Origin of the sequence: Chryseobacterium ureilyticum, assembly GCF_900156735.1 — a bacterium.
GTDB lineage: Bacteria > Bacteroidota > Bacteroidia > Flavobacteriales > Weeksellaceae > Chryseobacterium > Chryseobacterium ureilyticum.
Window position 1 is genome coordinate 1 of the sequence record NZ_FTOL01000003.1, and the last position, 57,671, is coordinate 57,671.

Genomic DNA, 57,671 nt, shown 5'->3' on the forward strand with positions numbered 1-57,671 from the left:
TACGATTTTCTGCAATTTTATACAACATTTTTAAGCGAAATTTGATAATAAAATATTGAATATCAAATCGTTGTATTTATTTTTAGGAATGACTAATTATGAGAATTTTTCTTGTACTTCTAGTAATCATCCTTTCTTCTTGTTCTAAAACAAAAACTATAACCAACCAACAGGAAAATGTATTCTACGATAAAGCATTTGAGTTTCTTGAAAAAAATAATGAGGATAGTGCATATATATACTTTGACAAAGCCAAAGATCTATTCCAGCAGAATAAGGATTTAGTTCAGGAAGGGAAATGTTTAATAAATATGGCTATCATATCTACAAATAAAGGAGATTATTTTAGTGGGCAAACAATATCCCTCGAAGCTGTAAAATATTTTAATGAAAAAGATAAAGAGCAATATCAAACTATATGTTCAAACTATAATAATTTAGGTATTGCAACCACTAATTTAAAAGACTACAATTCAGCAATAAAGTTTTACGACTTAGCAATTAAATTCGCAAACAATAATATTAACAGAGTTTCCTATCTAAATAATAAAGCACATATTTATACTGAACAAAAAAAATATAAAGATGCCATTGATATCTACAATATTATTCTTCCTCAAACACAACACAAAGATTATAAAATATTTGCCAGATTATTATCAAATTTAGCATTTATAAAATGGATGAATAATCCCCGGTATAATGCAGAACCAGAACTATTAAATGCACTTAAAATCAATAAGAGCATTAATGATCTTTGGGGACAAAATGCGAGCCATTCCCATTTAGCAGATTACTATGCAAAAACAGATGAAGAAAAATCGCTATTTCATGCAAAGGAAATGTATAAAATTGCCACAGGATTAAATAGCCCTGATGATAGAATCGAATCTTTACAAAAACTCATTCAAACAGATCCTAATAATTATTCTAAATATTTTTCTCAATTTTTATCTCTTAATGATAGCTTACAAACAACACGAAATAATGCTAAAAATCAATTTGCCCTTATTCGCTTTGATGCAGAAAAATTAAAAACAGAAAACATACAAAAAGAAAATCAGATTCTGTTGCAAAACATTGGTATAGCTTCTTTGGTTGTATTATTAATAGGCGGAACCATCAGTGGCTCTATTTGGATTAAAAGAAGAAAAGAGAGATTACAAAAGGAAAACGAATTAAAAATCAAGGAAAATGAGCTAAAAATATCCAAAAAGGTTCATGATGTAGTAGCCAATGGTATTTACCAGGTAATGACCAAAATTGAAAATCAGGAACATTTTGATAAAGACAAGGCTCTTGATGAGCTTGAGTTTGTATATGAAAAGTCGAGAGATATTTCCTATGAAAAAGTTGACTCCAATGATATTCTTGAGTTTTATAAGAAAATTTCAAATCTCATAGGATCATTTAAAAATGAAAAAGTAAATACTTTTCTTGCCGGAAACGGAGCCAATATCTGGATGGATCTTAGCCATTCAGTACAGGATGAGGTTTACCAGATCATGCGTGAACTTTTAGTGAACATGAAGAAGCATAGCCGGGCAAATCTTGTCGCATTTAAATTTGAAAGAAATAATAACCTTATACAAATCCAATATACAGACAATGGAATAGGTATCCCCGGAGAAATTATTCATGGAAATGGGTTGACAAATACGGTTTCCCGTATTGAAAAAATTAAGGGGTCCATTATTTTTGACAATACAATCGAAAAGGGATTGAAGGTTTATATTTCATTTCCCATATCTTAAAAAACAAAAGAATGTTCAAAAAAATTTTAATAGCCGAAGACCACGAAAGCAGTAGTATTTCTGTACAAAAAACATTAGAAGATCTCAACATTACCAATACCGATTATGTTTATTATTGCGATGATGCCTTTGCCAAGGTTCAAAAATCCATAAGAGAAAATGACCTTTATGATTTATTGATCACGGATCTGTCTTTTGAGGAAGATCACCATGAGCAAAAGATTAAAGACGGTAAAGAATTAATTAAAGCAGTTAGAGAACTACAACCTTCGTTAAAGGCAATTGTTTTTTCAGCAGAACATAAGTCTGGGGTTATAGATTCACTTTTTAAAGAATATGAAATCAATGGATTTGTTCGTAAGGCAAGAAATGATTCCAAAGATCTGAAAAAGGCAATAGCTTCTGTATATGAAAATAAAAACTATCTGTCACTTGATATGAAGCAGGAAGTAAAAAAGCTAAACAGCTATGAATTCACAGACTACGATATTATCTTAGTCTCTCTTTTGTCTCAAGGTGTTCTACAGAAGAATATTCCTGTGTATCTTCAAAATAACAATATAAAGCCCAACAGCTTAAGCAGTGTGGAGAAAAAATTAAATAACCTGAAAGAAGAACTTCAGATCTCCAGTAATGAACAACTTATAGCTTTTTGTAAAGATTTAGGACTAATTTAACCCATTAAAAAGATATTTGTATATTTTTGTTAAGTTCAAAAAACTAATATCTTTTTAAAACACAAGGAAATGTCACGCGAAGATTCTTTACTCAACGATAATCTTAAGGGAATTAATAGCAATATCAATCACCTTAATAATAATCTGAACTCATTTAATTCTCAATTAGGTAACATCAACTCTGAAATTGGTAACATCACCGGCAAGCAGCAGGCTCTGGACGGCAGAATGGATGCTATGTCCGGCATTATTGATGATTTTATAAAAGCTGATAAAGAAAAAAGAGATCTTCAGTTTGCTGAAAACATGCAGGAAAGCCTGAAGCAGGATTTAAAGAATAAATTCGGTTATTATGAAGAGATCAGAAGAACGGTTCTAGGAATACTACAAGCTGTAGATAGTGGAATTGTAAGACATGAGATCATGCAGGATGCTGCTGAAAGCTTAATGATCAAAACGCCTAATTATTGGCTTGCTCCCGCAATGGTCGCCATTGTAGCTTGGGTACGTAATGATCGTGAAGATACTGAAAGAGCATTGAATGAAGCATTAAGAAGAGATGACTATAAAACCACCCTATTTTTCATGCTCCTTATGAGAAGATTGGGTAGAGATGAAGCATGTCATCAGTGGGTACAAAGATATCTGATGCATCAGGATCCTTATAATCTTGACCGTGAATTTGTAATGGTATTGGAAGCTGCTGCAACCGGATCATTCCCACAGTCTTCAAGAGAATTAATCATTTCAACCGTAGATGAATGGCTGAATTTATTGACGCAGACCGATCAATACATTAATGAACAAAAAAACGAATGGATAAAATTCTTTCAGTATAAAGGTCGCCTGGATAATAAAGAATACCCTTTTCTTGAGAAATACTGTACCAATTGGGAAGAACTTAAATCTTCTATGAAGAAAGTAAAATTGCATAAATTTCTAACTTCATATATTAAGAATATTCTTGACACACCTGTTGACTACTCAAAAACATCCAAAAATCAGTTAGATGAAATCCTTTCCCTACTGATCACTAATTTTGATGATGAAGAGTTTGAATTACAAAAAAAAATAAAGCTCAACCAACAGCTTATTGATCAAAAAAGAAATAAAAGATCTGGAACACCCGAATATTCTCAGGAAAAAGCATTCGATGAGAAAACAAATTTTCTTCAAATGCTTACTAATGTTGCTTTTATCCCTGAACTAACCGGCGCCACTCATGTTACACAACCTTTAGCAGTGGCAATAAGCAGCCCTTGGATTATAGATGCTCACGAAACCTATACAAAAGAATACAGAGCCAATAACGTTATCATTGCAAACTTGGTCATCGATAATTATAAAACTTCTTCAAATGGTACGGATCAAGAGGAACAATTGAAAACCCATGGTGAACATTGGGACAAGATTTTCACAGATGAGGTAAAAAAAGCTTCTTCAGGTAAAGGCTGCCTAATTGCTTTTACAATACCATTCATTGCACTTGGTATTGTCTCCTATTTAGCCGATGCTCATATTCTCAGTTATATCATTTTAGGAGTATCTTTTGGTTTCCTTGCATTAGGATTATCAGGATATTCGTCTAATAAAGATAACGCAAAAAAACGAGTTAATGGATTCCGTATAAAATCAAATGAAGCATTAGCAGGATCTCTGGCAGAACTTGAAGATTTCAAAGCCGAATACGATATGGAAGATGCAAAAGCTGAAGAAGTAAAAACAATGCTTCAATCTGTGCGTGCTGAAGAGTTTTTAGCCAATTCCAGAGATTCAAAAAATATATTATAATACTAAAAACACCATAAGATGAACAATCAGGAAGACAAACCAGAAATAAAACAGGAAGACAAACAACCTGAAAATCCTCCTAAAAAAGAAAATGCAAAGTTTCCGGATTGGGATATCCTTCCTCCCAATCAACCCATAAAACCAAGATAAAGATTATCCTTTTTACTATCACTATACAAACCTTTCAAGTTTTTGAAAGGTTTTTTCATTTTACGGGAACCCGTAAGGATTGAGGTGGTAAGCGTCATACTTTTGGAATACTAATTTTAAATCAACTACTATGAAAAAGTATTACGTAAACAAAAAAGCACAATCTAATGGTGACCATGAAGTTCATGATGAGTATTGTTCTTATCTGCCTAATTTTGAAAATAGAAAATATTTAGGTCTGTTCTCATCTTGTAAAGAAGCAGTAAAAGAGGCTAAAAAAGACTATTCTCAGTCAAATGGCTGTCGCTATTGTTCACCAGATTGTCATACTAAATAAGCATTACAAAATAATATTATGGAAAGTGCAACTCAAAATGAAACGACGTTTTATCAAGACAGCTCTGTGACAGTAACGCAATCTCGATTTGTGACCAAATCAAAGACGTACGCTATGAGAAACATCTCTTCTGTTCATGTTTTTAAAATTATTAAAAGTAAAACAAAAGCCATTATAATAACCATCATTGGACTATTTTTCCTTTTTTCTAAAAGTGTTTTTTGGGTAGGAATAATACTTTTAGCACTAGGTATCTGGTGGATCTTTTCTATTAAAAATGAATATGCTGTTCGAATAAGTACTAATGCAGGAGAAGCGAACAGTATTGTTTCTAAAAACAGAGACTATATTCAAAAAATTGTAAACGCACTCAATAATGCAATAGTTCATCGAGGATAAAATAACTAAAAAACAAAACTATGAAAAAACTACTTTTCACCAGCCTTTTAGGACTGGGACTATTATTACCGGCAAACTTTTCCGCTTCTACAAACAGCACTTCTTCCACAAAAGAACTACTCACTAAAAAACCAAGAAAAGGAAAGAGCAAAACAAGTAGAAAAAGTAAATCTACAAGATCAAATTACTCATCTTCCGGATCTTATTCTAAAAGCAGAGGATGTACTTATAATGGAAGCCAATTGTATGTAGGCTCAAGAGGAGGTTGTTATTATTATGCTGGAAACAGTAAACAATATGTAGACAGATCATATTGCTCAAGTTGTAATTAATCAAAAAGAAAAAAAAACTAAAAAACACTCAACATATAATCAACATTCAAAAGCGAAGGTTTTCTTCGCTTTTTTTATTATTTTAGAGAACTAAAACTCTAATAAATATGATTCAGATTCTATTAACATTATTAGGTTTATTATTTCCTTCTAACCATCTAGAAACAAATAATGGAAACCACACACAAACAACAATACAGACCAATATAACCCCGGAAGATACAAACGGTGAGACCGGAAGTACTCCCCCTAAAAAATAAAACCAAAACAACATTATTAATAAAGAAAAGGTATCTCGAACGAGATACCTTTTTATTTTATTTTCTAATCATTTCCGTATGCGGAATATCATCCTCCAGATATTTCTTTCCGGTATCTTTAAAACCAAAATCTCCATAAAATTTCAGCAGATAATCCTGTGCTGAAATCCTGATTTCAGAAGTATGAAAACGGTTTTCTATTGTCTCAACTGCATACTTGATAAGTAATTTCCCTAGACTCTTTCCTCTCGCCTTCTCTGTAGTCAAAACTCTTCCGATGGAAGTTTCGTCGTATTTTATTCCCTTGTCAAAAACACGGCAATAAGCAAGAACATCTCCATTTTCTTCTGCCCAGATATGAACCGCTTTCTGATCAGAATTATCCAGATCGGGATAAGGACAGTTCTGCTCAATAACGAAAACATCTATACGCGCCTTTAAAACAGCATACAATTCAGGAACAGTAAACTCATCAAATGTTTTGATTTTCCAAACAATATTACTCATCGAAACTTACACCATTTTGAATTAAAAAATCATTCGTCTTTCTTATAAAATCTAAAATAAGATCTCCACCTTCTTTCTTCTCAGCTGAGGTTATATATAACTCCGGAAGATCTTCCCAGGTTTTATGCAACTCTATTTTGTAGTCTTCTACATTTTTAACAACCGCATTCGGCTTTAGCTTATCAGCTTTCGTAAAGACAATTGAAAATGGTACACCACTTTCACCACACCATTGCATAAAATCAAGATCTATCGCCTGAGGTTTATGTCTTACATCTACCAATACGAAAAGGTTCACCAGATTTCTTCTGTTAAGGATATAATTTGTAATCAACTTCTCAAAATCCTTACGTTGTACCTTAGATACTTTTGCATATCCATACCCTGGCAAATCGGTAAGATACCAGTTTTCATTCACCAGGAAATGATTGATCAGCTGAGTTTTTCCCGGAGTCTGAGATGTTTTAGCCAAATCCTTATGATTCATCATCGCATTAATCAATGATGATTTACCTACATTAGACCTTCCGATAAAAGCATATTCAGGTATATTAGGCTCGGGACATTCCTGCCATTTTCCACTACTTTTTACAAACTCTGCTGTCTTAATAATCATTTTGAATATATTTTAGAAAAATAAACCACTAAGAAAAGCTCTTAATGGTTATTTATTATGTTTTTAAACTTTATCTTTTATCCAGCTATACAGGATTTCATTGAATTCATCTGGTTTTTCCATCATCGCAGCATGACCGCAGTGATCTATCCAGAATAAATCCGAATTAGGAATAAACTTATGCATATCTTCCGCTACTTCCGGAGGAGTTACATTATCCTGTTTTCCCCAGATCAGACAGGTTGGCGTCAGGATCTTAGGAAGATCGTTTAGCATATTGTGTTTAATGGCACTTCTTGCCAACATTACTGTTTTTATTCCCTTCATTCTATCATTCACCACTCCGAAAACCTCGTCTACAAGATCTTCTGTTGCAACTTTAGGATCATAGAAAACCTCTTCAGTCTTCTTTCTGATATAAGACTTGTCATTTTTTCGTGGGAAACTGTCCCCAAAAGTTCGTTCGTATAATCCCGAACTTCCCGTTAAAACAAGATTCTTTACAAGATCCGGTCTTGCCAAGGTTAAAATAAGCCCTACATGCCCCCCCATTGAGTTTCCTACAATGGTTACAGGTCCTGAAATATGACTCTCTATAAACTTGATAATATATTTTGCTAAAGTGGTAAGATTCGTATTGAGTACCGGTAAATCATAGATTGGCAACTGAGGAACATATACCTTATATCCTCTGTCCGAAAAAAAATCTACCATTTTATCGAAATTACTCAATCCACCCATTAACCCGTGCAACAGCACTAATGGATGTCCTTCTCCCGCCTCTACATAGGAATATTTCTTTTCTTTTTTTGTACTAAATATCATAAGTCGCTCTAATAAAGCCCTGCAAAAATACAAATTAAACCTCAAAAATATTTTGATTATCCTAATTTAAGATAAAAATAATATAATATTCTCCTTTTTAACTTTTTTTTTCAAAATCGCTTTATTATGGCTTAAATAACAGTTTTAACAATACTCTACATATCAACCAATTACATTCTTAGAACTCAATCTTTAATAAAACTTATTAACATTGAGTCAAAAAGTGGGAAAAAGTGGGAAATTTTGGAAATTATTATATAAATTTGTCCCAAATGAAAAATTTCATTGGAACATATGAGTGTAAAATTGACGACAAAGGTCGCTTAAAAGTTCCTTCCTCTCTGATCAAACAGATGGAGAACTTCGAGGATAAGGCGTTTGTAGTCAAAAGATCTGTGTTCCAACCTTGTCTGGAAGTATACCCAATGAATGCGTGGGATACACTGATGGGGAAAATTAATAAACTGAACAGGTTCATAAAAAAGAATGCTGATTTCATACGAATGTTTACGGCAGGAGTAAAAACAGTGGAATTGGACAACGCAGGAAGATTACAGATTTCCAAAGACTTGATGACTTTTTCAAATCTTCAGAAAGATGTAGTCATCACAAGTGCAGGAGAACTTTTCGAAATTTGGGATAAAGATGCCTACGAAAAAGTAATTTCCACCAATGAAACAGATTTTGCCAGCCTTGCCGAAGATGTGATGGGCTCTTTCGATGAAGAATAGCTGTAAAGGTTATTAAGGATTATATTAAATAAAAAACACAATTAAGCATGTATCATAACCCCGTTTTGTTGAAGCAGAGTGTAGATGATTTGGTGACGAATCCTGACGGAATATATGTGGACTGCACCTTTGGAGGTGGCGGACACTCAAGGGAGATTTTGAGCAGACTTTCCGAAAAAGGAAAACTGTTCAGCTTCGATCAGGATTTGGATGCGCTTAAAAATACAATTGATGATCCCCGATTTACATTGGTCAATCAGAATTTCAGATTCCTGGAAAACTCATTACTGATGTACGGAATTTCTCAGGTAGACGGTGTTCTGGCTGATTTAGGTGTTTCATCACACCAGTTCGATGAGGCAGACAGAGGTTTCTCTACAAGAAGCAACGCTCCTTTGGACATGAGAATGAATGTAATGCAGAATCTCGATGCCAAAAGAGTAATTAATGAATATGGAGAAGAAGAACTGGCTGATATCTTTTATCACTATGGTGAACTGAGAGAAGCCAGAAAACTGGCTAGAGATATTGTTCATCATAGAAAAACAAAAAGTATAGAAACTACTGAGGATTTGAAAAAGCTTTTCAGCTACCTTCCGCCTCATAAAGTGAATAAATTCTATGCACAGCTATTCCAGGCAGTAAGAATAGAAGTAAACCAGGAACTTGAAGTATTAAAAGAAATGCTTGTTCAGGCTTACAGTGTTTTAAAATCTGAAGGAAGATTAGTAGTGATTTCTTACCATTCTTTAGAAGACCGATTGGTAAAAAGATTCCTGAAAAACGGAATGTTCGAAGGAGAACCGGAAAGAGATATCTACGGAAATTATAAAAAGGCATTCGAATTGCTTAAGAGCAAAGCAATCATCCCGGACGATCAGGAGATTGAAGAAAACTCGAGAGCAAGAAGTGCAAAAATGAGAACAGGAATAAAAGTTTAAAAGTGAATTGTCAAAAGTGAATTTTAAAAACAAAATTGACCATTGACAACAAAACAAATTGACTTAATTAAATTGGCAAAAAGAACAACAAATCGCCCCCAGAAAAGACTCACTTTTATAGACATTATAAAAGGAAACTTTCTGAATCGTGATGAGATCAAAATACATTATAAGTATTTTCTCCTGTTGTTTATCTTGATGATGGCAATGATTTACAGTAATCATCTCGTCAACAAGAAAATTAAAATTGTAAATGCCTTAAAAGAAGAAACGGAAGAATATAAATCGAGAAACGCTTACGCCCAGAGTAAGCTGATCAAGGTAAAAATGGAATCAGAGCTGGGGAAAGAGGTTGCGCGGGACTCATTGATGACCCTCGAAAACCACCCTCACAAATTGCTAATAAAACTGGACAGTACAGATGCAAAAGCAAAATGAATACGACAACAAACGTAAAAAAACGTTACGATGGGGCTACCTCTTTGCAGTGGTAGCTTTGTGCGTGTTTGTAATGTTCTTGGCAAGGATTGTAATCCTTCAGAATACCAATGTTCAGGAAATTAAAGACGATTACATTAATAAAAATTACCGTGAAGCCACTTTAAAAGCTGCCCGTGGTAACTTATTTGCTTCCGATGGATCTATTCTTGCCACAACAGTAATGCGCTATGACATCTATCTTGACTTCAAAACGATGAAAGATACGATCTACAGCAACAACATCGGAGCATTAACGGATTCACTGAGCAAAATGTTCGGAAAATCCAGAGGAGAGTTCAGACAAAAATTCGACGAACAAAAGAAAAAGAAAAACCAATACTATACTTTGGTAAAAGGACTTGATTTTGATCAATACGACAGAATCAGAAAGTTCCCGATATTTAAAAGAGGTAAAAATAAAGGCGGTTTCATCGTAGACAGAAACTACAAAAGAGAACTTGCCACTTCAGAAATTGGTGCCGGAACCATCGGTATAGATAACGGAGAACTTAGATCCGGACTTGAAGGAGCTTTTTCAAAGTATTTAACCGGTACGGACGGAAAAAGATTAGAGCAAAGAATCAACTCTTCACAATGGAAACCTATTGATTTCTGGAAAGTTCAGGAGCCTGTAGACGGAGAAGATGTTTACACAACCTTAGATCTTAGAATTCAAGACATTGCGCACTCTGCTTTGGAGAAACAACTTACGCATTACGAAGCCAAACATGGAACCGTAATCGTAATGGAAGTAGAAACAGGAAAAGTACGTGCGTTGGTTAATTTAAGAAGAACAGAATCAGGAGATTATGAAGATTCTTACAACTATGCTTTAAAAGATAATATTGAACCGGGATCTACCTTCAAAACCATTTCTCTTTTAGCAGCAATGGATGATGGATTCATCGATGAAAATACCACTGTAAACGTAGGAAACGGAGTATGGACTTACGCAAAACAGAGAATTTCAGACGGTCACGGCGGAGGAACTTATGATATCAGTGATGTATTAGCTAAATCCAGTAACGTAGGAACAGCTAAGCTTATCACAAAATATTACGCTGAAAAGCCACAGATCTTCCTTGACCATTTGAAACGGTGGAAATTATTTGACAAAATGGACATCGAACTTCCGGGAATCACAAAACCGAAGATCGTTACCCCTGAAAATAAAAGATGGAATGCAGCAACACTGGCTTCTATCTCTTACGGATACTCTTCAAACATTAACCTGCTACAACTCGCAACTTTCTACAACGGAGTTGCTAACGGAGGAAAAATGCTTAAACCATTATTCATCGACAAGATCATGAAAGATGGAAAAGTAATGTATAGCTCAAAACCCGAAGTAATGGTTAATAAAATGGCATCAGAAAAAGCCATTAAAATGATGACCAGCGCATTAACCAAAGCCGTAGAAAAAGGAACGGGACGAAGCATCTTTACCCCGAACCTGAAAATGGCAGGAAAAACAGGAACAGCAAGATTTGAATACTGGTTACCTGGACCGATGAAATATAGAGCTTCATTCGCTGGATTTTATCCCGCAGATGCACCAAAATATACGTGTTATGTAATGGTAAGTGAACCGAATACTTCAATCGGATTCTATGGAGGTCCTGTAGCAGCACCGGTGTTTAAGGAAATTGCAGGAAAAACATTCCTGAAAACACCACAGAATATTGAAAAAGAAATGCTGGTAGACAAAAAGGTAAACCTGAGCAAAATGGTTGAACCTAATGTAAAAGTAGCAGTCACAGATAAACAAATGCCAAACGTAGTTGGATTGATTGGTAAAAACGTCATCCCACAATTGGAAAACTTAGGATACCGTGTAGACTATAAAGGAGTTGGAAGAATTAAAGAACAGTTTCCTTTAGAAGGTACCACAATCAGTAAGAACCAGAGAATATATTTATCTCTACAGAATTAAAAAACAGAGTCCAAAAGGGACGATTTAAGCCAAAATAGGATAAAGTCCTATTGATATAAAATGATAATAACAGAATTAGTAAACAGAATCCCAGTAATAGAAATCCACGGAGATAACAACCGTGAGGTATCAGAACTAGTGTTCGACAGCAGAAAGGTTACAGAAAACTCTCTTTACATCGCAATGAGAGGAACAGTGGTGGATGGACATTCATTCATTGAGTCTTCTATTGAAAAAGGAGCAAAAACAATTGTTTGCGAAGAACTTCCTGAAACCCTGGCAGAAAATGTAACGTATGTAAAAGTAAAAGATTCTGCTAAAGCTTTAGGACACCTTGCTTCCAATTTCTATGGAAACCCATCTCACAAGTTGAAACTGATAGGAGTTACAGGAACCAATGGAAAAACATCTGTTTCTACCCTGCTTTTTGATGTTTTCAAAAACTTAGGATATGATTCTGCATTATTATCAACAGTTGAGATCAGAATTGGTGAAGAAATTATTCCGGCAACACATACCACTCCGGATGTGATTACCATTAATAAAATCTTAGCTGAAGCAGTGGAGAAAGGATGCGAATTTGCTTTCATGGAAGTAAGTTCACACGGAATTGCTCAAAACAGAATTGAAGGATTACACTTCAAAGTAGCAGGATTTACGAATCTTACCCACGATCATTTAGATTATCATAAAACTTTCGAAGAATACTTAAAAACGAAAAAAAGATTCTTTGATGAATTAGAAGATACAGCCATTGCCATCACCAATGTAGATGACAAAAACGGCAATGTCATGCTTCAGAACACTAAGGCAAAAAAGAAGTCTTATGCTCTGAAAACAATGGCAGACTTTCACGGAAAACTTTTAGAAGTTGACTTTAACGGAATGCTCCTGAATTTCAACGGAAAAGAATTCTGGACGACTCTGACAGGAAAATTCAATGTTTACAACTTATTGTTAGTTTTCGGAATCGCAGAAGAGCTTGGTTTTGAGCAAGATGAAATTCTTCAGGCAATCAGTAAGCTAAAAAGAGTTTCCGGCAGATTTGAAACCTTCAAATCAGATGGCGGGATTTTCTTTATCGTGGACTATGCGCACACTCCGGATGCTTTAGAAAACATTCTGGACAGCATTAACGATATCAGAACCAAAAACGAAAGATTAATCACAGTTTTCGGTTGCGGAGGCGACAGAGATCACTCCAAAAGACCTGAAATGGGAAATATTGCCACTAAAAAATCAACATTGGCAATCATCACTTCAGATAACCCGAGAACAGAAGAACCGGGACAAATTATCAAGGAAATTGAAGCAGGCGTTGAACCTCAGAACTTCAGCAAATACACTTCAATCCCTGATAGAAAAGAAGCCATAAAAATGGCAATAAAGTTTGCAGAACCTAAGGATATTGTTCTCGTAGCCGGAAAAGGACACGAAACATATCAGGAGATAAATGGTGTGAAACATCATTTTGATGACAAAGAAGTAATTAATGAGCTTTGGAAATTAATGAGCAAGTAATTATTAACAAATTGAAACTATGCTATACTATCTATACGAATATCTAACCGACCATGGAATCCACATCCCCGGATTAGGAATGTTGAAATACATCTCCTTCCGTGCTGGAATGGCTGTGCTGTTCTCCCTAATTATTGCTCTTGTCTACGGAAAAAGAGTAATCAATTACCTGAGAACAAAACAAATGGGAGAATTGGTACGTGATCTTGGATTAGACGGACAGAAACAAAAAGAAGGAACTCCTACTATGGGAGGTCTTATCATCATTTTGGCAACTATTATTCCTGTATTACTGTTTACAAGAATTACCAATGTATATATTGTATTGCTGCTGGTTTCAATGTTCTGGATGGGAGCCATAGGATTCCTGGATGATTATTTAAAGAAAATCAAGAAAAACAAAGACGGATTAAGCGGAAAATTCAAAATTATAGGACAAGTTGGATTGGGGTTAATTGTCGGAGTTACAATGTATTTCCACCCGGATATTACTGTAAAAAGAAAATATGCTGATGCAAAAGTGGTAAACAGAAACAACGTAGAGCAAAACTTCATGCCTACCGAGAAAATCACAGTTTCTACTGTACCATTCGCAAAGAACAATGAATTTGATTACAGTGGAATACTGTTTTGGATGAATGAAAAAGATGCCCACGAATGGGCATGGATTGTCTTTATACCCATCGTAATTTTCATTGTAACAGCCGTTTCTAATGGAGCCAATATCACCGATGGAATAGATGGTCTTGCAGCAGGAACCAGTGCCATAATACTGCTTACCCTCGCGCTTTTCGCCTACCTTTCTGGGAACATCATTTTTGCGGATTATCTAAATATAATGTTCCTACCGAATATGGGTGAAACCACCATTTTTGCCGTCGCAATGGTAGGAGCCGTTATTGGGTTCTTCTGGTACAACACCTATCCTGCTCAGGTTTTCATGGGAGACACAGGAAGTTTGATGCTGGGAGGAGTAATCGCTGTTTTAGCCATTATTTTAAGAAAAGAATTGTTGATTCCTGTTTTATGCGGAATTTTCCTGATCGAAAACCTTTCCGTAATGCTTCAGGTAATCGTTTTCAAATACAGAAAGAAAAAATATGGGTTAGAATATGCCCAAAACAATAGACTATTCAAGATGTCACCATTACACCACCATTATCAGAAAGACGGATTTCACGAAAGTAAAATCGTAAACAGAATGATCATCATCGGAGTAATACTGGCAATTGTCTGTCTGATCACACTAAAAATGAGATAAACCTTAATTTAAAAATTGAAAGATTTTAACACTGAATCTTTTGATCATTAAATCAAAATAATATGAAAATAGTTGTTTTAGGAGGAGGAGAAAGCGGATGTGGAGCTGCTTATTTGGCTAAAAAGAAAGGTCTGGAAGTATTTCTTTCAGATAAAGGAGCCATTAAAGATAACTATAAGCAGTTTCTTACCGAAAATGAAATTGAATTTGAAGAAGGAAACCACGATGAAGAAAGGATTTTAAATGCTGACTGGATCGTAAAAAGCCCGGGAATCCCGAAAAAGGCAGAGATCATCCACAAAATTCATGAAAAAGGAATAAGACTTTCCTCTGAAATTGAATTCGCTTCTGAATTTACAGACGCAAAGATCATCGCTATTACAGGAAGTAACGGAAAAACAACCACAACTTCCCTGATCTACTACATCCTGAAAAATGACGGATTAAACGTAGGGTTGGGAGGAAACATAGGATACAGCTTTGCAAAGCAGGTTGCAGATGAAAACCATGAATATTATGTATTGGAAGTAAGTTCTTTCCAGCTAGATGATATTCAGAATTTCAGACCATATATTTCCTTATTGTTGAACCTGTCTCAGGATCACCTGGATCAGTACAACTACAACTATGAGGAATATGCTTTAGCAAAATTCAGAATTACTGAAAATCAGGAAAATGATAATTTCTTTATCTATAACAAAGATGATGAAATGAGTAAGAACCTTCTTGAAAAGCTAGAAATAAAAGCAAAAATGATCCCTTTCTCTACAAAAGAGAAGCTGGAAGAAGGAGGTTTTGTAAATGATGATCAGATTGTAGTAAAAATGAAGGACGATTTCTCAATGAAAGTTGAAGAATTATCACTCCTTGGAAACCATAACGTTGCCAATAGTTTAGCAGCTTCCATTGCCGGTAAAATATTAAAAATCAACAATGAAAGCATAAGACATTCATTGATGACATTCCAGGCAGTAGAACACAGATTGGAATTTGTAACTGAAACTGATGGAGTAAAGTACATCAATGACAGTAAAGCAACCAATGTAAATGCTACTTACTACGCGTTGGAAAGCATGAAAACTCCAACCGTATGGATCGTTGGCGGACTAGACAAAGGAAACGACTATACCGAAATAGAGGACTTAGTTAAAAGAAAAGTAAAAGCAATTGTTTGCCTTGGAATTGATAACAAGAAGATCATTGATTTCTTTAAAGATAAAAAAGAATTCATCTATGATACTTCAAGTATGGAAGAAGCCGTGAAAATATCAAAATCACTGGCTAAAAACGGAGACACTGTTCTTCTGTCACCATGTTGTGCAAGTTTTGATTTATTCAAAAGCTATGAAGACAGAGGACGTCAGTTTAAAGAACAAGTATTAAAATAAATGTAAAGTATTAATGTATTAAGTATTATCAACAATACATTTTACATCAATACAAGAATACAAATATTATGGACGAGCAGAATACAGAAAGCAGATTTGAATTTCTAAAGGGCGATAAAGTACTTTGGATGGTCATTCTTGTGATCTCCATTTTCTCTATTTTCCCAGTTTACTCTGCTAGTTCAAACTTGGAATATATCGTTAATAACGGAACCACTACAGGTCACGTTATCAAGCATATGTTCTTTGTAGTCTTAGGTTTAGCAATCATGAGACTTGTTGGAACCATAAAATACGAATACATCGGAAAACTCAGCAGTATATTGCTCGGGCTGATGATCGTGTTATTGATCGTTACCATGTTTACCGGACAAACCATTGATGGAGCCAGTGCTTCCCGATGGCTGAAAATACCGGGAACACCGATCTCGTTCCAGCCCTCATCATTTGCATTCCTGATGCTGATTATCTACCTGTGTAGATATTTAACCAAAAAGATCACAAGAGAAAGACTCCCAATTGAAAATATCATGTATATTTTCGGACCTATTCTTCTTGTTTTTGTACTAGTAGCAAAAGATAACGGTTCTACAGCTCTAATGATTCTGATGGTTTCCGTGATTGTTTTAATTATAGGACAACTTCACTGGAAATACATTGCAGGGTTCATTTCTGCATCATTTGTAGCCATCGTGTTCTTCCTGTTAATAGCATTGAATACAAACATGATCGGCGGAAACCGTGTTCATACATGGATGAGCCGTATTGAGACCTTTACATCAAGTAAAGCAAAATCAGCAGATACCGATGACGAAAGCGTAAAAGCTAAAAATTATCAGGTAATGCAGGCAAAAGCAGCCATCGTACACGGAGGAATTACCGGAATGGGACCAGGCAAAAGTGCATTAAAACAAATGCTTCCACAATCTGCTTCCGACTTTATCTTCGCTGTAATCGTAGAAGAATATGGAGTAATAGGAGCCGCCTTCCTGATCTGTCTCTATCTCATTATGATGATACGGATTGTAATGATCGCCAGTAAAATGCCAGCTTTCTTTGGATCGTTGCTCGTGCTCAGTCTTGGAGTGATGATCTTCATACAGCTTTCAGTAAACATTGCCGTGGCTGTTAACCTGATCCCGGTAACAGGACAACCATTACCACTGATCAGTTATGGAGGAACCTCAATGTTGGTAACCTATTTACAACTAGGAATTATCCTGAATATAAGCTCCAGAATTCAGATTTACGATGAAGAAGGAATGGGCAAAAAACAAAGCATAGCAGAAATAAACGATATCGCATAAACCAAAGAGTCCCAAGGGGACGATTTAACAAAAAATCGGACACAGTCCTATTATATAAAATGAACAAAAAACTAAAAGTAATACTATCAGGCGGAGGAACAGGAGGACACATCTTCCCTGCAATCGCCATCGCAGACGAAATCAAAAAAAGGTTTCCTGATACAGAATTTTTGTTCATTGGAGCCAACGGAAAAATGGAAATGGAAAAAGTTCCACAGGCAGGCTACAAAATAGAAGGAATTGATATCGCAGGAATCGACAGAGGAAATCTATTATCCAATTTAGGACTTCCTTTCAAGATTATCAAAAGCTTAAGCAGATCAAAAGCTATTATTAAAGAGTTTAAGCCAGACGTTGCAATTGGAACAGGAGGATTCGCAAGTGGTCCTGCTTTATATGAAGCTACTAAACAAGGTGTGCCGGTTTTTATTCAGGAACAGAATGCCCATGCAGGAGTTACCAATAAAATATTAAGTAAAGCTGCTAAAGCTATATTTACAGCCTATCCAAAAGTAGCCGGTTTTCCTGTAGAAAAGATAAAGTTTCTGGGAAACCCGATTCGTTCCAATATTATTTCCGGAATGATGGAAACTGCTCAGGCAAAAGAAAAAATGGGACTGAATAAAGACAAACTTACCATTTTATCGGTAGGGGGATCTTTAGGCTCCAGAACATTAAATAATGCATGGAAGTCTCATTTAAAAGAAATTGTCAACAAAGATTATCAGCTGATCTGGCAAACAGGAAAGCTTGATTATAAAGATATTATAGAAGAAACAAAAGATATTGACTCCCGAAATATTCAGATCCTTGAATTTATCAAAGACATGGAAACTGCATATTCCGCAGCCGATATCATTGTTTCAAGAGCCGGAGCCATTGCCATTTCAGAGTTGGCAGTAGCACAAAAACCGGTATTATTGGTTCCCTTCCCTTTTGCCGCGGAAGATCATCAAACCAAAAATGCCATGAATCTGGTTGAAAAAAATGCAGCAAGAATGGTAAAAGACTCTGAAATGCAGGAAAAATTCTGGAATACGCTATCAGAAATCTGCGAAAATGAAAATGTAAGAAAAGAAATGTCCGACAATCTGAAATATTTTGCCAAACCAAACGCAACAAAAGAGATTGTAGATGAGATATTTAAAGTGATTAATAGATAAATGAAAATGAATAATTTAGAAACATATCAAAACTTTTACTTCGTTGGAATCGGAGGTATCGGAATGAGTGCATTAGCACGTTATTTCAATGCGTCCGGAAAAAAAGTATTGGGTTACGATAAAACCAACACCAAACTTACTCAGAATCTGATGAAAGAAGGGATCGATATTGTTTTCGAAGATCTTATTGATGAAAGGATCACTTCCCTTCAAAAAGAAGATACATTAGTAATTTATACACCGGCAATTAAAACCCTGGGAATCTTAGATTACTTCAATCAAAATCAATTTGAAGTTTTAAAACGTGCAAAAGTTTTAGGATTAATTACAGAAAATACTGACTGTATCGCCATAGCAGGAACCCACGGAAAAACGACAACATCTACTCTGGTTTCTCATCTGTGCAAAGAAGCAGATCTACCATTTTCATGCTTTTTAGGAGGTATTTCTGAGAATTTTAAGTCAAACTTTTTGTACAATGGCTCTACTTATTCTGTTGTAGAAGCAGATGAATATGACAGAAGCTTCCTGAACCTTTCTCCGGATTGGGCAGTAGTAACATCAACAGATGCAGATCACTTAGATATCTATGGCGATAAAAGCCATATTGAAGAAGGTTTCAGACAATTTGCAGCTCTGGTACCCGAAGATAAACAATTGTTTGTAAGAAAAGGAGTAGAAATCGGAAGAGGACATAAAACTTATGCAGTAAACGAAAAGGCAGATTACTACTCAGATAACCTGAGAATGGATCATGATAAAATTTATTTTGACTTCCATACACCTACAGAAACAATAAAAGATTTTGTCTGGGAGATTCCGGGAATACATAATGTAGAAAATGCTACGGTAGCACTGGCTATTTTGCACAATTTGGGCGCAGATTTTGATACGCTGAAAAAAGCAATTGCCAATTTTAAAGGAATTAAAAGAAGATATACCAAACATATCTACGAAAACGGTAAAATTTATATTGATGACTATGCTCACCATCCGACAGAAATCAATGCGGTAATGGGCTCTATTAAAACATTTTATCCGGATAAAAAACTACTGGTAGTATTCCAGCCACACCTGTTCAGCAGAACAAGAGATTTTGTCGACGGATTTGCAGAAAGTTTAAGTAATGCTGATGAATTGATCTTATTGGATATCTATCCTGCAAGAGAACTTCAGGAGAACTTTGAAGGAGTTACTTCAAGCTGGTTATTGGAAAAAGTAACATTAGATAAAAAAGAAGTATCGAATTTATCTGATGCTTTTGAAAAAATAAAAGAAAAAGATTTTGATATCCTTCTTACAGTCGGTGCAGGAAACATAGATACACTGTACGACCCAATCTGTGAATGGGTAGAGAAACTTTGAGAATAAACGCAACGCTCGCGAAGAAAGTATATGAAAAATAAATACAGAATATTAAAAATTGTTATCACCGTAATCATCCTGGGATTGTTACTGAGTTTCTCGTTGAAGAGATTCAGCCGCCAGAAGATTACAGACAATAATATTTCTGTAAAAATGAATGAAAAAACTCCGGTTTACTTTGTTGATGAAAAAGACATCAGGAACATTGTAAAAAAAGAAAACCCATCAGGAAACGTAGGAGATCTTAACATCCCTGCTTTAGAGAAAAAAATCAATTTACTTCCTGCTGTAGATAGTGCCAATGTCTATCTGAACCTAAACGGTAAACTAAACCTGGATATCAAACAGAGAGTCCCGATTTTTAGGCTTAATAAGGACGGAAAAGACTTTTATGTAGATGAAAAAGGAGTTGAATTCCCAATTTCAAAGACCTATTCTCATCCTTGCATGTTGGTAACAGGAAATGTTAAACCGGATGAATATGAGAAACTGGCAGAATTAGTTGGAAAAATTGATAAAGATGATTTCAGTAAAAAATTCTTCATCGGAATCTCAAAAAGCAAAGACAGCTATAATCTTCTGACAAGCGAAGGAAACTACAGAGTAGAAATAGGAGATTTGGATAATATTGACTTTAAGGTAAAAGGATTTAAAACCTTTGTGGAAAAGTACCTGGTTTATCAGGATCCTCAAAAATACAGCATGGTATCTGTAAAATATCAGAACCAGATTGTAACCACTTTAAACCCTTATTTCAAAGAAAATGACAGTATCCTGAAAGCTGGTAAACTTGAAATGGCAAAAGCACCTGCGCTGGCAGCAACTGCAAAAAAGCCTGAAGTAAAACCAAAGACAACTGAAGTAAAAAAAACAAGCTCGACGTCCGTAAAACCGAAAGAAAGTACAAAACCAAAAACACAACAAAAGGAAACTAAAAAACCGGAAAAAAAATCAACAGTCCCGGCACAGTCTAAATCTAAGCCGAAAGCAAAGGTAAAAATAGAGTAAAAAACAGGCATAAAAGGACAAATTAACACAAAACAGGAGATAATCCTGATTATAGAAAAAGTAGAAAAAAATCAAATCGATATAAAAATGGAAAATCAAGAGTATTCAGTAGGTCTGGACATCGGGACAACAAAGATAGTCGCGATTGTCGGAAGAAGGAATGCACACGGGAAAATAGAAGTTCTCGGTGTAGGAAAAGCTAAAAGTCTTGGTGTTCATAAAGGTATTGTGAATAATATTTCACAAACAATTAATTCAATCAAGGCTGCAGTATCCGAAGCACAATCCAGTGCTGGGGTTCCTATCCGCAAAGTAACGGTAGGTATTGCAGGAAAACACATCCGTTCTCTGCAGCACTCCGATTATATTATGCGTGAACATCCGGATAAATTCATTACAGATGATGACATTGAAGCCTTAAAAGATCAGGTCAAGAAGCTGGTTATGCTTCCTGGAGAAGAAATTATCCATGTACTTCCACAAGAATATAAAGTAGATTCCGAGGGGGAAATTCAGGAACCCGTAGGAATGCACGGTAAGCGTTTAGAAGCTAATTTCCACGTGGTAGTGGGACAGATGGGAAGCATCCGAAACATTGCAAGATGTGTTCGTGAAGCCGGATTAGAAATGGAAGCCCTTACATTGGAACCATTAGCCTCTTCAGAAGCCGTTCTTACCAAAGAAGAAAAAGAAGCTGGAGTAGCAATCGTAGATATTGGTGGTGGTACCACAGATATTGCTATATTTAAAGATAATATCATTCGTCATACCTGTGTAATCCCATACGGAGGCGGAATTATTACCGAAGATATCAAAGAAGGATGCTCCATTATTGAAAAACATGCAGAACAATTGAAAGTAAAATTCGGTTCGGCTGTTCCCGAATTGGAAAAAGACAGTACTTTTGTAACAATTCCCGGGCTTCACGGGCGACCAGATAAAGAAATTTCACTCAAAACCCTTGCACAGATTATCAATGCAAGAGTAGAAGAAGTTTTAGAAATGGTAAACACAGAGCTGAAGGCATACGGAGCTTTTGAACAAAAGAAAAAACTGATTGCCGGAATTGTTTTAACAGGTGGTGGTTCAAACTTAAAACACCTTCGCCAGCTTGCCAATTATACAACAGGTTTTGACAGTAGAATCGGTTTTGCGAACGAATACATTGCCAACGATAAAAATCAGTATCTGAAAGGTCCTGAATTTGCTACATCTATTGGATTACTGATGGAAAGTTTGAAGATCAGAGACAAAAAACAGACTGTTGATGACATCGAAGAGACTGTAAAAGAGCAAACTAAGCCCGAAGCAGCTCCTATGCAGGCAGAAACGGTTCAGCCAATTCAGCAGGCAGCTCCTGTTCAGGAACAACCTGTTGCAAATGAAAAGCAAGAAAACAGAAAAGCGAAATTGACCTTTGGGCAGTCGCTTATGGAAAAAGTAAAAAAATTCTTTGAAGAAGTAGAGTAAATTATAAATGATGAATGATAAGTGATAAACGATCTTTTCCTTATCAATTATCAGTAATCAATTATCATTATTAAAAGTATAGTTATGGAAAATATAGGTACACAAGGATTTTCATTTGACCTACCAAAGGGAAATTCATCCATCATAAAAGTAATCGGTGTAGGAGGCGGAGGAAACAACGCTCTAAAGCACATGTACGAAAAAGGAATCCACGGAGTTGATTTCGTGGTCTGCAATACAGATGCCCAGACCCTGGATAATAACCCCGTTGCCAATAAGGTTCAATTGGGAACTTCTATTACAGAAGGTCTTGGAGCTGGTGCTGATCCTGAAGTAGGAGAAAAATCAGCAATTGAAAGTATTGAAGATATCAAAGCTGCTATGGGACAGAACACAAAAATGGTGTTCATCACTGCCGGAATGGGTGGTGGTACAGGTACCGGAGCTGCTCCCGTTATTGCTAAAGTAGCAAAAGACATGGGAATCTTAACTGTAGGTATCGTTACCGTACCTTTCAGCTTTGAAGGAAAAAGAAGATTGGAACAAGCCGAAAACGGACTTGATAAATTAAAAAATAATGTTGACTCATTAATCGTTATCAACAATGACAAACTGAGACAGCAATTCGGGAACCTTGGATTCAAGCAGGGATTCTCTAAAGCAGATGAAGTGTTAGCAAATGCCGCTAAAGGAATGGCAGAAGTTATTACAGGTTACTTTGATGTAAACATTGACTTTAGAGATGCTAAATCTGTGCTTCAGAACTCTGGTACCGCTCTAATGTCTACAGGTACTGCTTCCGGTGAAAATAAAGCCGAAGAAGCCGTAAGAAAAGCATTAGACTCCCCACTATTGAATGACAACAAAATTACAGGCGCTAAAAACGTACTATTGTTGATCAGAAGTGGTGCAGAAGAAGTTACTATGGACGAAATCGGTATCATTATGGACCACATCCAGAAAGAAGCTGGAAATACAGCAGATATTATTTTTGGGGTGGGTGCTGATGAAGAATTGGGAGATGCAGTAAGCGTACTTGTTATCGCTACAGGATTCTCTAATGACAATAAGAAGTTTTCAGGTCCTACAGAAAAGATCAGAATCAGTCTTAATGATAATTTAGAGACCCCAAAATCTTCTCCTTTTAAAACAAGAGAAGAAAGAGAGTCTGCCCCTGAAGTAACTCATGATTTCGGAGGAAAAAGCCTATTCAGACTAGATGACGAAGACCATGATACTCCGTTCAATGTGACTTCTACCGAAAAAAAAATGATCATTCAGGAAGAAGAAATCAGAACTGAAATAAAATTCTTTGATAAAGAAGAAAGTACGATCAATACTCCTGAGCAAGGATGGAGAAATGAAGATGAGCAGGAAGAATACAGTCTTTCCATTGAAGGAGAGGAAGAAGATCCAAACGATTTGGAAATTCAGTCTTTCTCATTTGATTTCGACAATAAAAAAGAAGATCCTCAGTCTGGAAATGTATTCAACAATAATTCTTCACAGGAGAAACCGGTTGAATTCAACTTTTTCGTTAATGAACCTATCAGAAACGAGCCTAAGACGGATTACGGACAGCCTAAGGCAGAGTTTAATGCTCCAACAAGTGCTGTAGCGGAACCTGAACAAAAAATTGAAACGTTCTACCAAAAACAGGAAGAAACAAAACCTGTTTATGAAAGCAGAACAGAAATTGAAACTCCAAAAACTGAAGAAGCTGGATTCACTTTCGTGAATAAAACAATTGATCAGGAAAGAGTAATTGAAAGAAGAAATAAACTAAAAGAATTCAATTCACGATACCAAAGCTTTGACAGCACAAGTGAATTCGAATCTATTCCTGCTTTCAAAAGAAAAAATATTTCGATTGACGGAACCAACGCATCGGATCAGAATATCAACACATATCTATCTGATAACAACGGCTCTATGCAGATCAGAGAAAACAGGTTTTTAAATAAAGACGTAGACTAATTAATATAACAATGTAAAAATGTACCAATGTAACAACATGTACTAATAATCATTGGTAAACTGTTACATTGATACATTGTTAAATTTAAAACTATGAGTTTAGAATATACAATAAGCGAAGCTATTAAAACAGCCATGAGAGAAAAGGACAGAGTTGCCTTGGATTCTTTACGTGCTGTAAAATCTCAAATTCTTCTTTTACAGACAGAAGCCAGAGGGGCTGAAGTTTCTGCAGAACAGGAAATTGCTATTCTTCAGAGAATGATCAAGCAGCGTAAAGATTCTTTTGAGCAGTTTTCAGCTCAAGGAAGACAAGACCTTGCAGAAGTAGAAGAAGCTCAGATGAAAGTAATTGAAAAGTTTTTACCTAAGCAACTTTCTGCTGAAGAATTAGAAACAGAAATAAAAAATATTATTTCAGAAACCGGAGCTGAATCTATTAAAGATTTAGGGAAGGTAATGGGAGCTGCTTCAAAAGCATTAGCCGGGAAATCTGACGGAAAAAGTATTTCCGAGATGGTTAAGAAACTCCTTTCATAATGGGAGCTAAGTTTAGGAGTTCAGGTGGATTACTGCTCTCATAAACGTGCATCTCATTCCATAACTAAGGATATACAACCTTTGCATATCGATTTGATTAAAGAAGCCCGGGACTTTGAGTCTCGGGCTTCATTTTTCGTGGGATATTCAAGTTCTTGATTCTGTTTTGAATTAAAAACTAAAGAAAGAGTCTAGATACTACCATATTTCAGACAGTATTTAAATTGTTGATTGCTTGAGGGAAAGCCGTAAATGTTTTTTTCATGGTCGTCTGTTTTTCAGAATCATTTCAAATTTAATAATTATATTTTATTATTCCTAATTTTAATTCACATTTTTATGAATATTGTTATATTATTAATATTCAATTAATTTTATATTGACTAACGTATTGATAGTTATTATGTATTGAACAAACGTAAAGAAATGTTTAACTTTGTACTGATAAAAAAACAAAATATATGTATCCAACAGATTTAGTAATGCCTATGAAGGCTGAACTTACAGATAAAGGTTTTCAGGATTTAACAACTCCAGCTCAGGTGGAAGATGCTTTAAAGCAATCAGGAACTACATTATTAGTAATCAACTCCGTATGCGGATGTGCTGCTGGTGCTGCAAGACCCGGAGTAGTATACTCTTTAACAGGAGATAAAAAACCTGACCATTTAACAACTGTATTTGCAGGTTTTGATACAGAAGCTGTAGTAGAAGCAAGAAAACACCTTGCTCCATTCCCTCCAAGCTCACCATGTGTAGCACTTTTCAAAGATGGGGAATTAGTTCACATGCTGGAAAGACATCACATTGAAGGAAATCCTGCAGGAGCTATTGCTGCAAACCTTCAGGCTGCTTATGACGAGTATTGCTAAGAAATAATAAGCTCAATAATAAACCGTTACATATTTTGTAGCGGTTTTTTTATTTAACTCCATAAAAAATTTTCTAAACATTCAAATATCATTATATTTGTTGGAATGGCAACAAAAGCACTTTTCAATACTGTGGTCAACTGGTTCATCCGTCAGAGGATAGATCAGATTCAAAATTTCATGGATCATCCCATTGAAACACAGAAAGGTATATTGTTTTCTCAACTGTTTCATGCAGAAGATACTGAATACGGTAAACTTCATGGTTTCAACTCAATTTCAAGTTATCAGGACTTTAAAAACAAGGTTCCGATTGTAACGTATGAGGATTTTGAACCTTTTATTGAAAAAGCAAGACAGGGACACAAGGATGTAAGCTGGCCCGGACTAATTAAGCATTTTGCAAAGTCTTCCGGAACAACCAATGCCAAGAGTAAATTCATTCCTATTTCTGCAGAAAGCCTTGAATATTGCCATATGAAAGCAGGAAAGGATATGGTGTCTATTTACGCCAACAATCACCCTGAAAACCAGCTTTTTAATTATAAAAACTTACGCTTAGGCGGAAGCTCCGAACTTTATGCGGATTTTAACACAAAATTCGGCGACTTATCAGCTATTCTTATCGATAACCTTCCATTTTGGGTTGAAATTACTACAACACCCAGCAAGAAAGTTTCTTTGATGGGCGAATGGGAAAGCAAACTTAGAGCAATTACATCTGAAGTAAAAAATGAAGATGTAGGAAGTATCCTTGGAGTACCTAGCTGGATGATGGTTCTCCTCCAAAGAGTATTGAAGGAAACCGATATAAGCAGTATTTCTGAGCTATGGCCTAATTTAGAGGTGTTTTTCCACGGGGGAATCAGTTTTAAGCCCTACAGGGAACAATTCAAGCAGATCATCGGAAAAAACATCAATTACTACGAAATTTACAATGCTTCTGAAGGCTTCTTCGGAATACAGGACAGATCGAACAGTGATGAAATGCTTCTAATGCTTGATTACGGTATCTTTTATGAGTTTATCCCAATGGATCAGTTCCATTTTTCAAATCCGAAAGTAGTAAGTCTTGAAGATGTAGAAATAGGAAAGAACTATGCAATGGTTATTACAACCAATGGAGGTCTTTGGAGATACCTTATCGGAGATACGGTTGTATTTACATCAACAAATCCTTTCAGAATAAAGATCACAGGAAGAACCAAGCATTATATCAATGCCTTTGGGGAAGAATTAATGATTACCAATGTGGAATCTGCTCTATCGAAAGCCTGTGAAGCAACAGGAGCACAAATCACGGATTTTACAGGAGCTCCGGTTTTTATGAAAGAAAATGAAGGAGGAGCTCATGAATGGATCTTTGAATTCAGCCAGTCTCCTAATAACCTGGATCATTTTATTGATGCTTTCGATCAGCATTTGAAGAAAATAAACTCGGACTACGAAGCGAAAAGATATAATAATATGACATTGAGAAGACCAATTGTTCACATTGCAAAGGACAATCTCTTCTATCATTGGCTAGAATCCAAAGGCAAACTTGGTGGTCAGAATAAGGTACCAAGATTAAGTAATGACAGAGAATATATAGATCCTTTATTGGAAATGAACAAAGTCATGATGGAGAAAACTTAAGCTACAGTTTTTGATTTCATCATTAAAAATAAAAAACCGCAATTGAGTTCAATTGCGGTTTTCTTTTATTATTTACTTAAATCGTCTTTTAATTTTTTAGCTGCATCTTCTACTTTGGCAGCTCCTTTTCTTGCGGCTTCTTTAGCATCTTTTCCTGCTTCCTGAGCCCCGGATTTGATGTCTTTACCTACTTTATTTGCTTCTGTTTTAATATCCTGCCCTGCTTTATTCAGATCCTGTTTTGTCTTATCCGCAGTAGCATCAATCTTATCTTTAGCTTTTTGAGCCGCATTATCAATCTTGTCGCCGGCTTGATCTAATTTCTTGTCAACGTTTTCTTTCGCCTGATTAACCTTTGCAGTGTCAACTCCTGACGGCGTTTCTGTAACAGTGGTTGTCGTTGTTGTAACTGATCCGTCCGGATTTTCTACCTGTTCTGATTTTGTTGTAGATTTTGTACATGCAACAGTGAATACTGAAATCACTAATGCTGTAAGAATTTGTTTTTTCATACTGTATATTTTTAAAAATGATGATTGGTTTATTCTGTCTTCACAACAGGTGCAGGTGAAGATTCGGAAGCCTTAGATTTCTTCTCAGCATCTTCTTTTTTCTTTTCTTCCTCGGCTTTCTTTTTGTTTTCCTTTTCAAGCTCTGCCTTTAGCTTTTTCTCTTCTTCCAAAGCTTTTTGGACCTGTTTTACGGAATCAAGATACTGAGGAGAAGACATTCTTATTTTACGGGCAATATCCACGGTAACAGCCCCTGTTGAAAAAGAATCAATAGCAGTCGTATCATATCGTACTTTTATATCCTGTTCAGCTTCAAATCCTGGAGATTCCTTCTTGGAACACGCTTCAAACAGAATGGTAAAAATAAAAATTGCCGGCAGTAAATTTTTCATGGAACTAATTTAGTAGAAATTCTGCAATTACGGGATAGTGATCCGATAATTTCACAGACTGATCTACTTTATAGCTCAGAGGAATAATTGATTTTGAACTGAAAATATAGTCGATTCTTAAAGGTATTTTATAATCATGGAAACTACTTGCACTCCCCTGTCCTGTCTTCACAAAGGCATCTTGAAGGTCTCTTCCAAGACTGTAGTATTCATAGGAATTCGGAACAGAATTAAAATCTCCTGCAACAATTACCGGATAAGGAGAAGAATCAATAGTTCTTCTGATCTTTTTAATCTGATCTTCATGAGCCTGAAACGTAGGAATCATATGGGAAAGAAGTGTTGATACATTCCCAAATCCAAAAGCATCCAGCTTTGTAAACATTGTTTTATGAAGTCTAAAAGGTTCAAGGTAAACATTTACAATCCTGATGATTTTTCCATTAATATTTACATCTGCATAAAAAGAGTTTCCTCTTGAATTATCTTCAATGATCTCTGCCTGTCTTATAATCTTATGCTTTGTTTTAAGAATTACAGAAGGATACTTTACCAGATCTTGTCTTACAGCACGGTTGGTGTCTTTTTCCTGAACTAAAATAATATCCGGATCCTGAGCTTTGATATAGTCTTTCACCTTATCCCAGCCATATTCTCCGTATTTAACATTAAATGTTAAAACTTTGATATCACGTATTGTTTTTAAATTATCTGGTTTGGGTGAATAATTGACCCATCTTCTTATTGGGTTGAAAAAAAGTAAAGTACCAAAAGCAAAAGCAATGGCAATTTTTTGTTTTTTAAATGCCCAGACCATAGTAAGGAGAAGGTGTGCCAGTATAAGATATGGAAAACCAAGAGACAGAAGATTAAGGTTCCCCAAAAGATTAGGTGGAACCCATGCGTTTCCCAGCGTGCATAACAGCAAAACGGCAACGGCAATATGTATAAATAGCAATATCTGATTCGACTTCATGAAAAAAACGGTCTTGGTACGTTCTTTTCTAAGCAAAAATCTGACCAAGCAGTTAAATTTTAACTATTTTTATGATTATTTTTCACTTAAGGACACCTCAGAAATCACAGGATAATGATCTGAAATACTGACAGAACGGTCAACAACGTAGGAAATAGGTGTTAAAGATTTTGATAAAAATACATAATCTATTCTGATTGGAAATTTATAATCATGGAAACTGGTTCCACTTCCTTTTCCGGTAAGTAAAAACGCATCCTCTAAGCCTTCAGAAACATGGTAATATTCGTAAGAATTTGGAACAGAATTGAAATCTCCGGCAACAATAACAGGATATGGAGAGCTGTCAATAGCCTTACGAATCTGCTTTACCTGATCCTGATGCTTTTTAAAAGTAGGAATTAACTTTTTTACAATACCTTTTACTTTTTGTTCATTAGCATCCGTATTCCCATCAAGCTTGATCATTTCTTTTTCAAACTGGAATGGATAAAGGTATACATCAATAAACCTATACATTTTTCCTTTTATTTCAATATCCGCCTGAAGTGCACTGGGCAGCCAGACACTTTCGTCTTCGGAAAAGATTACCTTTTCATTGGATATTTTATGCTTTGATAATATCGTTAAAAGACCATTTGAAGTGGTTCTATTATAATCTTTTAATGAGGGATATGAGATTCCACCATCCTCCTGTGTAAGAATAACATCAGCATGCTGAGCTTTAAGATAGCTCAAAACCTCTTCTTTTCCCATCGTCCCAGCCTTGATATTAAAGGAAACAATCTTTATTGGATTTGAATTCTCTTTTTTTTCTGATGAAAAATTAACCCATCTTTTTACAGGATTAATGAATATCAAACCGATAAACATGAATAAGAATGCTCTTTTTTTCCAGCTAAATATCCAGAAAAAAATCAGGATAATATAAAGAGACATCAGTAGAGGAAACCCTAGAGAAAGTAAATTAAACCACGGAAATATCTTAGGCGGAATATAAGCATTTAATAAAGAGCCCAGCAATAGAAACAGAGTTCCCAAATGCAGGATCAATATGATAAGTCGGAAAATTTTCACAAAAATTTTTTAATTGAATCTATACAAATGCTTTTTCCAAATTCGTGCCAAGATCCAGCCTACCAAAGCCCCACCAACGTGCGCAAGGTGAGCAATTCCTCCCCCATTTCCTGAAATTCCCAGATAGACAGAAACAACAATCACGATAGGTAGCAGGTACTTTACCTTTATCGGAACAGGAATAAACATAATTCCTATTTTTGAATCAGGATATAATGTTGCAAAGGCAGCAACTACGCCGAAAATTGCTCCGGAAGCACCTACCATAGGTGTTGCAACAATACCTTTCAAGTTTTCCAATAACTCTTTCTGCTTAAGAACGGCATCTGCATTTCCTGCAAATTCAACACTTGCACCAGAGAGATAAGCCCCAACATTAAATCCTAATTGTTGTAATTCACTTGAAAGTTGCTGAGCTTCAACGAAATTCCATAAATTAAATAAAAAGAAAGCACCTAAACCACTTAGGAAGTATAGAATTAAATATTTTTTTTCTCCTAAAACTTGTTCCAAAATAGGACCAAAGCTAAAGAGCGTCATCATATTAAACAAAATATGCATGATGCTTCCATGCATAAACATATGGGTAATAATCTGCCAAGAATGAAAAAATGGTGAAAATGGATAGAACCCGGCAAGGTAACCGATAACCTGGTTCCCCATAAAAGATGTAACAATAAATACGATCACATTGATAATGATAATATTTCTTGTAATTGGCGGTATATTGTTAAACATATTTTTTAGAATTTGTTTTTAAAATCATTAAACGGAACTTCATAGAAGCATCTTTTCCCATCCGGTAAAAACTCAGGAAATCCTAAAGCTGTAAAGTCTTTGATTACCTGTTCCGCATCTTTTTTATAAATAAAGTCAAACCTTGACTTTGAGTGTATTTTGTTCCATTGATTATGGTAATAATGCAAAAATTCGTCTTCAGTCTTATAATCAAGGATCTCAAAAAGGTTTTCCAGAAACTGCATTGCCTGTGTTTCTTTTAACCCCTCAGGAAGTGAATCTATTCTCAGTACACTTTCATGAGCAATTTTCATGTCAAACCCTAATTCCGGAAGATATTTTTTGAAAGATTCATACTTACTTTTCTCAATCTCATTCATATGATACTCCAAAGAAAATAATAGTGCATGGCTGTTTGTAGCAGATTTCCTGGTAGATTTATTGTTTTCAGACACCAATAATCTGTGCATTCTCCCAAGGTCCAGCATCAGGGTTACATCTCCTTTATTGAACAACCAATATCCGTTGGGAAGCCTCATCAGGTCTTCATCAAAATCTTCATCTTCAAATAAATTAATTTTTGAAGGTTCTGCAGTGATATTCTGATGGTACATTTCTGTAAGATTCTGAATTTCTTCCGGATGTACTACATTTTTTTCTTCCAAAAACGGATTATAATCTCTGTCTACAATAATCTCCGGCATTTTGATAACACCGCTTCCACCGCCATTTCCTTTGCTTGGAATTGGCTTATTCATCATTTCATCCAACTCCGGATCTCTGTCAAAATCGAGACTTGGGGAAACATTATAGATTCCCAGAGATCTTTTAATGGTGGAACGAAGCAAAGCAAAAATAAGGTGCTCATCTTCAAATTTTACTTCTGTTTTCTGTGGATGAATATTCACATCAATTTTCTCCGGATCAAGCTCCAGATAAAGGAAAAATGATGGTACATATCCTGGCTGAAGAAGACCTTCAAAGGCTTCCTGAACCGCTTTATTGAAATATGGACTTTTAAAATATCTGCCGTTTACAAAAAGGAATTGCTCTCCTCTTGCTTTTTTAGCGCCTTCGGGCTTTGCAACAAACCCATGAAGCTTACACCAGATAATATCTTCTTTAATAGGAATCAAAAGAGGTTGCAGCTTTCTTCCAAAAACATCTACAATACGCTGCATCTGACTTCCTTTTCTTAATCTGAATACCGCTTCGTCATCATGAAACAGAGAAAACTCAAGTCCTTCATGTGCTAATGCAACACGTTGGAATTCATCGATTACATGTCTGAATTCGATATTATTGTTCTTCAGGAACTTTCTGCGTGCAGGAACGTTATAAAATAAGTTCTTTACCAGAAAGTTTGATCCTTCAGCTGTTTGGGCGGGATCCTGAAATTGAAATACTCCGCCTTCGATATAAATATTGGTTCCGATAGCGGTACCTCTCTGTTTTGTTCTCAGCTCCACCTGGGAAACGGCAGCAATAGACGCTAAGGCTTCCCCACGGAAACCTTTGGTTGCAATTTTAAATATATCTTCCGTTCCTTTGATTTTGGAAGTAGCATGTCTTTCAAACGCCATTCGGGCATCTGTTTCAGACATTCCTTTTCCGTCATCTACCACTTGGATAAGGTTTTTCCCGGCATCTCTGATGATCAGTTCAATTTTCGTTGCATCTGCATCTATAGCGTTTTCCAAAAGTTCCTTCACGATGGATGCAGGTCTCTGCACCACCTCTCCCGCTGCAATTTGGTTAGCTACATGATCCGGTAAAAGCTGAATAATATCTGACATAAAAACGTAAATCAACTTACAAAAATAGTCAATGAAAACGGGAATAAAAATATTAAAACGGTGAATTAATATTTAATTATCAACATTTTTACCACATTTATCCCCATCATCTTTTTTAATGATTGTAATCACAGGCATTAGCAAGGGTTGAGATTTAATTTAGTGACATTCGATTTTATGACATCAAAAACATGATTACTGTTTTTTGCAGACAGACATTTAATTGTATTCAGAATTAAAAAACGCCCCCTTTCCATAGAGAAAAAGAGGGCATTCACAGCTAGTTTATACAAAAAATTAATAGTGATATTTACTTCACCTGATATTTTAGTCTTCAAAAACAAGTTTTCTTTTCTTCTTGCTTTTAGGGATACCATGGATTTTTTCATACAGATAGGCTAAAAGATTAGGTTTTCTGTAGATCCTGTTGTATCTGTATTTGGTATTAAAGTGTCTTACATGAATTTTATAGGCATCATATCCGATGACAACAAGAAGACATATGCTGATTACATAAAATACTCTAAATTCTAAATAATAATAAGTTAACCCTGAGAAAACAGCACCTAGCACATATGCAAGCATAATACTTGACAGCAGCTTAGCTCTTCCGATTAGCTCTCCGTTTTTTCTATATTTCTTTTGGGTAAACATAGAAACTAAAATCCCTAAATCGGTAGTAGTTCCGGTAAGGTGAGTGGTTTTTACAGAGAAGTTGGAAATACTCGCCGTTAAACCATTCTGTAATCCTGTTGCGAAAAGCATTATTGCTACCAATACTTCTGTTTCTTCCAATGTTTTTCGATAGTATAGCTGTCCGTATACTCCAACACCAAATAAACATATTATTTCCAATACAAGAGGCATTGCATGAGCAAAATATTTACTTTTTTTATTAAAATTAATTACAATAAAGTTGGAAAGAAAACTTCCGAAGAAGAATAAAAAGATCCAACTTCCCATTACTGCAACCTGAGACCAGTTACCTTTACTGATTTCTGCCGCCAGAATTGCGTAATGTCCTGTTACATTCGATGTAAAAGAGAGGAAGATAAGTAGGGATGCAATATTTATAGTACCTGCCGTGAAGGCAGTCAGCGTCCCCAATCTGATATTGTCTCCCAGTGTCCTGCTGTTACTATAATTTCTTAACATTTTCTATATTTTTAAATTGTGTTTCTATTTTTAAGCTTCCACAAAGATCTCTGCAAGCCTTCCTCTTTCCGGAAGTCTTTCTCTGATCTCAATCGCTATATCCTGAGATGTAAGATCTTTGCATTTTTTAATGTAAGGCGTAATATCAAACTTGCCTTTACCCTTACTTTTAATGGATGAAGAATAATATGCTTCTTCAATGTTTTCTGCTTTTACGTATTGATTGAAAGTTCTTTGAAAGCTTCCGGTAAAGACATCGCAGATAATTTTGTTAACCAAATGAGGATATTTATTCTTGATAATTCCATAACCATCACAGAATTCTTCAGGTCTGATTTTGTTGAAAACCGTAGTTTTTGTATTGAACAGAAGATCTCTGATAGAATCTCCGGAATCGTATCCTGAAGTTAGAATGATATTATATTGGTTCTGATCTTCTGAAGCGTCCTTCTCTTTTAATACTTTTTTTAATATGTTTAATGACTCAAGAGAATAATCTGTAGCAATTAAAATTGTTTTAGCCATGTTCTTATTATTTTGTTTTGTGTTGATCTTTTTTGATGATACAAAACTAGAACGGTCAGATTAGAAGATCTTTGGAACGGAATTAAAATGTCATTAAAGAGATTAAAATGAGATTAGAAAATTGTTAATGCGAATTAATATGGAAAAAACAGCAGCAAATGAAACAACACAACATGTTAATTATCAATGATATAAATTAAATCATTGTTTTTTTAGCAGATAAAATCTGAGATTTCCAAGTATTACGTTGAGATTTTTAAGCCACTAATGCACGAATAAATAATTCCTATAATATATCGGCTGATCTAAAAATGATTAAAAATAGTGGTATGTGGTTCTTTAGCAATAAAGATCCTTTCAAAGCATTTTCAGGAAGTCTTTGATCACTTTTATTTTCAGCTTTACACTGTTTCTTTCTGTGTGCTATAAAAGTTTGGGAAACGCATTTGTACTGTGGTGCCTTGATTTTCATTGGAAGTGACAATCAATTCTCCATGATGCATTCTTACAATGTTTCTTGCTAATGGAAGCCCAATTCCATAGCCTTCGTAATTATTGGTATTGGAGGCCCTGAAAAACGGATCATAGATTTTATTCATTTCTTCCTGAGGAATTCCGATACCGTTATCTTTGACAATGATATAAACATCAGTATCTGTAGCCCCAAGAGAAACTTTTACCTGCTGGAAATTAGAATATTTGCACCCATTACTGATAATATTGGCAACTGCAAGGTGAAGCAGTTGTTCATTCCCTTGTACTTTCAGTTTTTTAGGATTATCAGGAAGCATATTGATATCCAGATAGATATTATTTCGGGTATCAATTCTTCTAAGTGTTTCGATTACATCCCAAAGCAGCTGATCAATTCTCACTTTATCCATTTTCTGGATTTTCCCATCGAATCCGGTTTGTGCAATCATGAGAAGTGCCTTGATCTTTTTATCAAGTTTCTCAGCCTCGTCCAGAATAATTTCCAGTGTTTCTTTATATTCTTCCGGTGTTCTGCTGATAGAAAGCGCTACATCAGCCTCTCCCATAATAGATGTCAAAGGGGTTCTCAGCTCATGAGAAACGTTTCCGATCAGATGATTTTGGGTTTCAAAAGATGTTTCAATCCTGTTGAGCATATCATTGAATGTATCTACCAGCTCGTTAAGTTCTTTATTATCAGGTTGAGATTCCAGTCGAAGATGAAGATTTTCAGAACTGATTTCCTTTACCTTTCCTGTAATTTTAAGGATGGGTCTAAAGAGTGTTTTAGACAGATAAAATGAAAATATCATACTGAAGAACAATGACAATACGATACAGGTAAGCAAGGTTCTTTTCAGGAATCCAAGGTAATAGATTACATAATGGTTTTTGGCAGAAGCAATGGCAATATAATCTTTATCGTCATATTTGAAACTCTGACCAATATAATAGAATTCTTTATCGTTGAAGTTATCTTCTCCTTTTTTGAGAATATTTTTAAAAAAGTAGTCTGGGATATGGACTTCTTTTGAAATTTTTTTGAAATTAGAGTCTGAAGGAACGGCAAAAACATAGTCTTTTTCCATCGGAAGTTCCTCATCGTTCAGGCTACTGAGAATATAATTTTCTGGGAGATCCAGATGATCTTTACTTTTTTCGATCTGCACAATGGTTGCTGTACGGATCTTTAGAAGTTCATAAAATCTTTGATGCGAAAAATTAACGATTGAAAAGTAAACCAAACCACTGAACAACAGAATAATGGCGGTAAAAACCAACATTAAAAGTACCATCGTTTTGGTCTGATTTGTAATGACTTTATTAAACATTCATTAATTTTTTTTCAAAACGTACCCCATACCTATTACCGTATGAATCAGTTTATTATCATCCTGACTATCTAGTTTTTTCCTTAAATAGTTTACATAAACGTCTACAACATTAGTCCCCAATTCATAATTTACACCCCAAACAGTATCCAGTATCTCTGCTCTGGAGATTACCTTTTCAGGGTTATTGAGGAAATAAAGCAACAATTTATACTCTGTGGAAGTAAGTGTTATTTCTTCTCCTCCACGGGTTACCTTTTTGGTATAATCATTTACGATAAGATCCGAAAACTGAAATACGTGTTCATTATCCGGTTCAGGTTCTACAGTTTCTTGTGGTCCGTTATTGTTACTTCTTCTCAAAAGAGATTTTACGCGTGCCACCAGTTCGATAAATTTGAAAGGCTTTACTAGATAATCGTCTCCTCCGCTTTCCAGACCAAGCACTATATTTTCTGAAGTTCCCAAGGCTGTCAAGAACAAAATAGGAACACTTTGGTTGGTTTTTCTAATTTCCTTACAAACGTCCAGACCATTCATTTCCGGAAGCATAATATCTAAAATTACCAAATCAAAGTCGTTTGCCTGTACCAGCTGTACACCCGTACGTCCGTCAAAAGCTACGGAAATTTCGTATCCGTTTTCCTGAAGTCCCTTTTTAATAAAAGAGACAACGCTTGTTTCGTCTTCAATAAGAATAATTTTTTTCATAAATGAAATAAGGAGTTTTACAAAAATAGGGAAATTTTATCGGGATAGGCAAACCCGAAGTATATTGAAAGGAAAAGGGGAAAGAGAGGTTTAAAAATAGAAACCTATTGCAGACGATTTATGAACATAGTTTAAATAAATTAGATTTTAACGCAACAGTCGCAAGGAATTTCAGAATAATGACTATAAAACGATCGCAACGGCGTTTCACTCAGCTATGATAGTATTCTTAGCTGAATGAAGTGCCTCTGCTATCGAAAAATAAAACAGCATACTTAATAAACTTGCGAACCCGGCGTTTTTATTTTTTACAGTTCTTATCATTTTACCTTTTTATGAATTCCTGATTCTATCATGCAACCTATATAGAATAATATTACCTTTGCCTTTCATTGAATACACATGAATGATTTTTTAATAGGCATCGGAAAGAGATTAAAGGATATCAGAAAGAAGAACAATCTTACCATTAACGAATTGGCTTTCAGAGCTAACGTGAGTAATGGTCTTGTTTCCCGTATTGAAAATGGAAGAACAATTCCTTCTCTTCCTGTTTTATTAGATCTGATTCAGTCTCTCGATATTGATGCGAGTTACTTCTTTGAAGGCGTAGAGAAAAAGTCCAATGCAAAATTCATTTATGTTCCCAAAGAAAGCCAGCAGGTTATTGAGAAAGAAGTTGAGGCTGAAGGCTTTAAATATATGCATATCTTTAGTAAAAGTCTTCATTCTTTAGGTTTTGAAGCCGTATTACTTACTCTTGAGCCTAATTCTAAAAGGGAAAAGGTAATCACAGATGCCTGGGAGTTTAAATATATACTGAAAGGCGAAGTAAAATATATCATTGATAATGAGGAAGTCATTATGAAAGAAGGTGATTCATTATATTTTAATGGTAAATTTCCACACGTTCCCGTGAGCATCAGTAACGAAAGCTGTGTGATGCTTGTTCTTTATTTTTATACTGCGTAGAATCCATATTACATCAGTAGTTTTACAAATATATCTTACAAAAGTTTACTATTTGTAAACTTTTGCTTTTTCATTTTTGATTAAAATGAACGGTATGTTAATCAAAAATTCCTTTTTTATAGAAAACTCAGATTCCAAAAATCAGAAGACAAAATATCTATAATCATTTATAAATAAGCATTTTATTAAATAAAAGCATTAATTACTTTCTCTTTTCAAAAAGATTGAGAAAGTAAAATTTGGGTAATAAACAGCTTGAATTTGTTAAACAATACTTAATACGAAATATTTATATATATTAAAATTATTAGCGTGATTTGCATAAAAAATTTAATATATGTAAAAATGAAAACAAAATTAGAGAAATTACTTACCCTTGTTTTTGTCTGTTTCATCGTTTTTGTTTCAGCACAAAAGCAGTTAATTATAGGAACTGTTCTTGACGACAGCCAGCCACTTCCCGGCGCAACAGTCAAAATAAAAGGTTTATCCAGAAATATAACCACTGATATTGACGGAAAGTTCACCGTTAATGATATTAAAGAAGGATCATACAATCTACAAATCAGCTATATCGGTTATGAAACCACTGATATTACTATTACTCTAAAGACTGATGAAACAATAGATCTTGGAACCATCAAATTATCTCAGCCGAGAAAGAATATTGATGAAATTGTCGTTACCGGAACCTTAAAGAATACCGAAGCACGAGCTTTAAACATCCAGAAAAACGCCATAAATATTACGAATGTCATTGCTTCTGACGGAATCGGAAAACTACCGGACCGAAATGCAGCAGAAACTGTACAACGTGTACAGGGTGTTTCTATTGAAAGAGATCAGGGTGAAGGAAGATTCGTTTCTTTACGAGGTCTTCCTCCGTTCTGGGCATCTACAACTATTAATGGAAACAGGCTTCCGACAGCTGAGGAAGAAACAACTTCCAGGGCTACAGCCTTCGACTTTTTCCCAACGGAATTAATCTCTTACGTTCACGTCAACAAATCTTTTACTCCTGATCTTGAAGCGGACGGAATTGGTGGCGGGGTCAATTTTATTACCAAAACGCCTCCTATGAAAACGGAGTTTAAAGCCACATTAGGAAGCGGTTACAATGCTAAGGCTGATAAAGGTGTATACAACTTGGGGCTATTGTATGGCGGAAGAACTAAGGATAAAAAATTCGGATACCTATTCAATTTTGCACATTTTATCAGAAACTGGTCGACGGATAATTTTGAGGCAAGAAGAAGTGGTGATGAAGGGGTTTTCAGAATGGAACTTCGTGATTATAACGGCGTAAGAAAAACAACCGGGATCAATGCTGCCTTTGAATATGTGCTTTCACCTAAAAATACATTATACGTAAAAGGAATGTATGGAACGTTATCCGATGATGAGACCCATTACAAACACAGAGTAAGATTTGATAAATTCAGTTCTGCTAATAATACAGCAAGAGTAGAACTTCAGAATATTCATAATCTATTAATCACGCAGCTTACTTCTGTTTCATTGGGTGGAGTTCATAATTTAAATAAAGGAAAAATCGATTGGGATATATCTTATTATGATAATCAATTTAAGTACGGAAATATTCCTGATAAGCAGAACAATTCTTATTATGTAATCAAATATACTCAATCGGGAGTGGGCATCAATCCTGATTATATGTCTGATCGTGGAAATGGTCCGAGAGCTTACTGGAAGGCAGATGGCGGAAAGTTAGATTACAAAAATCCAGACGCTTTATTTGGCTTCTACAGCAATCCTGATTTTAAAATGGATGCTTCCCAAATGAGGTTTACCGACCTTGAATTTTACAAAGTTTTTGTACAAGAAAAGGATAAAATTGTAGCGGGTTTCAACCACGAAATCAATGCTTCGGAAAAGCTTACTTTAAAATATGGTTTCAAGTATAGAGATAAGGAGCGTAATGCAAAGTTCTCCGATATTTTCTACAACTGGAGCAACGGAACGGCGCCTCTTCTTTCAGATTATTCTCAATTTATTACGACTCAGCCAAACGGAAGGAAGTATTTAAGTGAAATGAATGCTCATATCGGAAATACTTTTGGTCCAGTACTTTCTACCGGAGGAATGAATCAGTTTTGGTATGACAATAATGGGAATTTAAAGATCAATACTGCTGATTCTGAAGCATTAGAATATAATAAAGCATTGGGAAGAAACTTTGATGTTTTTGAAAAGCATGCGGATGCTTACGGAATGGGAACTTATAAACTGAATGATAAGATCACTATTTTAGGAGGAATCAGGTTATCCAATACCAATACAAAAGTAAAAGGATATAATGTAATTGATGATGTTTTGACCCCTGTTGAACATACCAAAAATTACCTTGCTGTTCTTCCAATGCTTCATGTGAAGTATACTTTAAATGATAAAACCAATCTTCGTTTCGCAGCAACAAGAACTTTTTCAAGACCTAATTTCGGAGATCTGACACCTGGTGGAACTTATATTGAAGCGGATAATGAATTCAAAGGTGGAAACCCTGATCTTAATCCGACCTATTCCTTGAATTTTGACTTAATGGGAGAATATTATTTCTCAAATGTCGGAATTTTAAGTGGTGGTGTTTTCTACAAATCCATTACTGATCCGATCTTCCAGGATTCTTTCATCGGAAATTATAATGGTATGAACGGAGTACAGTTCTCTGCTCCCAACAACGGAAGTGCGGCATGGCTAGGTGGTATTGAATTAGGAATCAATAAAAGATTTGACTTCTTACCAGGTTTCTTACAATACTTTGGTGCTCAGGTAAATGCAACTTTTATGACTTCTGAAATGGAAAAGCCAAGCGGAAGAAAGGTAGCTCTTCCCTATCAGGCTAAAGAATTGTACAATGTACAGCTGTTCTTCGAAAAGAAAGGATTTAACGCCAGAATTGCCTACAACTACAAAGGAAAGTATGCTGTGGAATACGCGGAAACCGATATCAATGACTCTTATTACGGAAAATACAGCAGCTTAGACTTTGGAGGTTCTTATCAGTTTACCAAAAACCTTGGACTGTATATGGATATCAACAACATTCTGAATAAGCCCCTGATCTACCACTTCGGAAAAAACGAAGACCGTCCTGAGCAGGTAGAATATTATGGCGTAAGATGTAACCTTGGAATAAAACTGAATTTCTAACCCATCATCATGGACAGAACTATCAATAAAAAAACATTAGTAACACTGAAGGCTGCCTTTGCCGCCTTTGGTGTCTACTTCTGCATGTATGGCTTCAGGAAACCTTTTACCGTTGCTTCTTTTGAAGGGCTTTCTTATTTCGGAGTTGATTATAAGATATTGATCATCATTGCACAGGCTGTAGGATATTTTATTTCAAAGTTTATCGGAATTAAATTTATTTCTGAATTAAAACCTGCAAAAAGACTGACTTACCTATTCTCTTTTATTGCAGTTGCAGAACTTTCTCTGCTAGGATTTGCAGTGGTTCCTGCTCCTTACAACATTCTCTTTATGTTTCTGAACGGAATTCCGTTGGGAATGATCTGGGGCATCGTATTTTCATACATTGAAGGACGAAAAACTACGGAAATCATCGGGCTTTTTCTTTGTTCAAGCTTTGTAGTTTCTTCAGGATTCACCAAGTCTGTAGGAAAATTTTTGATGGATAATTTTGCTGTTTCAGAATTCTGGATGCCTTTTTCTACGGGACTAATTTTTATTATTCCATTACTTCTATTTGGGCTTCTTTTGGAAAGAATTCCCAAGCCTAGTGAAGAAGACGTGATGCTTAAAAATAAAAGGCAACCGTTGAATGGTAAAGAAAGAAAAGAGCTTGTTCAGCAGTTCTTTGTACCTATTGTCTGCATTATCTTTCTGTATATCTGCTTGACGGTTTTAAGGGATTTCAGGGATAATTTCAATCGTGAGATCTGGGACGGACTTCATTTTAGCTTTGACAGCTCTGTTTTTACCCTTACGGAGATTCCAATTGCCATTATGGTGCTTCTGATCCTAAGCTTTATGGTGAAAGTAAAAAATAATAAAAAGGCATTTGCTTACTATCACTATATTCTTTTTGCAGGAATTCTGACTGTAGGATTTTCTACTTATTTATTTCAGCAGAATGCATTATCTCCTTTTTTATGGATGACCATTTCCGGTTTTGGGATGTACATCTGCTATATTCCGTTTAATGGAATTTACTTTGACAGGATGATCGCTGCTTTTGATATTAAAGGGAATGTAGGCTTTCTGATCTATATTGTAGATTCATTCGGATATCTGGGAAGTGTTTTAATTCTGCTTTATAAAAACTTCGGATCGGCTCAAACTTCATGGCTAAATTTTTATATCAGTCTGAATTATATTATTACCATCAGTGTTTTAATCCTTTCTATTATTGCTTTTTTAGCTTTCAGGAAGAAGGCAAAACCAAATTCTAATTCAAGTTCAAATTCTAATCAATACATCAATTTCGATACTTCGAAAATCTAATAAATTATAGTACAATGACAACAAAATTTGATTTACTCGTTGTGGGTGGCGGAATTTTAGGAACATTCCATGCGTATCACGCGCTGAAGAAAAATCTGAAGGTAGCTTTACTGGAAAGAAATTCTGTACCTCAGGGTGCCACCGTACGAAACTTCGGACAGGTAGTACCTTCCGGAATGGATCTTAAATGGCAGAATTTCGGAAGAGAAAGTCTCGCGATATATAATGAACTTCACGCTCAGGCAGATCTTACCATCAGACAAAACGGTTCTGTTTACATCGCATCCAATGATGAGGAACTTCAGTTGATTGAAGAATTAGCGGAATTAAATAAAATTAATGATTATGAATCTGTTTTATTATCCAAAAATGACTGTATCAAGAAATATGATGGTCTTCGCTCCGATTATTGTAAAGGAGGATTGTTCTTTCCTCAGGAAATTTCTGTAGATTCTGCGGATATGATTGTAAAGCTTCACAAGCTTTTGCAGGAAAAAATGGGTTTACAGATCATTTATAATACAACTGTTGTGGAAACCCATGAAAATGATCAGAAATGTGTGGCTATTACTGCAGATGGAGAAGAATACACTGCATCAAAAATCATTATCTGTGGCGGACATGAGTTCAAAACACTATACCCTAATGTATTCAATGAAAGCGATTTGGAAGTCAGCAAGCTTCAGATGCTTCAAACTAAACCTCAGGGAATCTATTCTCTTCAGGGAAATATCCTGACTGGGCTTTCCATCAGAAGATATGAATCATTCAGCGAATGCTCTTCTTTCCAGAAAATCAAGTCATTAGAAGATGCGAATTCTTTTGAGAAAAAATTTGGAGTTCATATATTGTTCAAACAGGCACTGGATGGTTCCATCATTCTTGGTGATTCCCACGAATATGCTGATGCTAAAAATGCGGATGATCTTGGTTTTGATCTTAATATGGAAATTGATGAATTCATGATTCATGAAGCGAAGAAAATCATCGATCTTCCAACTTATGATATTCAGAGAAGATGGTTCGGGGTATATTCTCAATGCAAATCAAAAGATATTTTTGAACATAACCCATCACCGAATATTCATATTGTAACGGGTATCGGTGGAAAAGGAATGACAGGAAGCGGGGGCTTCTCAAAGTTTAACATAGAAAAAATTTACGCATAAATTTCAATGAAAAATATAGAATTATTGGTTCTGGATATGGCTGGAACTACAGTGGATGAAGATAATGTGGTTTATAAAACGGTAACCGAAGCAGTGAACGAACATGGCTATCAAGTCGGTCTTGAACAGGTTCTTATTACTTGCGCCGGGATGGAAAAGCTGGAGGCAATCACAAGTTTATTAAAGGAAATTGGTGGAAATGAAGAAGATGCTATGGCTATTTTTGAAAAATTTTCTGTCAAATTAAAAAATGCATACCAGAATCTTGAGGTAAAACCCATTAACGGAACTGAAGATTTCCTCCTTAAAATGAAGGCCCAGAATAAAAAAGTGGTGCTTAATACCGGGTATACTTCTGAAATTGCCCAACAACTTTTGGATAAGCTGCAATGGAAGGAAAATATACATTTTGATGCATTGATCACCGCGGATGATGTTTCAGAGAGCAGACCAAGTCCGGAAATGATCAATCTTGCAATGAAAAAATTCAATATCCATAAGCCGGAAAAAGTATTGAAAGCCGGAGATTCTGTGATTGATATTGAGGAGGGAAAGAACGCTGGCTGCGGATTAACGATTGCTGTACTTTCAGGCGCCCAAAACAGATCAGAACTGGAAAAAGCTAAACCTGATTATATTTTTAATACTATTTCTGAGGCTGAAAATATTCTTTAAATACTTGCTTTTATACTTTGACACAAATGTTTTTACTTGGCATTTGTGTCTTTTTTAAACCACCCTACCTACCCCGTCACATCTTCGATTTGCCACCCCTCCAGAAGAGGGAAATTATCGCTCTCTCGACTGAATATTTGCCTTCGTTGAAAACTTTGCTCACTGTCATTCTGAATGGAGTGAAATATAATGAAGAATCTCAGAATAACAAATGTCAAATTTTTAATATTAGTTAACTTTTAAATTTTCAGCAATCCCTAGTGGTGCTGTAACACACAGACGGTTTCCAAAATCAATTAAAACATTAATATTATTATAGTTACGAAACTAATTATGTTTCTAACACTTCATTCTCAAAGCACTTTTTAATTATCAATTAATTAATTTTAAGTTCACACATGTTTACAAATAGTAAATTAATTTTACAACTGTTAAAAATAAATTACTATTTGTAAACTTTTACTTTTAAAACCCTTTATCCCATGAAAACAAAACTATTCTCAATGGCTGTTGTAATGAACTGTTTCCTTGGAGCTCAAACCAAAAAAGTCCTTTTTATCGGTATCGACGGTTGTCGTGCAGATGTGATGATGTCTACGAATACTCCTAATATTCAAAACCTCATCAACCAATCTATCTATTCTCTTGACGGATTATGTGCCGCTACGACATGGAGCGGAAATGGCTGGAGTACCATGCTTACAGGTGTATGGCATACCAAGCATAATGTACAGGATAATAGTTTTACTAACCCCAATTATAGTAACTACCCTGACTTTATCTCACGAGCTGAAGCCTATAATCCTAACCTAAGAACAATGTCTCTTGTCAATTGGGCACCTATCAATGACAAAATCATACAAAATGCAGACGTAAAATCGAATTTAGGAACAGATCTCGCCGTGAAAAATGCAGCCGTCAATGCTTTACAGAATGATAATCCGGATATTCTGTTTGTAGATTTTGATGATGTGGATCATGCAGGACATTCGTATGGATTTTCGTCAGCGGTTCCTCAATATGTTTCTTCTATTCAGACTACAGATACTTATATTGGCGAAATCGTGAATGCCATGAAAAACAGAGCCACTTACAATAATGAGGATTGGATGGTAGTTTTAACAACCGATCATGGAGCTGTAGACAGTTCTCATGGTGGTGGAAATCTTTCTGAGCGAAATATTTTTACAATCTATTCCAATCCGGGGTTTACTCCACAGCAGATCAGTAAAACGGTTCTTGAATCCAATAAAACATTCAATCAATTGAGCCTTCCTGCAACAGCTTATGCAAAGCCTGTGAACCAAAACCTTTTTAATTTTGGAGCAAATCAGGATTTTACGATTGAATTTTGGGTAAAACCTAATGCTGCTTATTCAAGCGATCCTGTATTTATCGGAAATAAAAACTGGGCAAACGGAAAAAATAAAGGAATTATATTCTCGGGATACTCAGGGCAAACCTTTAAAATGAATATTGCAGACGGCACCAACCGAATTGATCTTGTAGGCGGAAAGCTTGAAACAAACAAGTGGAAACATATTGCGGCAAGCTTTGACAGAGATGGACTTGTTACCTTATATGAAGATGGAGTTCCGGTTACTTTTGCGAAAATGAATACCATCGGAAATATTAACTCTGTACTGCCTTTAACATTGAATCAGGATGGAACGAATACTTATAACGTTACGCTAGCTGCTTCTTATAAAGATGTCAGAATCTGGAAATCTGCTCTTCCAAATGATGTTATTGTCAACTGGGCAAATCAGGATATTGCTGCTTCACACCCTTATTATTCTCAGTTATTGGCAAACTGGAAATGCAATGAAACTGCTGGAAATACTTTATCTGACTCAAGCCCTAATGCGAATCATATGAATATTACAGGAGCTCCAACTTATACAGCAAATACTTCAAATACCTTCAAAATCTATGATTATACCTCAACAACAAGAGAAACAGATCATTTCCCAACGGTATTGAACTGGCTTTGTATTCCGGTACAGGCTTCATGGGGAATTGATGGAGTCAACAGAATTCCGGTTTGTTCAAATGATGTTTTGGCAACCAAAGAAACAAAAACAACCAATGAAGATTTCAAGGTATATCCGAATCCGGCTTCTACACAGATCGGTATCAGTTTTCAATCAGGAGATAAAGAGATAAAGGCTGAAATTATGGATGCAAAAGGATCACTTGTATTTTCAAAAAGCTTAAGATCATCCAATGGTCAATATGAAGAAAAGATCAATATTGAAAATCTTCCGGCTGGAATGTATTTTATTAAGCTGAATGGAATTAAAAAGTCTCAAACTAAGGCTTTTATCAAGAAATAAAAACAGTAAAACAATTAGATTTAAATTTGATATTGGAACAAGGATATGATCATCCGAGTTCCAATATTTTTTTATACTAAGAGGTAAGATCCAACTCCATTTGTACATCTACACGATCATAACCAGGATTGGTAATCGGAGTATGCTTAAATCCTAGCTTTTCATATAACTTTATCGCAGGAACTAATATAGAATTCGTTTCCAGAAATACTTTCTCTGCCTTCAATTCTCTGGCTTTTTCAATAAGAGCATTACCAAGCAGGTATCCTATTTTTTTTCCCTGCGCTTTAGGACTTACAGCCATTTTTGACAGCTCAAAAGCAAGAGGTTCTTCATGAGCTTTTACTAAGGCACACGTTCCTACCGGCTCACCATTCAGCAATGCAAAGGCAATGTGACCGCCTTTATTCAGAATGTGTTCTTCGGGATTATCCAAAAGTTTATAATCACTGGCTTCCATCACAAAGAACGTTTTGATCCATTCTTCGTTTAAAATCTTGAAAGCTTCTTTATATTGTGGTTCGTAGGCTATAATTTTTACTTCATTATTGATATCACTCATCGCTTTAGGTTTTTATATTCTGTTTTTTATCATTTTCCCTAGTTTCTCGAGATCGCTTTCTACACGGTCTGTCCATTCTAAGGCATAGTTTAATCGCATGCAGTTTTGATACTGATTGTATTGTGAAAACATTCTTCCGGGAGCAAAATTCACTTTCTGACTGACTGCTTCGTCATACAGATCTTCGGTACATATTCTTTTATCCAGTTCCAGCCATAGCATAAATCCTCCTTTGGGTTCTGAAATTTTAGTATTATCTGGGAAATACTGTGTCACCGACTTCTGAATCTGAAGATAATTGGCGTAAAGTTTCTTTCTGAACATTCTCAAATGATGATCATAGCGCCCATGTTCAAGGAAATCTGCAATCACATCTGAAAATAAAGAAGGGCTGGAAACGGTCTGCACCAACTTTTGTCTTATAATTTTTTCTTTAAATTTTCCTGGAGCCACCCAACCAACACGATAACCCGGAGCTAAAGTTTTGGATACTGAACCTACCCACATCACGATTCCTGCTTCATCATAGAACTTACAAGGTTTTGGTCTTCCTGCTCCAAAATAAATATTTCCATAAACATCATCTTCTACCAATGGAACATTATGTTCTGTAAGCATTTTTACGAGTTCTTTTTTATTATCATCCGGCATCTGAAAGCCCAATGGATTGTTATAATTTACAACAAAACAACATGCGGAAAGCTTGGGAAGCACTTTTTTCAAAGCATCCAGATCAACTCCGGTAATAGGATGAGTCGGAATTTCTACTGCTTTTAATCCTAATAATTGAATCGCCTGAAGAATTCCAAAGTAAACAGGACTTTCTACCGCTACACAGTCACCAGGTTTAGTAACAGCCATAAGGCAATTGTAGACTCCGTTCATAGCACCAGAAGTAATTACCAGATCGTCTTCTGTAATTTTTCCTTCCATTACTATAGACCATTTGGCTATTTCACGACGGAGTTTTTCACTTCCCTGTACAGGTTCATAATTGGTTCCGCTGTCATGTTTGGCTTTTATTACATTAATCATGCACTTCTTCATCTGAGCAACGGGAAGAAGACTTTTTCCGGGAATTCCCAGGGCAAATTGAGTAACATCTGTTCCTGCAATGGTTCCAAACACTTTACCAATGAGGTCTTCAGGGGTGTTTTCTCCTTCAGAAACCTTCATTTTTGCTACAGAAGGCAAGGCAAGCTTTCGCTGAGAGGTCTGACTTACATAGTATCCGTATTTAGGGCGTGATTCTACCAGGGAACGGCTCTCAAGTTCCATATATGCCTGCTTTACAGTATTTAAGCTTACATTGTATAGCTTTTGTGCACTCCTTAGAGAAGGCAGTCTGTCTCCGAATTGCAATGTTTCACTTTTGATCTGCTCTGTGACTGCATTGGCTATTTTAAGGTAAAGTACATCTTTCGACATGAATCACTGTTTTAAGTAAAAGTACAATTTTATCCCTGCTTTATTATTGATTAAGCCAATTAACCATCTTCTGAATACTACTTTTCAACTGTTCAGAATTTCGGAAGTTGGAAGTTGTACTTTTTTTGAAATAGCTGTCTACCCAAGACATAAAGTTTTTCTTTTCTGCTTCAGACATTCCAGGTTTTTCATAAATTTTAAAAGCAATTCTATCTTTTTCCTGTATAATCAGGCTTGCAAATCCTGACACTTCATTTTTCTTTTTTGCTAAAAGAAAAGGAATACCAAACTCAGGATTGATCTTTTTGATATTCTGTGTCTGTAGAAATATATTTTTGAGCACTGACATGTCTGAAATATAAACTTCTGCATATTGAAGTTGTTCCTGATGTTGAATGTTGGTTTCCATAGTATTCTGCTTTACAAAACAAAATTATGGAGTCTTTAAGATTGGATACAGATACAGAAGTATAGAATATTACGGGTACAGACTTTCGTAATGAAAGAAACGACTGCTTCAAAGAAACAATCGTTTTATTTTTAATATGATCAGGAGCGTTACTCTACTTTTCTCAAAGCTTCTTTTATCCCTTCCAATCCGTCTCCAAACTGGGCAAGTAATGCTACAATCTGAGACATCCTATCATTCTCACCTAATCCTTTTAAGGTTTTATTTTTAACAAAAGTCTTCTTGATTTCATCCCACCGTTCGGTTTCTTGTGTTGAGATTGTTTCAATCAGCTCTTTTAGCTTCAGCATATTGGCTTCTGCACCAGTTGTCAATGTTTGGGATTCATTCTGATAATGATCCAATACAATCTGAGTGACTTCATTTTCCTTTAAAATAGGCTGGATCTGAGTGATGAGCTTATTCATATTACGATAAGATCCCTGAAGCTTGAATGACGGTTCATTTCTGTAATCATCAGACATTGCAGCGGAAGCAATATATTCTTTATTAACTTTTAGAATCATATTCCTGACCATAATCGTATTTTTCAGAACAGATCTGAAGTCTGATATTTCATTGGAACTGAAGTTTCCTTTCAGGTTATCTGCAGGGTTATTGGTTACTACACAATCATATAATTCGTAGAGGTTTTCCATTCCCGGTTGAGTCAATCTGGTCAGATATTCATTGGACATCAGAGCGTTTTCGATAAGACTCAGATCAAAAAGGTCTGTTTTTGATCCTGATATTTCTCCAAGGTTATACGTATCTGAACGATTGGCAAGCATATCCGGAATTTTGAATTTCTCACCGCTTTCCGTGTATGGATTTCCAGCCATTACCAGGCAGAATCTTTTTGAACGAAGGTCATAGGTTTTACTTTCTCCATTATAAATTCCTTCAATCTTTCTCTGTCCATCGGCGAGAGAAATGAATTTCTGTAAGAATTCTGGATTACAATGCTGAATATCATCAAGGTAAAGCATCACATTATCTCCCATTTCCAAGGCAAGATTCAGTTTTTCAAGTTCCTGTCTTGCTCCTGCATTTTTGGCTTCATTCGGGTCTGTAGAAACAATATCATACCCCAGAGAAGGTCCGTTGATCTTCATAAATACGAGTCCCATACGTTCTGCCATGTATTCCATCAAAGTTGTTTTTCCGTACCCTGGAGGTGATACCAGAAGAAGCATTCCCATTCTGTCTGTTCTCTTATCTGAACCCACTGTTCCCAATTGTTTCGCAAGATTGGCTCCTATTAAAGGAAAATAGACATCATTGATCAGCTTGTTTCTTACAAATGAGCTTAATATCTGAGGTTGGAAAGTATCTAGTTTAAGTGCTTTTTTCTTCTCCTCCACCCAATTGTATTTCAATTCCTGAAGTCGCTTATACTTTGGAACGGTAACAGTATTGAAATGACTCAGTCGGGATACAAACTCAAAGTAATTAAGATGGTATTCTGTATCTTTTTCAAGTGATTTCAGTTCTTTTATGGCGATTTCATAAGAAACATGTCTGATATTTTTCGGATCAAACTTTTGAGTAATGATAAATGGGATTACTTCCTGGATAATATCATTCTCAGCGTTTGTATCAAAAGCTTTTAATGCGCCTTCTGCGATATAATAACATGCCGAAGGATACTGATACATAGCCTGTAACTGAGTAATAAATTCAAGGTCTTTGCCTTTTTCTTTCAGTTCTTTTAAAAACAAACTGTATAAAGCGCCCCCTTTTTCAGAGATCAAAAAGTTTTCTTTATCCTCTTGTTTCAGATATATGGCAGCATTGATACAATCTGTTTCTGTAAAGATATTATTTGTAGATGCAAAAGATCTCATCTCTTCAGCAAGTTCCCTGCTTAGGTATTCAAATCCTTGTTTTACTGGGAAAGACTGGGAAATGATAGCTGTAGCTTCAAACTGCTTGGTATAATATTCTTTTCTTTCTGAATCTAACAAGAACCAGAAAAGTTGTGCTAATGCTCTTTCCTTGGTTGTAAACCTCATCAGTCCCAGTTCATTATACATTTGCTGAAGTTTACTAACGATGATCTGTGCATCTTTATCGTGAATCCCTTTTACCAATCCTTCTCCGAAATGATCTGCCGTAAACTGCTGAACAGCCTGCTCATTCTGTTCATCCGTCACGATTTCTTTATGGTTTGAAAATACATTCCAGGCTAAGTATTCAAATCTTTTAACCTTTGTATTTTCTGAAATAAATTCCTGATTCCAAACTTCTTTGAACTCATCAGCTGTATTGAAATTTAAAGGTTCATAAAAGCTTGTTCCGGTAAGGTGATAATAATATTGTGCATTTTTCAGAACTAATGTAAGATCAAGTTTCTGCTGATTGACTGCAAATTTATAATCACCAAGCGCTATAACGCTTTCGCCATCTACATAGATTTCTTTTTTATCTTTAAGTTTCCTTACTGATTCCTGCTGACAGGTCTTTAAAAGGGTTTGAATTTCTTCGGATTTTGCAGAATCTTCCAACTCAGCAAGCTGTCTTGCAAAATCTCTCACCTTTTCCACCATCAAATCGGAAGCAAAGTAACCATTGATTTCATTTTCAGCATCAAAAGACTCGGCTTTGGTCTGAACAGATTTCAGAATTCTTTGTGCTGCATCAAAGAGACTTTGAGTTCTTTTGTTTCTTGATTCTGTAAGCTGTACTCTTTTGTTCTGGAAATGTCCGTAGACTTCTTCTCTTTTGGTTCCTATCTTCTGGATAAATTCATCAAAATCAATGAATTTAGTTTCCATTTCTTCCAGTTGGATAGAAAGTTTGGTCAGATATTCATCACATTTCTCAGGGGTTTGTGAAAGTTCCAAAAAATTGATCACCGACTGATCAAATAAAGTAATCTGAGCCTGAAAATCTGAAGCGAGTTCTTTTCCTGAAATTTCTCTTTTTCTTTTAGAAAGCTCAAGCCTTTCCTGATTCAATCGGGCAAAGATCAATGATATGTTTTCAATGATCTGGGTAGACTGGGAAGTATCTTCAATCTTCAGATTATTGACAATATCTACCAAAAGCTCCAATTGTCCGGACAATGTGTTTATATGTTCATCGATGGTTTTAGCATCAATAGCCTTTTGTAATGATACAATATCCTCTGAAATTTTCTGAGCTTTTTCTTCATAAGGCAATAAAGATCCTTCCTGCAGTAAAAATTCAACGCAGGCATTAGAAAGTTCGTTATATCTTTCTGAAAGAGCTTTCTCAAGAGAATCCAAAAGATTGGAGTCTGCATATTTCAGTTCTCTTGCTCCTGTTACTTCTCCTCTTAACGCTCTTATCTGGGAAAGAGCATCAATGTATTCTGTAAGTTGTGAGTAGTGAAGTCTTTTGGTATCATCAAGGATCTTGTCACAAGATTGTTTTATTTTTTCTAACGCTTCTTCTGTATTTTTCCTTTGCTCAACTACCTTTTCGTATTCATTAATGGCAGAATGGGCAATTCCCCTGATTTCTTTCAACGGCTGATCCAGTTTCTGAACTTCTTCTTCTCCCAGGAAATAATAGGTATCCAGAATAAAGGTAGAGAGCTTTACAATGTCGTTATAAAGTCCGCTATAAGAGTCTTTTTTATTTAAAAGGGTAATCAATTCCTGGCTTTCCGCCATTACTCTTACGATGTCTTTATTCCCGATCTTGTACAATAGACTGTCTGCTTTTTCGGCATTGGGTAACAGTTCTTTGGAAAATGGGGTCTGCCAGATCTGAGCAAGGTGATTTTTTGTGGTTTCAATACTTTCTCTCAGATAGATGAGCCTTCCGTCGCTTAAAAATGTGAATCCACTGCAACGGATTGGTGTTTCAATCGTTTGGGTGATGATATTGTAGGATATCAACTGATAGTTGTTCGTTTTATCATCATAAAAAACGTACAGAAAGTTTTCTCCATTGGGTTCCAGAACCGTTTTCAGATAATACAGTCTGTTTTGATCCTGAGAAATAACTTTTAATCCCCCTGTTTGCAGCGCATATCCATTGGAAAATAATACTCCTTGATTTTCAGGAAGTAAAAGCCCTGAATATTTAAGAGCATCTGCCCTTGAAACAGTCTTTTCTTTATGATTGTAAATAAAATAGCGCTCTGTTTCCTGGTAAGGTTTTATTTTGAACAATACAAGGTTATCCAGATCACAGAAATGAATTTCGGCATCGTCCAGATTTTGATCTTTATGGATAACATCTTCGGAATAAATACCTTTTCCTGTATCTGTATTATCTTCAACTTTAATGGTAATATCTCCACCGATACTTTCCACAAAAACCTTATCTGCAAGGGAAATATGCGGGTGTTTTCCTGATCGCTGCATATCTCTTGTTGCCTTGGTCCATGCAAAGCCATGCTGCTGCGGATATGCTGTTTCTGAAGCACTTCTTGAGTCTATATAAATAAGCTGATTTTCTTTAATCAACCATTTAAATGCTTTAATATCCGTTGTGCTTTCCGAAAGCTGGAAAACCATATAGAGATAATTCTCCGTAAAGGTAAATCTGGCGAAGAATGTATTTCTGTAATATTTGTATAAATTTTTAAATTCATCAATAAAAATCTCATCATTGATCAGGGTATTATCCTGAGGTTCAAATCTGTCATTATTGATGGTATATATTGAGAAAACGTCCGAAATATTAATCTCAGTCTGTAGTCCTAAATGAGCATTGGAACCGAATATCAAATGATCACCCAAAGAATAAATATCCTTGGCAATACAGCTATGCTCCGTGGAAATTCTCTCATTGGCAATCAGTGAGAAATCTATTCCGCCGAAGATATTTTTGCGCTCATCATTAAGCTGTTGAAGTCTCTGAATAAGATCATTCTTCTGCTCGTTCAGACGGTTCTGAATAATTTCGTAGGTTCCTGAATTAAGTTGTTCTGACATAGTATTTTGTTAAGTTGTCCTGACTGCTTTTTACGGCAGGTCTTTGTGTAGAACTTATGATACTTTATTTTCATCTAAACCTTATAGGTTTTTGAAGCCTATAAGGTTTGTAAAGGTTTATAAAATCAATATTATATATGATTACCGTTCACCGGTTTATGATCTACCCCCATATGTTTTGCCATGTCAAGAGCTCTTTCCAGAATACCTCTTTCCTGCTGGTTTGCTACTCCATTCAGTTTAAAGATCAGGGAAGCAATACTCATGTTTTTAATATCGTCGGAAGAAATATTGTATTTATCTACCATTCCCATTACTTTAGCAATGATATTTTCACCATCTCCTAATAGGTTTTCTCTTATCATTTGGGCATTTTCACTGTGACTGACAAATTTATCCAGCCCTTTTCCTGCAGACACCTGACGAATTACATTATCAAAGAATGTATTATCACCTCCAACAATATCAATTTTCGCAGTTTTGAATGCTTCTGCCAATACTAATGACTGTGCATCTGCAATGTCTTTCTGGATTGCGATTTCAGCTAATTCCACTTCTTTTTCTTTATTCAGTCTCAGACGGAATTCTTCGTGATCTTTTCCTGCATCGTTCAGTTTCTTCATTGCTTCTGCTTTTTCGGTAATACCTGCTGCTTCTGCCAATGCTTTTTCTTTGATCACTTCTGCCTGTGCAATTCCTTCTTTCTTCACGGCATCTGCTTTTTTCTCGATAACTATAGCTTCTACAATACCTTGTCTTTCTGCGGCATCTGCTTTCGCATGCAGCACCTGAGCTTCAGATAGCCCTACCGTTGCTTCTTCTTTTGCTTTAGCATCTGCAATAATCTTGCGTGCTTCTGCTTCTTTTTCTGCTGCGTCTCTTTTCGCCTGTGCTTCGATTACATATTTCTGAGCATCTTTTTCAGCTGCTAGTTTACGGGCTTCAGCTGCTTTTGTTTCTCCAATTAACTTTTTCTCTGCTTCCTGAGTTGCTACAGTAATTTCAACCTGCTTGTTTCTTTCTGCTGTTTTGAATGCTTCAAGATCTTTAATTCCCTGTTGCTCTTCTACAACGGTTTTCTCCATTGTCAATCGCTCACGGATGGCATCCTGAATACTTTTCTTCTCAAGTTCTATTGCTTTGTCTTTTTCGATCTGTGCAAGGGAAACAATTCTTTCTCTCTCTGTAGCTTCTAAAGCTCTGTCCTTCATCACTCTTTCTGTTTCTACTAGATCTGCACGTTCTTTATTTTTAGCAGCAATAACTACCTGACGAAGTTTGTTTTCTTCTGCAATCTGTAGTTTTTCTTCTGTTGCAATACGTACAGTTTCATATCTCAGACGTTCTTCTTCTTCTACTTTTAATATTTCAGCATTTTCGCGAGCCTTGATATTTGCTACTTCTCTTTTCTGAGATTCTTCTTTCTCTGCCAGTTGTTTTTCAAGCTCAAGAATTGCTTCTCTAGCTTCTACATTTTGTTTCGTAATTGTTTTTTCTTCATCACGACGCACTTGGTTTGCTTTAATGTTTTGATTAGCTGTAAGTTCTGTAATCTTTTTAATACCCTCAGAATCAAGGATATTATCTTTATCTAGCTTGTCGATGGAAGTCTGCTCAAGATAATCGATGGCACAGTCATCCAAAACATAACCATTAAGGTCTGTACCGATGATGTCAAGGATTTCCTGGCGGAATTCACTTCTTGCTTCATATAGTTCTGTAAAGTCGAATTTCTTTCCTACAGTTTTTAATGCTTCTGAAAACTTTGCTTCAAAAAGTTCTCTTAAAGTCTGTGCATCAGAAGCTCTCTGACATCCAATCGTTTGTCCGACATTCACTATATCATCTACTGATTTATTCACACGGATAAAGAATGCCACCTGAATATCAGCTCTCATATTGTCTTTACAGATCAATCCGGCTTTTCCTTCTCTTGAGATTTCCAGTTTTTTTACAGAGATATCCATAGATTCCATACGATGGATAATTGGAATTACGATACCCGCGTTAAAGAAGACTTTTGTACCTCCATAACCAGTTCTTAAAATAACGATTCCCTGTACGGTTTTTTTATACATCGATAAAATCCAGAAAATCAATCCGATTGATGCTACCGCAACAATAATAATTCCAGCAATTAAAGGTAAGTTCATAGTTTTATAAGTTTATAGTTTATATATAAATGTGTTTTTTATTTTAAAAATCTTGAGAAAGAATCTCTAAAATATAGTTCAGCATGATTAAAAATAGATTGAACATGGTTATTAGTTTTTTAATATCTCATCGATTTCTGAACATAATAAAGGCGTTTTTCCGGGTCTTCGTCTACAATCATTACGTAGGTTCCGTGTTCCAGCTTTACTCCACCCTGACTTCTCACCATCAAGGTCATCGGATCACTGCCGATAAATACTTCCATCATTCCTATTTTATCATCCTGAATAGTTGATTTTAATCTTCCTTCTCTTCCAAGAAAGGCATAGGATGCTTCTCCTTTATGATTGATTTCCTTGAAAAAAGGATTTAAAGGCTTCAAAATGAATTTAGTAAGCAACATTCCCACAATCATCAATGGAAATAAGAGTAATATTCCCAGCCATGTTGGCATCGGAACGAAATAATTCAGATAAAATGACCCCAACCACGTGATTAGCAATGACAAAGTAAGGAAATACGTTATCGGAACAATGTCTAGATTAAGAAACTTCAGGAAGTGCATCCAAGCAGAAGCGTCGTGATCAGGAGCATGAATATGACCGTCCGGAACATTGGTATCTGCACCTACATCAAGATCGGAATGTATTCCTACATCAATATCCAGCCCGGTAATGATGGTAAATAACCAATACACCACTGACAACACAAGTAAAACACTCAATATGGTGTTTACCGGCGAAAATGCTATGTTTAAAAATTCCTGAAAGGTCATATTTAGCCTTTTTTAAGTGTTTCTTTTAATCTGTTTAAAGCTTCTTCAGCTTCCCTATCATTGCTGTTTACAATAGCATCTATTTCCTCATCAATTGTTTTTCCTGATTTTGAAATATCAGAATATGCCTCTGCAAGGGTTTCCTGCTGTACTACTCTATCTTTCAGCTTTTCAAGCATACTTACTGCACTTCCGGTATCCATCTGGGTCATTTTCTGGTTGATATCTTTTGTTGCTTCACTTACCTGAACTCTTGCCTTCAGGGTGTTCAATTCATTTTCCCATTTAGAAATACTTGATTTCAGATGATTGATCGTTGTCTGCATTTTTTCACAATCGGAATGAAGCTTTTGATGCTCTTCCTGTAATTTGTTGGTATTTTCCTGATAAGATGCCTGTCTTTTCAAAGCTTCTTTGGCAAGACGGTCTGCTTCTGGGGCTTCTACTTCTCCTTTTTCAGCTTTCTGAATAATTACAATTGCTTTGTTGTAATAATCACTGGCGATTTGCTCTTCTTTTTCAGCTTCGTTCTTTTTACGGATTGTCAAAGCCTTTAACTGAGCCAGTGCTTCGATGCTTTTCCCAAGCTGTTCTTTCATATCACGAATTCCCTCTTCTGTCATGTTTATAGGGTCTTCAAAACTTTCAATCACAGAATGAATTTCTGCTTTTCCTATTGTTAATAGTCTTTTAAAAATGTTCATTTTAAATATCTTTTGTGAATTACTTACTCATTTCAAGCATCTCGTTGGTAAATTCGCCCACCAGAATCCCCAGTGAGTTGATAGAAGCCATTACTTCATTCTGTGCCATATGATCTG

General features: G+C 35.6%; 51 protein-coding genes (1 of these 51 running past the window's edge). 30 read left to right on the top strand and 21 right to left on the bottom strand.

The features are described from left to right. The first annotated feature begins 98 nt into the window (after nucleotides 1-98). The 8 genes from BW983_RS09695 (at nucleotide 99) to BW983_RS24010 (ending at nucleotide 5,700) form a co-directional block, all read left to right on the top strand. Nucleotides 99-1,754, top strand: a complete 1,656-nt coding sequence (locus BW983_RS09695) for a tetratricopeptide repeat-containing sensor histidine kinase (RefSeq protein ID WP_084184427.1) — start codon at nucleotides 99-101, stop codon at nucleotides 1,752-1,754. A gap of 11 nt (nucleotides 1,755-1,765) precedes the next feature. Beyond that, complete coding sequence (locus BW983_RS09700; protein WP_065395447.1) at nucleotides 1,766-2,431, top strand: response regulator; 666 nt, start codon at nucleotides 1,766-1,768, stop codon at nucleotides 2,429-2,431. Nucleotides 2,432-2,500: 69 nt separating this feature from the next. Next, complete coding sequence (locus BW983_RS09705) at nucleotides 2,501-4,222, top strand: hypothetical protein (protein ID WP_076551787.1); 1,722 nt, start codon at nucleotides 2,501-2,503, stop codon at nucleotides 4,220-4,222. Between the two features lie 18 nt (nucleotides 4,223-4,240). Further along, nucleotides 4,241-4,372 (top strand): hypothetical protein, encoded by a 132-nt coding sequence (locus BW983_RS24500; RefSeq protein ID WP_262484591.1) that lies wholly within the window; start codon nucleotides 4,241-4,243, stop codon nucleotides 4,370-4,372. Nucleotides 4,373-4,502: 130 nt separating this feature from the next. Then, a complete protein-coding gene (locus BW983_RS09710; protein ID WP_076551788.1) occupies nucleotides 4,503-4,709 on the top strand; it encodes a hypothetical protein in 207 nt (68 codons plus the stop codon). A gap of 18 nt (nucleotides 4,710-4,727) precedes the next feature. Beyond that, nucleotides 4,728-5,108 (top strand): DUF6232 family protein, encoded by a 381-nt coding sequence (locus BW983_RS09715; RefSeq protein WP_076551789.1) that lies wholly within the window; start codon nucleotides 4,728-4,730, stop codon nucleotides 5,106-5,108. 20 nt (nucleotides 5,109-5,128) lie between these two features. Then, a complete protein-coding gene (locus tag BW983_RS09720) occupies nucleotides 5,129-5,440 on the top strand; it encodes a hypothetical protein (protein WP_076551790.1) in 312 nt (103 codons plus the stop codon). Nucleotides 5,441-5,547: 107 nt separating this feature from the next. Further along, entirely contained in the window at nucleotides 5,548-5,700 is a 153-nt protein-coding gene (locus tag BW983_RS24010) for a hypothetical protein (RefSeq protein WP_167369977.1), read from the top strand. A gap of 57 nt (nucleotides 5,701-5,757) precedes the next feature. Here the strand turns inward: BW983_RS24010 and BW983_RS09725 are convergent, their stop codons facing one another. The 3 genes from BW983_RS09725 to BW983_RS09735 all read right to left on the bottom strand — a co-directional run bounded on the left by BW983_RS09725 (nucleotide 5,758) and on the right by BW983_RS09735 (nucleotide 7,648). Further along, on the bottom strand, nucleotides 5,758-6,207 hold the full coding sequence (locus tag BW983_RS09725; RefSeq protein ID WP_076551791.1) for a GNAT family N-acetyltransferase: 450 nt from the start codon (nucleotides 6,205-6,207) through the stop codon (nucleotides 5,758-5,760). After that, complete coding sequence (yihA, locus tag BW983_RS09730) at nucleotides 6,200-6,823, bottom strand: ribosome biogenesis GTP-binding protein YihA/YsxC (protein WP_076551792.1); 624 nt, start codon at nucleotides 6,821-6,823, stop codon at nucleotides 6,200-6,202. The genes BW983_RS09725 and yihA overlap by 8 nt, the downstream gene beginning before the upstream one ends. Nucleotides 6,824-6,886: 63 nt before the next feature. Then, nucleotides 6,887-7,648 carry an alpha/beta fold hydrolase gene (locus BW983_RS09735; RefSeq protein ID WP_076551793.1) on the bottom strand — a complete coding sequence of 254 codons (762 nt, stop codon included), beginning with the start codon at nucleotides 7,646-7,648 and terminating at the stop codon, nucleotides 6,887-6,889. Nucleotides 7,649-7,920: 272 nt separating this feature from the next. Here BW983_RS09735 and mraZ point away from each other — a divergent pair, with 272 nt between their 5' ends. The 16 genes from mraZ to BW983_RS09815 all read left to right on the top strand — a co-directional run bounded on the left by mraZ (nucleotide 7,921) and on the right by BW983_RS09815 (nucleotide 27,243). Beyond that, complete coding sequence (gene mraZ, locus BW983_RS09740) at nucleotides 7,921-8,379, top strand: division/cell wall cluster transcriptional repressor MraZ (protein WP_076551794.1); 459 nt, start codon at nucleotides 7,921-7,923, stop codon at nucleotides 8,377-8,379. 47 nt (nucleotides 8,380-8,426) lie between these two features. Beyond that, the gene (rsmH, locus tag BW983_RS09745) at nucleotides 8,427-9,320 is read left to right on the top strand and encodes a 16S rRNA (cytosine(1402)-N(4))-methyltransferase RsmH (RefSeq protein ID WP_065395455.1); all 894 of its coding nucleotides are present in this window, start codon (nucleotides 8,427-8,429) and stop codon (nucleotides 9,318-9,320) included. A 72-nt stretch (nucleotides 9,321-9,392) separates the two neighbouring features. Continuing rightward, nucleotides 9,393-9,758, top strand: a complete 366-nt coding sequence (locus tag BW983_RS09750) for an FtsL-like putative cell division protein (RefSeq protein WP_027372881.1) — start codon at nucleotides 9,393-9,395, stop codon at nucleotides 9,756-9,758. After that, on the top strand, nucleotides 9,742-11,733 hold the full coding sequence (locus BW983_RS09755; protein ID WP_065395456.1) for a penicillin-binding transpeptidase domain-containing protein: 1,992 nt from the start codon (nucleotides 9,742-9,744) through the stop codon (nucleotides 11,731-11,733). The genes BW983_RS09750 and BW983_RS09755 overlap by 17 nt, the downstream gene beginning before the upstream one ends. 60 nt (nucleotides 11,734-11,793) lie before the next feature. Beyond that, nucleotides 11,794-13,254 (top strand): UDP-N-acetylmuramoyl-L-alanyl-D-glutamate--2,6-diaminopimelate ligase, encoded by a 1,461-nt coding sequence (locus BW983_RS09760; RefSeq protein WP_076551795.1) that lies wholly within the window; start codon nucleotides 11,794-11,796, stop codon nucleotides 13,252-13,254. A gap of 19 nt (nucleotides 13,255-13,273) precedes the next feature. Next, nucleotides 13,274-14,515: a phospho-N-acetylmuramoyl-pentapeptide-transferase gene (mraY, locus tag BW983_RS09765; RefSeq protein WP_076551796.1), complete on the top strand. Its 1,242-nt coding sequence runs from the start codon at nucleotides 13,274-13,276 to the stop codon at nucleotides 14,513-14,515. A 62-nt stretch (nucleotides 14,516-14,577) separates the two neighbouring features. Next, entirely contained in the window at nucleotides 14,578-15,903 is a 1,326-nt protein-coding gene (gene murD, locus BW983_RS09770) for a UDP-N-acetylmuramoyl-L-alanine--D-glutamate ligase (RefSeq protein ID WP_076551797.1), read from the top strand. A gap of 68 nt (nucleotides 15,904-15,971) precedes the next feature. Continuing rightward, on the top strand, nucleotides 15,972-17,210 hold the full coding sequence (locus BW983_RS09775; RefSeq protein ID WP_076551798.1) for an FtsW/RodA/SpoVE family cell cycle protein: 1,239 nt from the start codon (nucleotides 15,972-15,974) through the stop codon (nucleotides 17,208-17,210). Nucleotides 17,211-17,269: 59 nt separating this feature from the next. Next, nucleotides 17,270-18,373, top strand: a complete 1,104-nt coding sequence (murG, locus tag BW983_RS09780) for an undecaprenyldiphospho-muramoylpentapeptide beta-N-acetylglucosaminyltransferase (RefSeq protein ID WP_076551799.1) — start codon at nucleotides 17,270-17,272, stop codon at nucleotides 18,371-18,373. A gap of 6 nt (nucleotides 18,374-18,379) precedes the next feature. Then, nucleotides 18,380-19,738, top strand: a complete 1,359-nt coding sequence (murC, locus tag BW983_RS09785; RefSeq protein WP_076552260.1) for a UDP-N-acetylmuramate--L-alanine ligase — start codon at nucleotides 18,380-18,382, stop codon at nucleotides 19,736-19,738. 30 nt (nucleotides 19,739-19,768) lie between these two features. Next, a complete protein-coding gene (locus BW983_RS09790) occupies nucleotides 19,769-20,746 on the top strand; it encodes a cell division protein FtsQ/DivIB (RefSeq protein WP_076551800.1) in 978 nt (325 codons plus the stop codon). 87 nt (nucleotides 20,747-20,833) lie between these two features. Further along, nucleotides 20,834-22,216, top strand: a complete 1,383-nt coding sequence (gene ftsA, locus BW983_RS09795; protein WP_076551801.1) for a cell division protein FtsA — start codon at nucleotides 20,834-20,836, stop codon at nucleotides 22,214-22,216. An 84-nt stretch (nucleotides 22,217-22,300) separates the two neighbouring features. Then, on the top strand, nucleotides 22,301-24,193 hold the full coding sequence (gene ftsZ / locus BW983_RS09800; protein WP_076551802.1) for a cell division protein FtsZ: 1,893 nt from the start codon (nucleotides 22,301-22,303) through the stop codon (nucleotides 24,191-24,193). Nucleotides 24,194-24,286: 93 nt separating this feature from the next. Continuing rightward, the gene (locus BW983_RS09805; protein WP_076551803.1) at nucleotides 24,287-24,733 is read left to right on the top strand and encodes a GatB/YqeY domain-containing protein; all 447 of its coding nucleotides are present in this window, start codon (nucleotides 24,287-24,289) and stop codon (nucleotides 24,731-24,733) included. A gap of 461 nt (nucleotides 24,734-25,194) precedes the next feature. Then, nucleotides 25,195-25,605 carry a BrxA/BrxB family bacilliredoxin gene (locus BW983_RS09810; protein WP_027372869.1) on the top strand — a complete coding sequence of 137 codons (411 nt, stop codon included), beginning with the start codon at nucleotides 25,195-25,197 and terminating at the stop codon, nucleotides 25,603-25,605. Nucleotides 25,606-25,710: 105 nt separating this feature from the next. Next, nucleotides 25,711-27,243, top strand: a complete 1,533-nt coding sequence (locus BW983_RS09815) for a GH3 auxin-responsive promoter family protein (RefSeq protein WP_076551804.1) — start codon at nucleotides 25,711-25,713, stop codon at nucleotides 27,241-27,243. A 68-nt stretch (nucleotides 27,244-27,311) separates the two neighbouring features. On the opposite strand, the gene BW983_RS09820 is transcribed toward BW983_RS09815, so the two are convergent. The 10 genes from BW983_RS09820 to BW983_RS09865 form a co-directional block, all read right to left on the bottom strand. Beyond that, nucleotides 27,312-27,755: a hypothetical protein gene (locus BW983_RS09820; RefSeq protein ID WP_076551805.1), complete on the bottom strand. Its 444-nt coding sequence runs from the start codon at nucleotides 27,753-27,755 to the stop codon at nucleotides 27,312-27,314. A 29-nt stretch (nucleotides 27,756-27,784) separates the two neighbouring features. Then, nucleotides 27,785-28,147, bottom strand: a complete 363-nt coding sequence (locus BW983_RS09825) for a hypothetical protein (RefSeq protein ID WP_076551806.1) — start codon at nucleotides 28,145-28,147, stop codon at nucleotides 27,785-27,787. A gap of 4 nt (nucleotides 28,148-28,151) precedes the next feature. Further along, a complete protein-coding gene (locus BW983_RS09830) occupies nucleotides 28,152-29,123 on the bottom strand; it encodes an endonuclease/exonuclease/phosphatase family protein (RefSeq protein WP_076551807.1) in 972 nt (323 codons plus the stop codon). Nucleotides 29,124-29,198: 75 nt separating this feature from the next. Continuing rightward, the gene (locus BW983_RS09835) at nucleotides 29,199-30,200 is read right to left on the bottom strand and encodes an endonuclease/exonuclease/phosphatase family protein (protein WP_076551808.1); all 1,002 of its coding nucleotides are present in this window, start codon (nucleotides 30,198-30,200) and stop codon (nucleotides 29,199-29,201) included. A 9-nt stretch (nucleotides 30,201-30,209) separates the two neighbouring features. Continuing rightward, entirely contained in the window at nucleotides 30,210-30,938 is a 729-nt protein-coding gene (locus BW983_RS09840) for a rhomboid family intramembrane serine protease (RefSeq protein WP_076551809.1), read from the bottom strand. 5 nt (nucleotides 30,939-30,943) lie between these two features. After that, the gene (gene mutL / locus BW983_RS09845; RefSeq protein WP_076551810.1) at nucleotides 30,944-32,734 is read right to left on the bottom strand and encodes a DNA mismatch repair endonuclease MutL; all 1,791 of its coding nucleotides are present in this window, start codon (nucleotides 32,732-32,734) and stop codon (nucleotides 30,944-30,946) included. Between the two features lie 327 nt (nucleotides 32,735-33,061). Continuing rightward, on the bottom strand, nucleotides 33,062-33,889 hold the full coding sequence (locus BW983_RS09850; protein ID WP_076551811.1) for a YoaK family protein: 828 nt from the start codon (nucleotides 33,887-33,889) through the stop codon (nucleotides 33,062-33,064). A 30-nt stretch (nucleotides 33,890-33,919) separates the two neighbouring features. Next, a complete protein-coding gene (locus BW983_RS09855) occupies nucleotides 33,920-34,414 on the bottom strand; it encodes a hypothetical protein (protein ID WP_065395475.1) in 495 nt (164 codons plus the stop codon). A 401-nt stretch (nucleotides 34,415-34,815) separates the two neighbouring features. Then, nucleotides 34,816-36,219 (bottom strand): sensor histidine kinase, encoded by a 1,404-nt coding sequence (locus tag BW983_RS09860; RefSeq protein ID WP_076551812.1) that lies wholly within the window; start codon nucleotides 36,217-36,219, stop codon nucleotides 34,816-34,818. 3 nt (nucleotides 36,220-36,222) lie between these two features. Continuing rightward, nucleotides 36,223-36,930, bottom strand: coding sequence for a response regulator transcription factor (locus BW983_RS09865; protein WP_076551813.1), 708 nt, complete (start codon nucleotides 36,928-36,930; stop codon nucleotides 36,223-36,225). Between the two features lie 402 nt (nucleotides 36,931-37,332). Between BW983_RS09865 and BW983_RS09870 the strand changes: the two genes are divergently transcribed. The 6 genes from BW983_RS09870 to BW983_RS09895 all read left to right on the top strand — a co-directional run bounded on the left by BW983_RS09870 (nucleotide 37,333) and on the right by BW983_RS09895 (nucleotide 46,570). Further along, complete coding sequence (locus BW983_RS09870) at nucleotides 37,333-37,902, top strand: helix-turn-helix domain-containing protein (RefSeq protein WP_045492263.1); 570 nt, start codon at nucleotides 37,333-37,335, stop codon at nucleotides 37,900-37,902. A 345-nt stretch (nucleotides 37,903-38,247) separates the two neighbouring features. Then, the gene (locus BW983_RS09875; RefSeq protein ID WP_076551814.1) at nucleotides 38,248-41,073 is read left to right on the top strand and encodes a TonB-dependent receptor; all 2,826 of its coding nucleotides are present in this window, start codon (nucleotides 38,248-38,250) and stop codon (nucleotides 41,071-41,073) included. Between the two features lie 9 nt (nucleotides 41,074-41,082). Next, on the top strand, nucleotides 41,083-42,390 hold the full coding sequence (locus BW983_RS09880; RefSeq protein ID WP_076551815.1) for a DUF5690 family protein: 1,308 nt from the start codon (nucleotides 41,083-41,085) through the stop codon (nucleotides 42,388-42,390). A gap of 14 nt (nucleotides 42,391-42,404) precedes the next feature. Beyond that, on the top strand, nucleotides 42,405-43,559 hold the full coding sequence (locus BW983_RS09885; protein ID WP_076551816.1) for a TIGR03364 family FAD-dependent oxidoreductase: 1,155 nt from the start codon (nucleotides 42,405-42,407) through the stop codon (nucleotides 43,557-43,559). Between the two features lie 6 nt (nucleotides 43,560-43,565). Then, on the top strand, nucleotides 43,566-44,234 hold the full coding sequence (locus BW983_RS09890) for an HAD-IA family hydrolase (protein WP_076551817.1): 669 nt from the start codon (nucleotides 43,566-43,568) through the stop codon (nucleotides 44,232-44,234). Between the two features lie 482 nt (nucleotides 44,235-44,716). Then, nucleotides 44,717-46,570 (top strand): alkaline phosphatase family protein, encoded by a 1,854-nt coding sequence (locus tag BW983_RS09895; protein WP_076551818.1) that lies wholly within the window; start codon nucleotides 44,717-44,719, stop codon nucleotides 46,568-46,570. A 76-nt stretch (nucleotides 46,571-46,646) separates the two neighbouring features. On the opposite strand, the gene BW983_RS09900 is transcribed toward BW983_RS09895, so the two are convergent. The 8 genes from BW983_RS09900 to BW983_RS09935 form a co-directional block, all read right to left on the bottom strand. Further along, nucleotides 46,647-47,132: a GNAT family N-acetyltransferase gene (locus tag BW983_RS09900; RefSeq protein WP_076551819.1), complete on the bottom strand. Its 486-nt coding sequence runs from the start codon at nucleotides 47,130-47,132 to the stop codon at nucleotides 46,647-46,649. Nucleotides 47,133-47,144: 12 nt separating this feature from the next. Beyond that, a complete protein-coding gene (locus tag BW983_RS09905; protein WP_076551820.1) occupies nucleotides 47,145-48,560 on the bottom strand; it encodes an aminotransferase-like domain-containing protein in 1,416 nt (471 codons plus the stop codon). Nucleotides 48,561-48,603: 43 nt separating this feature from the next. Beyond that, nucleotides 48,604-48,969, bottom strand: coding sequence for a hypothetical protein (locus tag BW983_RS09910; protein WP_076551821.1), 366 nt, complete (start codon nucleotides 48,967-48,969; stop codon nucleotides 48,604-48,606). A gap of 149 nt (nucleotides 48,970-49,118) precedes the next feature. Further along, nucleotides 49,119-53,921, bottom strand: a complete 4,803-nt coding sequence (locus tag BW983_RS09915; RefSeq protein ID WP_076551822.1) for a DNA repair ATPase — start codon at nucleotides 53,919-53,921, stop codon at nucleotides 49,119-49,121. A 131-nt stretch (nucleotides 53,922-54,052) separates the two neighbouring features. Beyond that, a complete protein-coding gene (locus tag BW983_RS09920) occupies nucleotides 54,053-56,074 on the bottom strand; it encodes a flotillin family protein (protein ID WP_076551823.1) in 2,022 nt (673 codons plus the stop codon). A 119-nt stretch (nucleotides 56,075-56,193) separates the two neighbouring features. After that, a complete protein-coding gene (locus BW983_RS09925; protein WP_076551824.1) occupies nucleotides 56,194-56,850 on the bottom strand; it encodes a hypothetical protein in 657 nt (218 codons plus the stop codon). Between the two features lie 2 nt (nucleotides 56,851-56,852). Beyond that, nucleotides 56,853-57,554 (bottom strand): PspA/IM30 family protein, encoded by a 702-nt coding sequence (locus BW983_RS09930; protein WP_076551825.1) that lies wholly within the window; start codon nucleotides 57,552-57,554, stop codon nucleotides 56,853-56,855. Nucleotides 57,555-57,573: 19 nt separating this feature from the next. Continuing rightward, on the bottom strand, nucleotides 57,574-57,671 hold the end of the coding sequence (locus BW983_RS09935; RefSeq protein ID WP_076551826.1) for a YbjN domain-containing protein. Its footprint extends 298 nt past the window's final position; only the last 98 of its 396 coding nucleotides appear in the window; its start codon lies off the right edge, out of view; it ends in the stop codon at nucleotides 57,574-57,576.

Coding starts and splice junctions, on each gene's coding strand:
- BW983_RS09695 (WP_084184427.1), top strand. CDS start 99: ATGAGAATTTTTCTTGTACTTCTAGTAATCATCCTTTCTTCTTGTTCT.
- BW983_RS09700 (WP_065395447.1), top strand. CDS start 1,766: ATGTTCAAAAAAATTTTAATAGCCGAAGACCACGAAAGCAGTAGTATT.
- BW983_RS09705 (WP_076551787.1), top strand. CDS start 2,501: ATGTCACGCGAAGATTCTTTACTCAACGATAATCTTAAGGGAATTAAT.
- BW983_RS24500 (WP_262484591.1), top strand. CDS start 4,241: ATGAACAATCAGGAAGACAAACCAGAAATAAAACAGGAAGACAAACAA.
- BW983_RS09710 (WP_076551788.1), top strand. CDS start 4,503: ATGAAAAAGTATTACGTAAACAAAAAAGCACAATCTAATGGTGACCAT.
- BW983_RS09715 (WP_076551789.1), top strand. CDS start 4,728: ATGGAAAGTGCAACTCAAAATGAAACGACGTTTTATCAAGACAGCTCT.
- BW983_RS09720 (WP_076551790.1), top strand. CDS start 5,129: ATGAAAAAACTACTTTTCACCAGCCTTTTAGGACTGGGACTATTATTA.
- BW983_RS24010 (WP_167369977.1), top strand. CDS start 5,548: ATGATTCAGATTCTATTAACATTATTAGGTTTATTATTTCCTTCTAAC.
- BW983_RS09725 (WP_076551791.1), bottom strand. CDS start 6,207: ATGAGTAATATTGTTTGGAAAATCAAAACATTTGATGAGTTTACTGTT.
- yihA (WP_076551792.1), bottom strand. CDS start 6,823: ATGATTATTAAGACAGCAGAGTTTGTAAAAAGTAGTGGAAAATGGCAG.
- BW983_RS09735 (WP_076551793.1), bottom strand. CDS start 7,648: ATGATATTTAGTACAAAAAAAGAAAAGAAATATTCCTATGTAGAGGCG.
- mraZ (WP_076551794.1), top strand. CDS start 7,921: ATGAAAAATTTCATTGGAACATATGAGTGTAAAATTGACGACAAAGGT.
- rsmH (WP_065395455.1), top strand. CDS start 8,427: ATGTATCATAACCCCGTTTTGTTGAAGCAGAGTGTAGATGATTTGGTG.
- BW983_RS09755 (WP_065395456.1), top strand. CDS start 9,742: ATGCAAAAGCAAAATGAATACGACAACAAACGTAAAAAAACGTTACGA.
- BW983_RS09760 (WP_076551795.1), top strand. CDS start 11,794: ATGATAATAACAGAATTAGTAAACAGAATCCCAGTAATAGAAATCCAC.
- mraY (WP_076551796.1), top strand. CDS start 13,274: ATGCTATACTATCTATACGAATATCTAACCGACCATGGAATCCACATC.
- murD (WP_076551797.1), top strand. CDS start 14,578: ATGAAAATAGTTGTTTTAGGAGGAGGAGAAAGCGGATGTGGAGCTGCT.
- BW983_RS09775 (WP_076551798.1), top strand. CDS start 15,972: ATGGACGAGCAGAATACAGAAAGCAGATTTGAATTTCTAAAGGGCGAT.
- murG (WP_076551799.1), top strand. CDS start 17,270: ATGAACAAAAAACTAAAAGTAATACTATCAGGCGGAGGAACAGGAGGA.
- murC (WP_076552260.1), top strand. CDS start 18,380: ATGAATAATTTAGAAACATATCAAAACTTTTACTTCGTTGGAATCGGA.
- BW983_RS09790 (WP_076551800.1), top strand. CDS start 19,769: ATGAAAAATAAATACAGAATATTAAAAATTGTTATCACCGTAATCATC.
- ftsA (WP_076551801.1), top strand. CDS start 20,834: ATGGAAAATCAAGAGTATTCAGTAGGTCTGGACATCGGGACAACAAAG.
- ftsZ (WP_076551802.1), top strand. CDS start 22,301: ATGGAAAATATAGGTACACAAGGATTTTCATTTGACCTACCAAAGGGA.
- BW983_RS09805 (WP_076551803.1), top strand. CDS start 24,287: ATGAGTTTAGAATATACAATAAGCGAAGCTATTAAAACAGCCATGAGA.
- BW983_RS09810 (WP_027372869.1), top strand. CDS start 25,195: ATGTATCCAACAGATTTAGTAATGCCTATGAAGGCTGAACTTACAGAT.
- BW983_RS09815 (WP_076551804.1), top strand. CDS start 25,711: ATGGCAACAAAAGCACTTTTCAATACTGTGGTCAACTGGTTCATCCGT.
- BW983_RS09820 (WP_076551805.1), bottom strand. CDS start 27,755: ATGAAAAAACAAATTCTTACAGCATTAGTGATTTCAGTATTCACTGTT.
- BW983_RS09825 (WP_076551806.1), bottom strand. CDS start 28,147: ATGAAAAATTTACTGCCGGCAATTTTTATTTTTACCATTCTGTTTGAA.
- BW983_RS09830 (WP_076551807.1), bottom strand. CDS start 29,123: ATGAAGTCGAATCAGATATTGCTATTTATACATATTGCCGTTGCCGTT.
- BW983_RS09840 (WP_076551809.1), bottom strand. CDS start 30,938: ATGTTTAACAATATACCGCCAATTACAAGAAATATTATCATTATCAAT.
- mutL (WP_076551810.1), bottom strand. CDS start 32,734: ATGTCAGATATTATTCAGCTTTTACCGGATCATGTAGCTAACCAAATT.
- BW983_RS09850 (WP_076551811.1), bottom strand. CDS start 33,889: ATGTTAAGAAATTATAGTAACAGCAGGACACTGGGAGACAATATCAGA.
- BW983_RS09855 (WP_065395475.1), bottom strand. CDS start 34,414: ATGGCTAAAACAATTTTAATTGCTACAGATTATTCTCTTGAGTCATTA.
- BW983_RS09860 (WP_076551812.1), bottom strand. CDS start 36,219: ATGTTTAATAAAGTCATTACAAATCAGACCAAAACGATGGTACTTTTA.
- BW983_RS09865 (WP_076551813.1), bottom strand. CDS start 36,930: ATGAAAAAAATTATTCTTATTGAAGACGAAACAAGCGTTGTCTCTTTT.
- BW983_RS09870 (WP_045492263.1), top strand. CDS start 37,333: ATGAATGATTTTTTAATAGGCATCGGAAAGAGATTAAAGGATATCAGA.
- BW983_RS09875 (WP_076551814.1), top strand. CDS start 38,248: ATGAAAACAAAATTAGAGAAATTACTTACCCTTGTTTTTGTCTGTTTC.
- BW983_RS09880 (WP_076551815.1), top strand. CDS start 41,083: ATGGACAGAACTATCAATAAAAAAACATTAGTAACACTGAAGGCTGCC.
- BW983_RS09885 (WP_076551816.1), top strand. CDS start 42,405: ATGACAACAAAATTTGATTTACTCGTTGTGGGTGGCGGAATTTTAGGA.
- BW983_RS09890 (WP_076551817.1), top strand. CDS start 43,566: ATGAAAAATATAGAATTATTGGTTCTGGATATGGCTGGAACTACAGTG.
- BW983_RS09895 (WP_076551818.1), top strand. CDS start 44,717: ATGAAAACAAAACTATTCTCAATGGCTGTTGTAATGAACTGTTTCCTT.
- BW983_RS09900 (WP_076551819.1), bottom strand. CDS start 47,132: ATGAGTGATATCAATAATGAAGTAAAAATTATAGCCTACGAACCACAA.
- BW983_RS09905 (WP_076551820.1), bottom strand. CDS start 48,560: ATGTCGAAAGATGTACTTTACCTTAAAATAGCCAATGCAGTCACAGAG.
- BW983_RS09910 (WP_076551821.1), bottom strand. CDS start 48,969: ATGGAAACCAACATTCAACATCAGGAACAACTTCAATATGCAGAAGTT.
- BW983_RS09915 (WP_076551822.1), bottom strand. CDS start 53,921: ATGTCAGAACAACTTAATTCAGGAACCTACGAAATTATTCAGAACCGT.
- BW983_RS09920 (WP_076551823.1), bottom strand. CDS start 56,074: ATGAACTTACCTTTAATTGCTGGAATTATTATTGTTGCGGTAGCATCA.
- BW983_RS09925 (WP_076551824.1), bottom strand. CDS start 56,850: ATGACCTTTCAGGAATTTTTAAACATAGCATTTTCGCCGGTAAACACC.
- BW983_RS09930 (WP_076551825.1), bottom strand. CDS start 57,554: ATGAACATTTTTAAAAGACTATTAACAATAGGAAAAGCAGAAATTCAT.